Raw genomic sequence first — 46307 nt, 5'->3', positions numbered from 1 at the left:
ACAGAGAAAGGGGCGGGGGGTGTGGGGGAGGGGGCGGTGGGTGGGTGGGGGTTGGGTTGGTCCGCCTGACCGGATGGGGGGGGGGGGGTTCCGTCCCCCCCCCCCCCCCCCTCCACCCCGCAGACCGGCAGCAGGTAGTTCGACCAGAACCCCGGCCTGGTGATCAGCGGTTCACCCGCCACCAGCGGGCAGTCCGCGTACTCGGGCACGTACGCCTCTATGTGCTCCTCGATCACCATGCCGCGATTCTGCCCGACAGCCGCCCCTACCGACGGCCGGTGGCCCTACGGCGCCATCTCGTACGTCCCCGAGAGCGCCTCGACCCGCTCCCACACCCGCGCCGAGCGGCCCTCGTCCACCGCCGGGCGGCGGACGGCGCCCAGCGCCCAGTTCTGCTGCTGCTCGGTGGCGGAGTCCTTGCCGTGCAGTTCGACGGCGTGCGCCGAGAAGTCCCGTACGAGAACGGCGAACAGCTCGTCCAGGACGTCCTCGTCGAGGCCGGTGAGGCGGGCCTGCTCCAGGATGAGCTGGCCGTGCACGACGAGGGCGAAGAGCTGGCCCACCGCGAGGAGGAGGTCGAGGTCCTTGCTCTGCTCCTTGTCGGGCGCGGCCGTCGTGACGAACTCGCAGAGGGCGTCGGCCTGTTCGCGCAGGAGGGCGACGTTGGGGAGCGCCGCGTACGCGTCGAAGGCCGGGCGCCAGTCGTGGAAGCGGATGTCGCCGAGGCCGCGCGCCGGGCCCTGGCGGAAGAGGAAGTCGTCGTCGGCCGCGTCGAGGCGGGTCGGGACGGGCTCGTAATCGGCCGGGGCGAGCAGGTGGTTGCCCATGAACTTGAGGATCAGGGCCAGGTTGACGTGGACCGTGCCCTCCAGCTTGGGCAGACCGCGGATCTCGACGGCCGCCTGGGCGAAGTAGTTGTCCTTCTCGAAGCCCTTGGCGGCGATGACGTCCCACATCAGGTCGATGACCTTCTCGCCCTCGGTGGTCACCTTCATCTTCGTCATCGGGTTGAAGAGGAGGTAGCGGCGGTCCTCGGGCCCTGCCGTGCGGAAGTAGTCGACGGCGCGGTCGCTGAAGAGCTTCATGCCGACGAGGCGGACGTACGCGTCGGTCAACTCGCGGCGCACGTGCGGGAACGCGGTGACCGGGCGGCCGTAGAGGATGCGGTTCGTGGCGTGCGTGACGGCCTCGTACATCGCGTGCTCGCAGATGCCGATGGAGGCGGTGCAGAGGTTGAACTTGCCGACGTTGACGGTGTTCAGCGCGGCGTCGAAGGCGGCGCGGCCGGTGTGCAGGACGTCGGCGGGGGTGACCGGGTAGTCCTCCAGGCGGAACTCGCTCACGTACTTCGAGGAGTCGACGACGTTCTTGACCAGGTGGTACGCGTCGTGGCGGCTGTCGGCGGCGAAGAATACGTAGCCGTCCGGGCCCTCGATGTCGGTGCGGCGGCCGAAGACGGAGACCAAGCCGGCGGCGTTGCCGTTGCCGATGTAGTACTTGGAGCCGGTGGCCAGGAAGCTGCCGTCGCCGTTCGGGGTGAGCAGCATGTCCGTGTTGTAGATGTCGGCGCCGTGCGACTTCTCGGAGAGGCCGAAGGCGAACACCTCGCCCTGGTCGAGGAGTTCGGCCGCGCGGGCGCGCGCCTCGGCGTTGTCGCTCTGCCAGACCGGGCCGAGGCCGAGGATGGTGACCTGCCAGGCGTACCAGTAGTCGAGCCCGTAGAAGCCGAAGATCTCGTTGAGGGCGGCGATGCGGGCGGTGTCCCAGCGCTTGTCGGTGTGGTCACCGGCGGCGGAGGCGGGCGTCAGGAAGGTCGCGAACAGGCCCTCCTTGGCGGAGAAGGCGAGGAAGTCCCCCAGCCAGGCGCGGGTGCGGTAGTCCTCGATGATCTGCCGCTTGCCGCGCGCCTCGAACCAGTCGACGGTGGCCCGCAGCAGGCGGTGGGTCTCCGCGTCGAAGCCCTGGGGGTCGTAGGTGCGCGGGTTGAAGAGGAGCGAGTCGGCCATGGGGGTTCGCCTTCCGGGGGTGAGGGTGTGGGTGAGAGAGGTGGCGAGGTGCGTCCGGTCCCTGTCAGGGGGACGGAGGGGGCGGCGCGGCCAGTCGTCGTACGGTCTCCAGTACGTCGTCGAGCCAGGCGATGGTCATCCGCTCGTACGCGATCCCGCCGCGCAGCACCACGTGCTGGAGCTCCTGCCCGGCGTCGGGCGACGCGGGGGCGTCGGGCCCGGTGAAGTCACGGGCCTGCCCGGCGAGGTAGTGCGCGAGGCGGTCCTGGTGCGCCCTGTGGTGGCGCTCGACCTCGCGGAGCAGAGCGGCGGGGTCGTCGAAGGCGGCTCCCCGGATCTTCACGGCGAGGTCGTGCCGCAGGCTCTCGGGCTCGCTCGGCCGGTGCAGCCATTCGGTGAGCACGGTGCGGCCGGGGGCGGCGACGGAGTACTCCCGTTTGTCGGGCCGGCCCTGCTGCGCCACGTCCCGTACGTCGAGCAGTCCGTCGCCCTCCATCCGCTTGAGTACGCGGTAGATCTGCTGGTGGGTGGCGGTCCAGAAGTAGCCGATGGACCGCTCGAAGCGCCGGGCCAGCTCATAGCCGGAGCCCGGCTGCTCCAGCAGCGAGACGAGGATCGCGTGTTCGAGTGCCACGATGCGATCTTGCTATGCAACTCGTTGCATAGACAAGACGTGCCGGACGGGTGAGACACGGCTCACCCGTCCGGCACGACGCCCCGCCCCCCCGGTACCTCCGTGGTTACTTCCGTACCTCGAACTGGAAGCAGCCGTACTCCACCGCCCGTACGTGCACCAGCACCACCTCCGGCTCGGCGAAGGCCTCGTCGAGGGCGCGGTCGAAATGGGCCGCCGCCGCACTCTCGGGGACTTCGAGGAGGCGGCCACCGACGATGTGGCCCGAGGCGTCGTAGCGGCGGAGGGTGCGGAGGGCTCCGGGGCGCGCGAAGGGGTAGTCCGCGATCCCGTCACCCGGGCCTGCGCACGCGTCGGCGTGGATGAAGACCGGCCCGACCTCGTCGTACGCGCCCGGCTCGGCCCCGGTGCCGGCGGCCCAGCGGCGCAGCGGGGCGTAGGAGACGAGAGCCACCCGTTCGCCCTCCTCGATGCCGCGCAGGCAGCAGCGCAGCGGGCTGCCGACGCAGGCGACCGGCACGCCGTCGGCGCGGGCGGTGAAGGGAGTGGTCCGGCGCCCGGCGTCGTCGGTCCTGCGGAGCTCGTCGAGCGCGGGAGGGGCGATGGGGAGCGGGGTGTGTGTCGTGATGTGTGTCGTGGTGTTCGCCGTGGTGGTCATGCCACCAGCGTGGCGCGCGCGAGACGGGCGTACCGGCGGGATTCGGACGTCGAGCTCAACGGCCGTCGGCCTCGTCGGCGTACGCGTCGCCGGTCAGGAGGAGGTCGGCCAGCGGGGTCCGGGTGTGCTGGACCGAGCGGCCGGTACGGGCGGTGGCGACGAGTCCGGCGGCGCGCAGGGCGGCGGCGTGGGCGGAGGCCGTGGCGTTGCTGACGCCGATACGGCGGGCAAGCCCGGTGGTCGTGGTACGGCCTTCGCCGAGGGAACGCAGCAGCGCGAGCCGGGTACGGCCCAGCACGCCCGCGAGGGGTTCCTCCGGTGCCGCTTCCCCGCCCTCGGGAACGAGCGGCAGCCCCGGCCCTGCGGGGTAGGCGAGGGACACGGGGCGGTCGAGGCCGGGGAGGTCCTGAATGAGCGGGCCGCCGCGCCAGTGGAAGGTCGGCAGCAGGAGCAGACCGCGCCCGCCGAGCCGTACGTCGCGGACCTCGGCAGCGGACCCCTGCGGACACTCCCAAACACCTTCGCGCAGACGCGAGTTCGGGACCAGGGCGGTCAGTGCGCGGCCGAGGCCGTGCTCGGCGAGGGCCAGGGCGTACCGGGTGAACTCCGCCCGGTGCAGGTCCTGCACCAGATTCCATACGGGCGAGAGTACGGTCTCGTACGCCGCCCGGTGCGCCCGGCCGAAGGTGCGCCAGGCGTCGGCGTCCCCATCGTGCAGGGCGCGTATCCACGGGGTGGCCGGCCGCCCCGCGTAGAGCCGCCGGAGCTCGGAGCGTACGAACTCGGGCCGGTGCGCCCTGATCAGCCCGAACCCTTCGGCCGGCGTGCCACCGAGAACGTCGAGGAAGGCGGGCGGCACACCGTCCGGCACGAGCTCGGCGAGTGGCGCGGCGGCACGGGGCAGGGCGCGGAGCAGCCCGTGCCTCCAACGCCCGAAGAGCAACTGTTCGTCCGGCGCACCCAACATCATGAACGCCGCATGCATCTCGCCCACGGCCGAGGGCCGCCCAACAAACCGCACGCGGGCGAAGTCGTCGGCCGTGAAGTGGATCCGGATCACGTACACCTCGCGGGTGGGTGGGTGGGTGAGTGAGTGGGGTCGGGTTGTGGCGGTGGCTGGCGGGTCGCTGCTCTCTCTGGCAATGGTGCCCTGGGGGACGGGGCGGAGCGGGTGGTGGGTCGGCCGGTGGGGGCGAGGCCGAAGCGGGGTCGTGGCTCGGCTGTATTGGTGGCCCTGCCGGGGGTGGTCCCCAGGCCGGGGTGGCTGCGACGCCGGAGCACCCCTGCCGAGGAGATGGCGAAGCCGGGGTGAGGGCGAAGCCCGGACCGGCGAAGCCGGGGTGAGGGCCAACCCCGGGACCGGCAAAGCCGGGGCGAGGCCCAACCCCGGGACCGGCAAAGCCCGGATCGGCACTGTCCGATTGGCGTGCCGTGCCGTGTCGGCCCGTGCCACGGCCTCGCTCGTCGGCCCCCTCGCTCATGACCTGTTGCTGGGGCAACGCCTCGCCCCCTCCTCCGTCGGAGACCAGCCGTTCAACCCCGAGGCGTGTCTTCGGAGGAGGCCTGGATCGCGAGGGCCGGACACTCGCGTCCAGCCTCGCTCGACCGCCCCCGAGAGAACAAGACGCCCCCAGCCGACCTGATCCGAATGGCACGCCCCAGCCCTTGGGCGGCGGCGCCCCCGGGCCCACCTCAGCCCCACCCACGCACCCACCCCCGCGCCAGCCTTTCGGGCCAGGCCATAACCCTCGCTCCCCCACCCGGCCCCGCGCCACGATTCCCCCATGAACTCCCCCTCAACTCCCACCCGCCGCACCCTCGCCAAGGCCGCCCTCGCCACCACCTGGGCCCTCTTCCTCGGTACCGCTCCCTCCCCCGCCCACTCACTCCCTCCCGCGCCCGCTCCGTCCCTCCGACTCCCGCCGCCCAACGGCCCCCACCCCGTGACCACTTCCGTGCGCCACCTGATAGACACCACCCGCAACGACCCCTGGGTTCCCGCCATAGGCGTACGAGAGCTCATGGTGACCGTCCACCGCCCGGCCCGGCGCCTCCCCGCTCCCGATCCCCACTTCCCTCGTACCCCCCACATGACCCCCATGGCCGCCGCCCACTTCGGCGAGATCGCACCGTGGTTCCGCCCTCTCCCCAAGTCCGGCGTCGACTGGTCGGCCACCCTCACCCACGCCAGGACCGGCGCCCCGCCCCTCCCCGGCCCCCACCGCCCCGTACTGCTCTACAGCCCCGGCGGCGGCGACCCCCGTACCCTGGGCAGCTCTCTCGCCATCGACCTCGCCTCGTACGGCTGGACCGTCGTCACCGTCGACCACCCCGGCGACGCGAGCGAGGTCGAGTTCCCGGACGTACGCCCCGGGCGCGAACGGCTCAGGCCCACCCTCCTGATGGGGCCGCCTGACGCCGCCACCTACCGCACCCTCCTCGACACCCGGGTCGCCGACCTCCGCTTCGTCATCGACGCGCTCGGCCTCGAACGGGTCGGCGTGTACGGACACTCCGCAGGCGGCGCCGCTGCCGCCCAAGCGCTCCACGAGGACCGCCGGATCGCCGCCGCCGTCAACCTGGAGGGGTACCTCGACCTGATGGACGGCGAACTCCTGCCCGTCGCCCGCCGGAAGACGGACCGCCCCCTCCTCCTCGCCGGCACCGACGGCTTCCGCGACGCCCGTCTGGACCGCACCTGGGGTGCACTCCAGTCCCACGGCGGCCCGGTCACCCGCCGCCAGCTCGACCGCACCCACCACTGGTCCTTCACCGACTACGCGGCCCTGGTCCCGCAGCTCCAACGGGCCGGCCTGATGACCGCCGACCAGCGCGCCTCCATGGTCGGCTTGTCAGATCCCCGTACGACCGTGCCTGCCGTACGCCATCTCGTACGTTCCTTCTTCGCACGGCACTTGCGGGCCTGACCCCCCAACACCCCATCTCCTCCCGCGCGTCGATGAGCTCCCGCGTGATCCGGTCCAGCCTCAACGCCGCCTCCAGGTCGAACGCCGCACCCTTGAGCGGGAGTTGGCGATTCCCGCGAAACGCAGCGAAGGGCGCGGCCGGTGGGGCGTCGAGGAGCTTCACCATCGGGAGGACGGCCTTCGGCACGGAGGTGGCGAAGAGCGCGAAGGACGCCTTCGCCAGGGCGCACTGCGCGACGGCGTGACCGAGGCCGACATCGCACCGATCGCCGCGATGCTCGACGCGGTCATGCCGCTCCCCGGCGAACCGCCGTCCGATTCCTGGCGGCGCTACCTCGCGATCGTCCTGGACGGACTCCGCACCAATCCGGAGACCCCGCGCCTCCCGCTCCCAGCCCTGGGAACACCCTGACCGACACCACCCCGCCACATGCGACGATCGCCGCACGAATCAGCGCCCCCCGCCCCCCGAAAGGACCGCGGCATGTCCAGCGACCGCCTCATGCGCATCCACAGCCCCGAGTTCCAGGCCATGGCCGAACGGGTGCTGCGGGTCACCGAGTTGACCTCCCGTCTGAACGTCCTTCCCTTCGAGGACGAAGCAGGCAAGGCGAAGCTGTTCGAGCAGATCCTCGGCAAGCCGCTGCCGCCGAAAGTCACGATCTACCCGCCCTTCTACACGGACCACGGGCTCCATCTCGACCTGGGCGAACGGGTGTTCATCAACCAGAACTGCACGTTCCTGGACTACGCGGGCATCCGGCTCGCCCCTCGCGTCATGGTCGGCCCGAAGGTCACGTTCATCACCGGCGGCCACCCGGTCGACCCCGAGGAGCGCCGCCTCTACCTCACCGGCGCGCCGATCGACGTGGCGGAGAACGTGTGGATCGGCGCCGGTGCCACGATCCTGCCCGGTGTGAGCATCGGCCGTGACGCCGTGATCGCCGCAGGCGCGGTCGTGGCCGACGACGTGCCTGCGGCGACCCTGGTCACGGGCAACAAGGCCACCGTGCAGCGCAGTTGGTAGAGGTAGGTAGTCAGGCAGACAGGCAGACAGGTCGGTCCGGAGCCGCCTCGGACCCCGGGCCCCGGACCGTGCCGCGCCGCCCCTCGCCGCGCTCAGCCGTCCCGACGAATCATCGACATCAACTGCCGGTGCGTCTCCAGGTCACCAGCGACCACAAGCCCGCGCCCACCCCCGCCCGCACCTTCGCCCCCGACCGGAACGCCGTCGACCCCGGTGACCACGCACCCCGCCGCCTGGCAGAGCGCGATGCCCGCCGCGAAGTGGACGCTCCCGGAGAGGTCACCGCCATCGGTGACGTACGCCGCACGCTTCCCGGCTGCGACCCAGGCCAGCGCCAGCGTCGTGGACACGACCCGCGGCCGGAAGTTCGCCACGAACTCCTCCTCCGCCAGCAGGTTCACGGCCCTGAAGCCGGGTGCACCGGGAAACGGCGGGTCCAGGTTCACATCGACCAGCCGGGTGTCGCCGGTGGGCACCAACTTGGCATCGACACCGCCGTCCCGTACCCAGGCACCCACACCATCGGTGTGGAAGACCTCGCCGCTGAACGGGTCGGCCACCGCCGCCGCGCCACCGCGCAGCGCCACGTTGACCGCCACGAGCATGTTCCCGACCGCGTAGTTGAGCGTCCCGCACAGCGGATCCACCAGCCATTCCCGGTCTGCCCGCGCGGCGCCCTGCCGTCCGCCCTCCTCCCCGAGTACGGAGTCGTCGGGCCGCGCGGCGCGGAGAACTTCGAGAATCGCCTTCTCGGCGGCGAGGTCGGCACCGGTGGCGAAGTCACCCGCCCCCTTGTCCACGCGGTCGAGCTGCTGTCCGTACATGGCCCGTACGACATCGGCCCCGGCGCGCGCGGCGGCGACGGCCACCCCGGAATCGTCAAGTCCTCTATAGGAACTTGCTGAACCCGCAGAACCCGCTGAACCGGCTGAACGCGATGAGTTGCTCATCGTCACAGAATACGAACCCCCGCTCGAACCGCCCAGGAGGGCCGGGCCTGTTCCTACGCCACGAAGACGGCTAACGTCCCTGCATGAACGCTGTTTTCGACCCGTGGTCACCAGAATTCCTCGCCGACCCGTACCCCGCCTACGCCGAGCTGCGCGCCCGGGGCCGGGTGCACTGGTTCGAGCCGACCGGACAGTGGCTGGTACCGCACCACGCCGACGTATCGGCCCTCCTGCGCGACCGCCGGCTCGGCCGCTCGTACCAGCACCGCTTCCGCCACGAGGAGTTCGGCCGCACCGCACCGCCGCCGGAGCAGGAGCCCTTCCACACCCTGAACGACCACGGCATGCTCGACCTTGAGCCCCCGGACCACACCCGCATCCGCCGCCTGGTCTCCAAGGCGTTCACCCCGCGCACGGTCGCACAACTCCAGCCGTACGTGGAGCAGTTGGCGTCCGAACTCGTCGGGGACCTCGTCGCCGCCGGCGGCGGCGACCTGCTCCAGGCCGTGGCCGAGCCGCTGCCGGTGGCCGTGATCGCGGAGATGCTCGGCATCCCGGAGGCGGACCGGTCTCCGTTGCGCCCCTGGTCGGCGGACATCTGCGGCATGTACGAGCTGAACCCGTCGCAGGAGACCGCGGAACGGGCCGTCCGCGCCTCGCTCGAATTCTCCGCGTTCCTGCGGGAGTTGATCGCCCATCGCCGCGAGGCCCCCGGCGACGACCTGATCTCCGGCCTGATCGCCGCCCACGAGGACGGCGAACGCCTCACCGAGCAGGAAATGATCTCCACCTGCGTCCTGCTCCTGAACGCCGGCCACGAAGCCACGGTCAACGCCACCACGAACGGCTGGTACGCCCTCTTCCGCAACCCGGAGCAACTGGCCGCCCTGCGCGCCGCCCCCGAAGCCCTCCTCCCCACGGCCGTCGAGGAACTCATGCGGTACGACACCCCGCTCCAGCTCTTCGAGCGCTGGGTACTCGACGACATCGAGATCGACGGCACCAAGATCGAACGGGGCGCGGAGGTCGCCCTCCTCTTCGGCGCCGCCAACCACGACCCGTCGGTCTTCACCGACCCGGCGAGCCTGGACCTGTCCCGCCCCAACAACCCCCACATCTCCTTCAGCGCGGGCATCCACTACTGCATCGGCGCTCCCCTGGCCCGCCTGGAACTCACCGCGTCGCTGCGCGCGCTCCTGACCCAGGCCCCTGACCTGCACCTGGCAGCAGAGCCGGAACGCAGGCCGAACTTCGTCATGCGCGGCCTCAAGTCACTACCGGTCAAGCCCTGACCCACCCGCCTCGCCCGCCCCGCGCAGCTGCCGGTCAAGCAGGTGACGTAGCCGCGCAGAGGCACCCGGAAGAGTTCCGAGCCTCCTCACCTCGTCCGCATCGAGCTCGGGCCGGGCGGCGAGGGCGAGTACGGCAACGTACGGCCGTTCGCCCTCCTCCAGTTTCGCCGCAACGGCGGCGAGGACCGCTCGGAGCACGACGGCGTCCGCACCGGGATGCTCTGCCAGCAGACGAAGCAGCCTGTTGTCGTTCCAGACGCTGTCCCGGGCCGCACACAGTTCCCGAAGGGTCTCGGGCGGAGTGTGCGGATTGGTGGCCAGGGCCTGCCACACGAAGGGGTACGGGCTCTGCGCCAGACGTCGCAGAACGAGGCCGTCCGTCGCGTGGTGCGCCAGTGCGCGGTAGTCGGCAGGCGTGGGCAACGGGTGGCCTCTCCGGAGGGTCCAGGGGGAACAGCGGGGTCAACACGGCAGGGTGAGGTCGGCATCCTGCCACTGGTGCTTACCTCGGAGGTAATTGCCGCCCTTCCCTGGGCCCGCCTACCTTCGGCACTGGTAGGCGGCCCCACGCAGAGAAGCCGCTTCCGTTCCCGGTCAACTCCCTTGCGCACGGCCCCTTGCACACGGTCCCTTGCGCACGACACGAGAGGAAGACGGCAATGGCTTCGACGCAGTACGGCGGGGTTGTCCCGGCCACGACGACGACAGGATCCGACCGTTTCGCGAGGCTGACGCTCCAGGTGGACGCGCTGGTCACCGGCCTCAACGGCATCGCCTACCTCGCGCTCGCCACCGTCCTCGACCCCTTCTTCGGTATCGAGGCGTCGCTCCAGTACCCGATCGGGGCGTTCCTGTTCGTCTACGCGCTGGGAGTGCTGGCCCTCGGGACGCGTAAGGAGATCAGCCGTACCGGACTGACGTCGGTCATCGTGGCGAACCTGGTGTGGGTCGTGCTCAGCCTGGTGGTCGTGATCTCCGGCGTGCTGTCCCCGACCACCGTCGGCGCGGGCTGGATCGTGTTGCAGAGCTTGGCGGTCGGCGGATTCGCCGCTGTCCAGTACGTCGCGCTCAAGCGGATGTGACCTCGTCCGGACTACACGAGACGAGGACACGGGACGACGACACGGGACGGCGACACGAGACAGCGACACGAGGCCAGGTCAGGGGGCGGTCAGAGGATCGGCGGCCGCCCCAGCCTCGTCATCCGCCAGACCGTCCCCCACCTCATCGGCCTCCGCTCCCCGCAGTCCCTCCGGACCCCCTCGACGAACCCCCCGCACCACGCCCGCAGCCCCGCGACCGACCGCATGCGTACGACCGTGATCCCGATCCAAACCCCCAGGTAGACCGGCACCAGCACCGCCGGAAGCCTCCTCCTCGCGAGCCAGACCCGGTTGCGTGCGGTGTACCGGTAGTGCGCCGCGTGCCGGCTCGGCGATGTCCGGGGGTGCTGCAGCACGAGTCCGGGCTCGTAACGGATCCCCCATCCCGCGTCGAGGCACCGCCACGCGAGGTCCGACTCCTCGTGCCCGAAGAAGAACTCCGCAGGCCAGAGCCCGGCCTCTGCCAGCATCCGTACGGAGAAGGCGTGGCCGCCGCCGAGAAAGGCCGTCACCGGCCCGCCCTTCATGGGGTCACCGGCACGCAACCGTGGCACCCAGCGCCGCTCCGTGTGCCCGTGCTCGTCGGCGACCCGAAACCCGACGATCCCCAACTCCTCTTCCTCTGCGAAGAGTTGCCGGACCTTGCGGAATACGTCATCGGCGATGAGCAGCCCGTCGTCGTCCAGTTCGACGACGACGTCCACCTCACCCGACTCGCACAGCGCCCGCAGTCCGACGTTGCGCCCGCCGGGACACCCGAGGTTCTCGTCGAGGGGGATCTTGGTCAGGGCACCGGCCGGAAGGACGTCCGGCACATCGGTGAGCGGAGTGGCATTGCCCACCAGCACCACCTTCGCCGGCACGTCCTGTTTCGCCACCGAGACGAGCAACGCCTCCAGCTCGCGCGGGCGGTTGCCCATGGTCACGACGACAACGCCCATACGCGGCAACGGCACGGCAGCGGACTCCCTTGGTCGGCGGAGGGGCCGCCGATGTTAGCGGTTCCACCGGCCTACGGCGGCCAGCAGAACGGCGGCGGTACGCGCGGGATCCTCCAGCAGGGGCGAGTGTCCGAGCCCGGGCAGCAGCTCGACCCGCGCGCCCGGAACGGCGAGGTACTCGGCGGCGGACGAGGACCGCCACCTGCGGTCCGCCTCGCCGAAGATCACCAGTAGCGGCCCCCCGAAGAAGCCCTTCAGCCGGTCCGGGAGCGCCTGTTGCGCCAGGTAGTCGCGGGTGGCCTGCATCGTCGCGGTGAGCGAGTGGAGGGTCATCCGCCGTACGTCGTCCAGCAGTTCGGCCGGGACCTCGTACCCCTCCCGGCTGAAACCGGTGCTCGCGAACGCGCGGAGCTGCTCGTCGGTCGGCGGCCACTGCGAGAGCCCGGCCGAGTCGGCGGCCGGTGCGATGAAGGCGTGCATACCGGGTCCGGTGTTGATGAGGACGAGGGCGCCCACCAGCTCGGGCCGCTGCTCGGCGAGGGCGGTGGCGACGACGCCCCCGCTGGAATGGCCCACGACCACGGCACGCCCGACACCGAGCCGGTCCAGTGCGGTGCCGACGCGGCGGGCCTGGTCGGGGAGGGCGTAGCTGCCGTCGGCGGGTTTGGCCGAACCGCCGTGCCCCAGCAGGTCGACCCGGATGACGCGGTGGGACTTGGTGAGGAGGGGCACCAGCGGGTCCCATGAGCGGGTCGAGGATGCGGATCCGTGGATGAGGAGGAGTACGGGGGCGTCGCGGGGGCCGTCCTGGGACACATGGAGGTCGCCGGTGCGGAGCCCATCGGGCTCTTCGAGTCGTTCGTCGGAGGAGTTCATGGGCTCACTGTCGCGGCGCACCCCCACCCACGTATTGAACGAATGTTCCACTCGGTACGAGGCGGAGCCGCCGGTGGACCCGAAGATGGCGTGGTCCTGGCACCGTACGACGAACTCGCGTGGCCCGGCCGGGCAGCGTCCCGCGCAACCACGCGCGCGCTCACTCGGTCAGGGCCCGGCGCTGTGCCGGGCTGAGGCGGTCCGGTCTCGCGGTGAGGGTGTACGTGTCGGGGCCGGTGGCCACCTGGAGGGCGAGCGGGTCGGCGATGCCGGGTTGATTCCGGATGGTGTTCAGTGCGGCGGTGGCCCGGTCCTGCGACCAGCCGAGCGCGGCGGCCAGGGTGCCCACGGTGACGGGCCGACCGGCGTGCACCAGGGCGGCGAGCACGGTGAGCGCGTCGTACACGGCGTCCTCGGTAAGGGCGCCGCCGCCGTCCATCTGCGTGCTGAGCCGGGCGAAGAACCGGCCCATCTTGCGGAGCCGGACTGGAGGTCCACGACGGCGCACCCTGGGACACGGTCATGCGCGACCGCCTCTTCACCCCCATGGGCCTCACCAGCACTCACACCCGCCACGACCAGGTGGACGGATCCCGGGCAGCGACCGGCCACTTGATCCGTTCCCTCGACGAGGGCCCCATCGTCACGCCGATGGACCACCTCCCCCGCGACTACGGCCCCGGCGGCAACATCACCTCGACCGTCCGCGAGGTCCTCACCCTCGCCCATGTCCTCCTCAACGACGGCACGGCACCGAACGGGAAACGCATCGTCTCGGCCAACTCCCTCCGCGAGATGCTGACTTCACGCGTCCCGATCCCGGATCCCTACCTGTTCGGACCGCACTGGGCACTCGGCCTCATCGTGTGCGACTGGCAGGGCGAGACGGTCTACGCGAGCGACGGCAGCACCATCGGCCAGAACGCCCGGCTCCGCCTCCTCCCGGACTCCCGCACCGCCCTGGTGCTCCTCACGAACGGCAGCCCCCGCGAGAGCTTCTACCACCGGACCTTCAACGAGATCCTGACCACTCTCGGCGCACCCACCGCCCCGGACCTGCCCACCCCCCACCCGGCCCTCAACCTCGAACTCTCCAGGTACGTAGGCGTATACGAACGCCCGGGCACACGCTACGAGGTGACCGCCGAGGACGGGAAGCTCCACCTGACCCTGGACGTGGACCCGCTCCAGGCGGAGTTCCTCCGGAAGCCGTCCCGCATCACCTACGACTTGCTCCCGGTGAGCAGGACCCACTTCCTGATGCCGCCGACGGACCCGCTGGAGGACACCCGGACCGTGGCGCTGTACGACTTCACCGACGGCCGGGCCCGCTACCTCCACACCAACGCCCGCGTACACCCGCGCTCGAAGTGACCACAAGCCCCGGTCCAGAAGTCCCGCCTCAGCTCTTCTTGAGCTCCTCGGCGAGCATCACGAGGATGCCGCTGGGGCCGCGGAGGTACGTGAGCTTGTAGACGTCCGCATACGTGGCCACACCGCGCAGCGGATGGCAGCCGTGCTTCGCGGCGGTCGCGAGGGCCGCGTCGAGGTCGTCGACCGAGAAGGCAACGCGGTGCATGCCGATGTCGTTGGGGCGGGTGGGCTCCGACTCGATCGCTTCGGGGTGGATGTACTCGAAGAGTTCGAGGCGCCCCTGGCCGTCGGGGGTCTGGAGCATGGCGATCTTGGCGTGGTTGCCGTCGAGGCCGACGGCGGTGTCGGTCCACTCACCACTGACCGTGTCACGGCCGAGGACCGTGAGGCCGAGGTCGGTGAAGAACGAGATCGCTGCTTCGAGATCGCGAACGGCGACGCCTACGTTCTCAAGTTTGATGCCCATGCGGCGCATGCTACCGAGGCGGACTGAGTAGGTTGGCGCAATGTCCATACAGCCACAGCCACAGCCACAGCCCGTACAGCCGCAGCCGCAGCCGCAGCCCATACAGCCGCAGCCCATGATCCTCCTGCTCTCCGGCAGCATGCGCGTCGGCTCCTCCAACGAGTCCGTACTGCGCACCGCACAAGCAGTCGCCCCCTCGCACACCCGCACCGTCCTCTACGACGGCCTGGGGACACTCCCGCACTTCAACCCCGACGACGACACGGACCAACTCCCCGCCCCTGTCGCCGAGTTGCGCGCGGCGATCAGCGAGGCGGCCGCGATCCTGATCTGCTCCCCGGAGTACGCGGGTACGCTGCCCGGTTCGTTCAAGAACCTGCTGGACTGGACGGTCGGCGGCACCGAGATCTCCGACAAGCCGGCAGCCTGGATCAACTCGGCCGCCCCCGGCCGGGGCGAGGGCGCGGAGGCCACGCTGCGGTCGGTGCTCGGATACACCGGCGCCGCCGTCGTGGACGCGGCCTGCGCGAGGATTCCGCTGGACCGCCGGTCGATCGGAGAGGACGGCCTCATCACCGACAAGGCGATCCGGGACCAACTCACCGAGCTGATGACACTCCTGGTCTCCCCGCAACCGTAACGCTCGACGGCAATCGGAAATCGGAAATCGGAAATTCCATCCCTTCTCTTTTCGTATTTCCCGAACAGAAAATGATTCCCCACCACGAAGCCAGAGCCAGCAAAGGCATATTGGGACAAAGTCCCGACGAATAATCTTTCGAGCGCCTGCGTGCCTCCTCGATGAGAGAGCACCGGAACCGACACTCTTGGTTCCGGTGATCGAAAGTCGATCACCGAATCCTCACGAGGAAAGGTGGCACCATGCGTTCAACTGTGAAGCGAATTCCGGCAGTCGCTCTGATGACGACCATGCTCGGCGCCGTACAGATCGCCGGTTACGCGCCGTCCGCGCAGGCGGCCGAGGGAATCAATTTCCAGCAGCTCCTCAACGGAGAGCGCCTTCCGGACGGCGACGTCGTCCAGGCGACCGTCCTTCCCGGCGGTGCGGCGCCCGGTCAGATCTCGATCCAGCTGAAGCTGTCCGGGGTCACCTGGTGGAAGGGCATCCAGACGGGGCCCATCGTGCTCTGCCAGGCCCAGGACAACCAGCAGTCCTCCAGCGCCCAGGTCTCCGTCGACGACTTCAACGCGCACGGGCTTCAGCTGTGGAAGGCCAAGACCTTCGGCGTGCACACGGAGATGTACAACGTTGTCGACGCCACGGAGAAGATGTCCGGCGGAAACGCCTACATCTTCATCTGGACAAAGGACTAGCCCGGTACTGGTACCACCCCACGCAGTCCTTTTCCACGCATCGAAACAAGTGAGGCCGTCCCATGAATTCAGTCGCCAAACGACTCGCCACCGCCGTCCTGATGACGGCACTGCTGACCCCCGCGACCGGTGTGCACACCGCAGCGGCGAGCACGCCCGAGTCCGTCCGTACCGCGCCCGTCGCCAAGGTCGTGAAGGCCCCCGGAACGGAGTGGACGTTCTACGCCGCCTTCGCGACGGCGGGCGCGTGCTGGGCCAAGGCCGCGTCGTACAAGAATGAATACTGGTGGGTCGATGCGACCACCTGTGTGTTCAATTCCGCGCAGAACAGCTGGTTCATGTTCTACGAGGCGTAGGAGAACAACGCCCCTGACCCGGAGACCGGTTCAGGGGCTCACCCCTCAACTCCGGGGCAACAGCAGGCGGTCGACCAGTCCGCCGATGTACTCCGGGGTGAGCGGGCCCACGCCGAACAGGACGCGGATGTACATCGGGGCCAAGACGTGGTCCAACACCTCCAGCGCGTCGGGGGCTTGCTCGCCGCGTTCGTGGGCGCGGTCGAGCATGGACTGGAGTTGCCGGGTGCGTTCGGCGCGCAGGCCGGCTCCCGCGGCCAGGCCCTTGCGGCCGCCGGCGGACAGGGCGACGGCCAGATGCAGTACCGCTGGGCCGTCGGGGCCGGTGATCTCGCGGGCCACGTTGGCCGCGTACGTGTGCAGGTCACCGGCCAGGCTCCCGGTGTCGGGCATCGGCGACTGCGCGTTGAGGCGGGTCAGCGCCACTTCGCTGAGCAGGGCTTCGAGACTTCCCCACCGGCGGTAGATGCTGCTGTCAGCCACGCCCGCGCGGGCCGCGACGTCGCCGACGGTGAACTTGCCGTAACCGCGCTCGCTGATCAGGTCGGTGACGGCCTGGTGCACCTCCGCGCCGATACGGGCGCTGCGCCCGCCGGGCCGCCGGGCTCGCTGTCGCTCCTCGTTCATGCTCCCCACCTTAACGCAGTTGAGACTTGCGTTTACGTGTCGCCCCTCTCTACAGTCCCCACTGCCCGCTAACGCAGTCATCGACTGCGTTAGCGGTACGACTGGTGAACACGAGGAAGAGGAGTCCCCATGGCTGCTGCATCACATGCGGCGTCCCCAGGCGGTCGATCGAGCCGGGCCGTGCTGCTCACGGTGACCTGCCTGGGCCAGTTCATGGTCCTGCTCGACAACACGATCGTGGGAGCGGCGCTGCCCGACATGCAGCACCGGCTGCACACCCAACTGACCGGTCTGCAGTGGATCGTTGACGCGTACGTACTGCTGGTCGCCATGCTGCTGCTGTCCGGCGGCATCTTCGCCGACCGGTTCGGCCGCAAGCGGGTGTTCCTGACGGGTGTGGTGGTGTTCACCGCCGCGTCCGTGCTGTGTGCCCTCGCGCCCTCGCTCGGGTGGCTGATCACCGGGCGGGTGCTCCAGGGCATCGGGGCCGCGGCACTGAGCCCCGCCTCGCTGGCGCTGCTCGCCGCCGCCTACCCCGTACCGCAGGAACGGGTCAGGGCGATCGGGCTGTGGGCCGGGCTCAGCGGAATCGGTCTGGCCGCGGGCCCCGTGGCGGGCGGCGTACTGACGGACGTCTTCGGCTGGCCCGCCATCTTCCTGGTCAACCTGCCCATCGGCGTGGTCCTGCTGGCGCTCGGTCTGCGCACCCTCGACGAGACCCGCAATCCGGGCGCGCCCGCGATCGACGTCCCGGGGACGGTGCTGTCCGTTCTGGGGGTGGGGGCGCTGACGTACGGGCTGATCGAGGGCGGGGCCCGGGGCTGGACGGCGCCGGTGATCATGGGCAGCTTCGCCGCCGCGGTGCTCCTCCTCGCCGCGTTCGTCGCCGTCGAGGGGCGTCGTGCCGCTCCGATGCTGCCGCTGCGGCTGTTCCGGGAGCGGCTGTTCACCGTGTCCAACACCGCGATGGTCGTGGTGGGGTTCGCGCTGATGGGTTCGTCGTTCTTCTTCTCCCAGTTCTTCGTGTACGTCCAGGACAGCTCGATCCTGCGTGCCGGGCTGCAGACGCTGCCGGCGACGCTCGCGATGGTGGTCGTCAGCCCGTACGCGGGCAGGCTCGCCGCCCGGTACGGCTTCCGGGTCGTGGTCACCACCGGCCTGGCCCTGGCCGGTCTGGGCCTGCTCGCGCTCGGCATGGTGCATGCCGACACCGGCTACGGGAACGTGTGGTGGCGGCTGGGAGTCATCGGCATCGGCTTCGCCCTGACCATGTCGCCCCTGACGGGCGCCGCCATGCAGGCGGTCAGCCCGCAGGAGGGCGGCCTCGCCTCGGGCATCAGCAGCACCACGCGGCAGATCGGGGCGGTGCTGGGCGTGGCGGTGCTCGGAGCCGTAGTCCGTACGCAGCAGTCGGGCGGCGCCTCGTTCGAGACGGGCCTCAACAGCGCCTTCGCAGCGGCGGGCGCGATCACTTTGGCCACTGCCGTGTTCACGGGGCTGCGGCTGTCGAAGTCCAAGCCTGCGGGGGGCACGGAAGCCACGGCGGCACCGCGACGACGTTTCAAGGCACCGGTGACGAGGTAGGAGACGCCGCCTCGCGAGCAACGTCAGCGCCTGCACCCACGCTTGCGCGGTGCCGTGTCGATGACTTCGGCGAGGTGCGCCGTCGGCCACGATGGGCCCGACGGAGCCCCGGCACGGCACGCCGGATGTCCAGCTCCGCCAGAGCTTCGGCCGCCCATTGGCGAACGGTGGAGTCCTCGCTCGACAGCAGGCCGATCAGCGAGTGCTGGGCCTCCTCCGCCAATCCGCCCGATTCCGAGTCCAGTTCAGCGACCCGGAGCGCGATCACGCCGGACGTACTGCCGTCCATGGCTCCTCGTCACTCACCGCCGGCCAGCCTGGTCCGCAGGAACTCGTACTTCAGGGCCTGGAGCCTCGCGGACTGGGCGTTGTCCGCCGCGCTGCTGTGGCCGCCGCTGGTGGTTTCGTGGAAGAGGACCTCGTGGCCCTGGGCCCGCAGGAGTGCGGCCGTCTTGCGGGCGTGGGCCGGGTGGACGCGGTCGTCGCTGGTGGCGGTGTAGAGGAAGGTGGGCGGGTACGTGCCGTCCGGGCGGATGTGGTGGTACGGGGAGATGGCGTCGATGTGGGGGCGGTCGGCGGGGTCGTCCGGGTTGCCGTACTCGGCGGTCCAGGAGGCGCCCGCGAGGAGCAGGTGGAAGCGGCGCAGGTCCAGGATGGGAGCGCCGATGATCGCGGCGCCGAAGAGTTCCGGGTAGCGGGTGAGCATGGCGCCGATGAGCAGGCCGCCGTTGCTGCGGCCCTCGATGCCGAGTTGGGCGGGGGTGGTGAGGTTCCGGGCGACCAGGTCCCTGGCCACCGCCGCGAAGTCCTCGAAGGCGCGCGGCCGGTCGGCCTTGAGCGCGGCACGGTGCCAGGCCGGGCCGTACTCGCCGCCGCCACGGATGCCCGCGATGACGTACGTACCGCCCTGGGCCAGCCAGCCTCGCCCGCGCAGTGCGCTGTAGCCGGGGGTGAGGGAATGCTCGAAGCCGCCGTAGCCGTAGAGGAGGGTGACGCCGGGGCCGGTGGGGTTGGCGGGGCCGATGACGAAGTACGGGACTCGTGTGCCGTCGTCGGAGGTGGCGAAGTGCTGGCGTACGGCGAGGCCTTCGGTGTCGAAGAGGGCCGGGGATTGCTTGAGTTGTTCCAGGCCGGTGTCGTCGGTGGCTTCGCCCCGGTAGAGGGTCGGGGGCTGGAGGAAGCCGTCGACCGCGAGGAAGTACTCGTCGCTGTCGGGGTCCGTGCCGGTGATCGCGGCGGAGGCCAGTGGGGGGACTTGGGTCAGGGGGCGGCGGGTCCAGGGGCGCTCGGCCGGTGCAGGGGTGAGGATCTCGATGCTTGTGCTGACGTCCGTCAGGGCTTCCAGGATCAGGTGGTTACGGGTCCAGGAGTGGCCGGACAGGGCGGTGCGGGCCGTCGGGGTGAACAGGACCGTCGCCTCGCGGGCGCCCGCCAGGAACTCCTCGAACCCGAACGCCAGGAGCGAGCCCGCCGGATGCCCGAGCCACTCGCTCTTCGGGCTCACGACCAGCCACTCGCGGTGGGCGTACGCGCCCGCGTCGTCCGGTACGTCGATCTTGATCAGACGGTCGCCCTCGCCCAGCAGGTAGAGGTCGCTGCGCCAGAAGTCCCGGTGTACGGAGAGGAAGTCGCGCTCGTATCCGGGGGTGGGGTCGTGCCATGCCGTCGCGGAGAGGTCCTCGCGGTCGGCCTCGAAGACGAGGGCGGACTCGGCGAGGGGCGTGCCTCGGCGCCAGCGGCGTACGGTGCGCGGGTAGCCCGAGGCGGTGAGGGAGTCGGGGCCGAGGTCCGCGCCCAGGTAGACGGTGTCCTCGTCGATCCAACCGATACGGGTCTTGCCTTCGGGCACGCGGAAGCCTGGGGCGGGGTCGGCATCGGCGTCGGCGTCGGCCGGGACGAACTCCCGCGCTTCCAGATCGAATTCGCGTACCACCACCGCGTCCGTACCCGACGGGGACAGCCTGACCAATGCCCGCGTGTGGTCGGGGTAGCGCACCCGGGCACCGTCCCAGACCCAGTCGACGCCCTCCGCCTCGGCCAGCGCGTCGATGTCCAGCACCGTCTCCCACACCGGGTCCTCCGTGCGGTACTCCGCCAGCGTCGTGCGCCGCCAGACGCCTCGGACATGGGTGGCGTCCCGCCGGAAGTTGTAGAGCAGCTCGCCCCGTCGGCGTACGTACGGAATGCGCCGGACGTCGTCCAGTACCTCGCGAAGCTCACCCGCCCGCTTCGTGAACTCCGGCCCCTCCAGAACGCGTTCGCACTCCGCGGTGCGCTCCCGCACCCAGGCGAGCGCGTCCGGTCCTTCGATGTCCTCTAGCCACAGGTACGGGTCGTCGTCAGCGATCATGACTCCGAGTATGGCCCTCCGGCCGGACGGCCGGTAGCGATCGGTGCCTCGGAGGCGTCGAGGGCGCCCGCATCCACGACCAACACGCGTCAGGGCATCAGGGCGAGCAGACGGCGGGTGGCTTCGCCACGTACCAGTCCGCCCAGGCCGACCCTTCGCGTGCGACGGCACGCCGCAGCGCCGCCTCCGGGTCGTCGTGCACGTACACGACGGTGACGTGAGCGGGCTCCACGGCGTGGACCAATTCCGCCCCGTCGGCGAACTCCTCGAAGTGGTCGACCGAAGCACCGGTCCCGGCGGATCCCGCCGTGCCGGTGAGCCATTCGTTCAGCACCCGGCACGAGGGGGACTTGCCCACGCCGGGGCTGCTCCCGATGACGGAGATGAGGTGCACGGTCCGATCACTTGGCCCGGCCATCACGTCAATCTCGCACCGCCCCCTCGACCGACGCCGTCCCGGACCCGGTCGACGCCCTCCGCCTCGGCCAGGCCCGCCGACCCGGCGGCGGACGGCTGCGGGCGCGGGGCCGCGCCGTACGCTCCGCATATGCACCTCCCCTTCCCCCACCACCTCGTCGAGGCCCGCATCGGACTCGACCTGCTCACCCCCGACCAACTCATTACTCAGGCGGAACAGTTGGGTTTCGTCGTACTGGATCCGTACTCGGTCCTGGTCTCGCGGCACGCGGACGTGGGCGCGGGCACCGTGCTCTACCCGGGCGCCGTGATCGAGTGCGATGCCCGCAGTACGTGCGTACTTGGCCGGGGCAACACCCTCCACAACGCGACCCGTATCGCGGCCACGGACGGCGGGTCCGTCCGGATCGGTGCCGACGGCCTCTTCGGCGAGGGCGGTACGCAGATCAAGGCCGTCGGCACAGGCTCGGCCATCGCAATCGGCGACGGCGTCCGTCTCATGAACGGCGCCGAGGTCACCGGTACGTCTCTGCTGGGCGACGGCACCCAGATCCTCGGCCCGATCCAGGCCCGCTCGGTCGACCTCGCCCCCGGCGCACCCCACACCCACCCGAACCCCGACCAACGCGGCGCGGTCCTCAAGGGGTTGGGCCGCGCGCGGGGCATTCGGCTGGGGCGGGGCGAAGTGGTCAATGGGCTGGGCGACTTCGAGAAGGCGGCGGTGGAGCGGCAGCGGGCCTACCATCCGGGCGCGCCGGGAGGGCCCGCCGTCTAGCATGTAAGACATGAATAGGCAGAGTGACTCTTACGAGCTGCGTTCCGGTGTGCCCTCCGTCGAGGTTTTCCGGCGGTTGCGTACGGACGCCGGGTTGTCCGATCGTGCCGCCGAGGCCGTGGCGCTCGCGTTGCCGAACACGTGGTTCGGCGTTGTGGTCGAGCACGGTGGGGAGCCGGTCGGGATGGGGCGGATCATCGGGGACGGTGGAACCGCGTTCCAGATCGTCGACATCTGTGTGAACCCCGCCCACCAGGGGCGGGGCCTCGGCAAGCTCATCATGGGCGCGCTCACCGAGGAGTTGGAGCGACGGGCACCGGCCACGGCGTACGTGTCGCTGATCGCGGACGGACCCGCTCGCTTCCTCTACGAGAAGTTCGGTTTCGCCGATACGGCCGAGCACGGTTCGGTCGGGATGTACCGGGTGATGGCGGGTGGAGGTCAGGGGGCGGCGCCCGACGGGACTTCGTAGATCCTGCCGTCGACGCCTGCCCGGTAGAGCTTGCCGGCCGTGAAGCCCTCGGCGCCACGGCCGTAGGTGACCTGGGTGGAGAGGTGCAGGCCCGACTGGATGGTGCAGAGACGGCGCTCGGACCCGTCCTGCCCCACAGGCCCCTCAAGTCGCCAGATCTGGCCCGCCGCGTGGGTGGCGATCAAGGGGCGGCCCTTGCCGTCGAGGGTCAGTCCGTCGGGGAGGGCCAGGACGTCGGAGGGGGCTGCGGAGATCCAGCGTTGCGGGTGGGCGGGGTCGGCGACGGGGATGCGGTAGACGCCCGGGGCGACGGTCGTCTGGACGACGTAGAGGTGCGTGCCGTCGGGCGACACGGCGATTCCGTTCGGCTGCGGCACTCGGGACCAGACCGGGTCGACCTTGCCGTCCGGGGTGACCCTGCCGATGCCCTGGCCGCCGAGGGTCGTCGTGTACACCGTGCCGTCGGGCGCGAGGGCGACTCCGTCGATGCCGCCGAGGCCCGAGGCGTACGCGGAGACCTGCCCGGAGCCGGGGTCGACGAGCAGGAGCTCCGAACGGGGCAGGAAGTCGCCGGTGAGGGAGTGCCAGGCGTCGTTGCCGGTGCCGACGAGGAGTTTGCCGTCGTCGCGGACGACCACGCCGCCGTTCGCGCCGATGTTTCCGGTGAGGGGCTTGGGGGTGCTGCCGGGGGCGTCGATGCGGTAGACGCGACCGCTGAAGTACGCGGTGGCGAACATGCGGCCGTGTCTGTCGACGGCGATCGACTCGACCCAGTCGGGTATGTGCGCGACCTGGACCGGGGCGGGCGCCCGCGTGGTGTCGGGGCAGGCGGGTGCCGCGTGCGCGGGGGCCGGTGCCGCGGGTACGAGGAGGAGTCCGGCGGCTGCGGCCAGGGCGATCAGCGGCGCGAGACGGCGGCGGGGCTTGCGGCGTAAGCGGGAGCGAGTGGGCGGAGTGGTCGGAGTGGTCGAGTTCGTCTGCATGTGGCGGCTGTTCCCCTTCGTATCGGTGGCACCCGGCGCGCAGCAGTATCGACCAAGGATCAGAATTGGAGAAGCGCTGGTCGTGGGGCCGGACCTAATCTGTGCCGCATGGACCTCACTGCTCCGCACACCGACGCCCGGCCAGCCGCCCGCCCCGGCCCCCGGCCCGCCGCCCAGCGCCGGCTCGACACCGAGCACCGGCTCGGGCACGACACGGACCTCTGGGTGGCCAGTGCCTCGGCGGACGGTGTGCCGTATCTGGTGCCGCTGTCGTTCGACTGGGACGGCGAGGCCCTGCTCCTGGCCACGCCGGCGAACAGCCCGACGGGCCGGAATCTGGCGACCGGCGGGACTGCCCGGCTGGGACTCGGACCGACCCGCGACGTGACCATGATCGAGGGCGTGGTCGAGGCCCTGGAGATGGATGAGCTGCCGAGGGAGCAGGCCGACGGGTTCATCGGGCGGACCGGGTTCGACCCGCGCGCGGAGAGTACGACGTACCGCTGGTTCCGTGTCCGGCCGGTACGCATCCAGGCCTGGCGCGAGTCGAACGAACTCTCCGGCCGCGAGTTGATGCGTGAGGGCAAGTGGCTGGCCTGACGCCTGGCCGCGCCACCTCCGAACAAGACCGGACATACCCGAAATACCGCACGCGTCAGTCGTACTGTCGGACCCCGACAGCACTCGTACACCTCAGGGAGACACGATGACCAGGGCCAGGAAGACACCGGACTCACCCTCGCCCGCGCGCAGGACCGCGCCCGCACGCAAGGCCCCGGTCGCACGCAAGGCCGCGCCCGCACGCGCCCGCACGTCCGCCGCTGCCTCCGCCGCCACCGCTGCTACCGCTGCCACCGCTGACACCTCCGCGCCGCGCACCGCCGACAGCCACGACACGATCCGGGTGCACGGCGCGCGCGTGAACAACCTCAAGGACGTCAGCATCGAGATCCCCAAGCGCCACCTCACGGTGTTCACGGGGATCTCCGGGTCCGGCAAGAGCTCCCTGGTGTTCGACACGATCGCCGCCGAGTCGCAGCGGCTGATCAACGAGACGTACAGCTCCTTCGTGCAGGGGTTCATGCCGACGCTGGCGCGCCCCGAGGTCGACGTGCTGGACGGGCTGACGACGGCGATCATCGTCGACCAGCAGCGGATGGGGTCCGATCCGCGTTCCACCGTCGGCACCGCCACCGACGCCAACGCGATGCTGCGCATCCTCTTCAGCCGGCTCGGGAAGCCGCACATCGGCTCGCCCGGCGCGTACGCCTTCAACGTCCCCTCGGTCCGGGCGAGCGGTGCGATCACCGTCGAGCGCGGCGGAAAGACCAAGGCGCAGAAGGCGACCTTCCAGCGCACGGGCGGCATGTGCACGCGCTGCGAGGGCCGCGGCTCGGTCTCCGACATCGACCTCACCCAGCTCTACGACGACTCGAAGTCGCTCGCCGAGGGCGCGTTCACCATTCCCGGCTGGAAGTCGGACAGCCAGTGGACCGTACAGGTCTACGCACAGTCCGGCTTCGTGGACCCGGACAAGCCGATCAGCCGCTACACCAAGAAGGAGCTGCAGGCCTTCCTCTACGGCGAGCCGACCAAGGTGAAGGTCAACGGCGTCAACCTCACCTACGAGGGCCTGATCCCCAAGATCCAGAAGTCGTTCCTGTCCAAGGACCGCGAGGCGATGCAACCGCACATTCGCGAATTCGTGGACCGGGCCGTCACGTTCACCACCTGCCCCGAGTGCGAGGGCACCCGGCTGAGCGCGGAGGCGCGCTCCTCGAAGATCAGGAAGGTCAGCATCGCGGACGCGTGCGCGATGCAGATCAGTGATCTGGCCGAGTGGGTACGGGGGCTGCGCGAGCCTTCGGTGGCACCGCTGCTCACCGCTCTCCAGGGGACCCTCGACTCCTTCGTGGAGATCGGTCTCGGCTATCTCTCGCTCGACCGGTCCTCGGGCACGCTGTCCGGCGGCGAGGCGCAGCGCGTCAAGATGATCCGGCACCTCGGCTCCTCGCTCACCGATGTCACGTACGTCTTCGACGAGCCGACCACGGGGCTGCACCCGCACGACATCAGCCGGATGAACGACCTGCTGCTCCGCTTGCGGGACAAGGGCAACACGGTCCTCGTGGTGGAGCACAAGCCGGAGACGATCGCCATCGCCGAGCATGTGGTCGACCTCGGTCCGGGGGCGGGCGCGGCGGGCGGCGCCGTCTGTTTCGAGGGCACGGTGGACGAGCTGCGCACCGCCGACACCCTCACCGGCCGGCACTTCGACGACCGGGCCAAGCTCAAGGACGAGGTGCGCGAGCACACCGGCGTACTGGAGGTGAGGGGTGCGACATCGCACAACCTCCAGGACGTGGATGTCGACATCCCGCTCGGCGTACTGACAGTGCTGACCGGGGTGGCCGGCTCCGGAAAGAGCTCGCTCATCCAGGAGTCGGTGGCGGGCCGGGAGGGTGTCGTATCGGTCGACCAGGGTGCCATTCGCGGGTCGCGGCGCAGCAATCCGGCGACGTACACCGGACTGCTCGACCCGATCCGCAAGGCGTTCGCGAAGGAGAACGGTGTGAAGCCGGCGCTCTTCAGCGCCAACTCGGAGGGGGCCTGCCCGAACTGCAACGGCGCGGGCGTCATCTTCACCGACCTGGGGATGATGGCCGGGGTCACGACGACGTGCGAGGAGTGCGAGGGCAAGCGGTTCCAGGCGGCGGTGCTGGAGTACCACCTCGGCGGGCGCGACATCAGCGAGGTGCTCGCGATGTCGGTGACGGAGGCCAAGGAGTTCTTCGAGGAGGGCGAGGCACGCACCCCGGCCGCGCACCGGATCCTGGAACGCCTGGCGGACGTGGGCCTCGGCTACCTCACCCTGGGCCAGCCGCTCACCACCCTCTCCGGCGGCGAACGCCAACGCCTCAAGCTGGCCACGCACATGGCCGAGAAGGGCGGCGTGTACGTCCTCGACGAACCGACCGCCGGCCTGCACCTCGCCGACGTCGAACAACTCCTGGGCCTGCTGGACCGGTTGGTCGATTCCGGCAAGTCGGTCATCGTGGTCGAGCACCACCAGGCGGTCATGGCACACGCCGACTGGATCATCGACCTGGGCCCGGGCGCCGGCCACGACGGCGGCCACATCGTCTTCGAGGGCACCCCGGCGGACCTGGTGGCATCGGCGAAGACGCTGACGGGCCAGCACTTGGCGGAGTACGTCGGGGGCTGAGGCAGGCGGCTGCCGCGCAGGACGAGTCCGGTCGCGTCACCGGGCCCGGATCTCCCCCACGGATCCCCTGGCGGCCCGGTGACGCCCGTACGTGCCGCAGTGCAGCGCCGCTCGCGCCGCGCCGTCCCCCGCACTGCTTGTCGCAGAAGGTATGCGCGGGGCGGTGGTGGGCGCGTCCCGCGGTGGGTTGATCTCCGGCTGCAACCAGCGTGGTAGGCCGCTTCCGTCTGCAACCAGCGTGGTACGTCGCGCCCGGCCGCAACCGGCGTGGTAGGTCACCCGGTTGACGTTCGGCGTGTGCCACCCGCTTACGCTGCGTCGATGCGGATCCGTTCTCCTTTCGTACGACGTCGGCAGAGCGGCTCCCGGGGGCCGCTCGGCGCCCTCCGCACACCTGGGCTCCCGCGGCCCGATTCCCGGTACCTCGATCCCCTGCTCGCCGTGGCGCAGGCGACCGTTGCCGTGTTGCTCGGGCAGGAGTCCGTGCGGCAGGGGTGGCCGGCGCTCGATCTCCTCGGGTACGTGCTGCTGGGCGTCGCCACCCTGCCGGTCGCCTTCCGGACCCGTATGCCGGTCGTCAACTGCCTTGTTGTGCATGTGGGTTGGTTCGCGTACGTCGCGGCCGGGTACTGGCCCGTCGCCGCCTGCACCGGGCCGATGCTCGCCGTGTACACCGTCGCCTCGCTGCGTCCCACCCGTACCTCCGTGGCCTGCGCGGCCCTGATGCCGGCCGTGTGGATCTACGGCGGGCTGCTGGAGCCCGAGTCCTCCATGCCCTCCGTCCTCGCGCAGGCCCTGGTGTGGCCCGCGGCGGTGTGGCGGTTCGGGTTCACCGCCCGGCGGTCCGCCGAACTGGCCCGCTACCTCCGCGCCGAGCAGAAGGAGCGGGCACGCAGGGAAGTGGCGGCCGAACGCGGGCGGATAGCACGGGAGTTGCACGATGTCGTCGCCCATCACATGTCGGTGATCTCCGTACAGTCCGGGCTCGCCCGCTTCGTCCTGGACTCCGATCCGCCGACCGCGCGCGCCGCCCTGGCCACGATCTCCGGCACCAGTACGGAGGCCCTGGAGGAGATGCGCAGAATGCTGCGGCTGCTGCGTTCCGACGAGGACGAGGGAGACCGCCACCGCGACAGCCCCGGCCGTTCCGTGGGGGACGACGCTCCCGACGCACCCATGCCCGGGCTCGCGCGGCTCGCGGACATGGTGGAGCGGATCCGGAGCGGGGGCATTCCCGTCGAGTTGCGGGTGGCGGGCGATCCGCGTCCGCTCGCGCCCGGGGTGGAGCTGTGCGCCTACCGGGTGGTCCAGGAGGCCCTGACGAACGTCGTCAAGCACGCCCCCGCCGCCGCCACCCTCGTACAACTGCGGTACGAGGCACATGAAGTGGCCGTCATCGTGACAAATGGCGCACCGCCGGCCGAAGGGGTTGCCGTACCCGGCGACGGACCGGCCGGAAAGCGCCTCACCGCGCATTCTCCGGGCGGCCACGGCTTGATTGGAATGCGCGAGCGCGCCAAGCTCTACGGCGGAACGATCAACATCGGCCCGCACGGTGACGACGGCGACGGCTACGAGGTCCGCCTCGTCCTGCCGACCTCCCCACGGGCCGTTCGACGGGAGGACGACCCCACGCCATGAGTACCCCCGGGCGCGTCGCATGACAGCGGTCGCATGACAGAGACAGCCGCCGCTCGGGTGCTGGTTGTTGACGATCAGTTCCTCATCCGGGCCGGACTGGTCGGCCTGTTGCGCGCCGCTCCCGGCTTCGAGGTGGTCGGCGAGGCGGGCGACGGTGCCGAAGCCGTCGAACTCGCCGGTCGGCTGCGGCCCGACGTCATCCTGATGGACATCCGGATGCCCGGCATGAGCGGCATCGTCGCCACCGAGAAGATCCTCGCCGAGGCCGTCGACCCGGCCCCTCGGATCCTCGTACTGACGACCTTCGATCTCGACGAGTACGTGTACGGGGCCCTGCGCGCCGGGGCGTCCGGGTTCCTGCTCAAGGACTCCGGGCCGGAACGGCTCCTCGCGGCGGTCGCTGCCGTACGGGGCGGGGACTCGCTCTTCGCGCCGAGCGTCACGCGCCGCCTGGTCGAGGCGTTCGCGCAGCGCGCCGAGGGGGAGAGGGAGAGGGCTGAGGCTGCGAGCGATGCGCGTGCCGGCGAGCTGCCCGCCCTGCCTCCCTTGTCGCCGCCCGCCGATCTGGAGCTGCTCACCGACCGCGAGGTGGAGGTGCTCCGGCTCGCCGCGCACGGACTGTCCAACTCCTCCATCGCGGAACGGCTGTTCATCAGCGGCGCCACCGTCAAGACCCACCTCAACCGGGCGATGTCCAAACTCGGCCTGGCCAGCCGCGCCCAGGCCGTGGTCGTGGCGTACGAGACCGGGCTGGTGACACCGGGCGGGGGCGGCTGAGCCCCTGCCGTTACGCTGCCCCGCATGTCACATCCACCACACCCACTACAGCCCAGCAGCGGGCCCCTGCGTGGCGAGCACGTCCGTGAGGCCGTCGCGTACTGCGTGCGCACCCTCTCCGGAGTCCCGGCGGCCGCATGGGAGGGACGTGCCGGTGAGTTGGAGTGGTCGTGCCGGGAGACCCTGGAACACCTCGTGGACGACCTCGTCACGTATGCCCTGAGATTCGGTCTCGTACGGCCGATGAGCACACCACGGGTGCCGTTGCGCCTCACCCGTGACCGGGCCGACGGCCCGGCGAACGTCGTCTTCGGCGACCCGGCCGCAGGCCCCGAGGGGCTCCTGATCGCGGTGGAGGCGTGCGGCGGGCTGCTCGCCGCCGCTGTCGACACCGCCGACCCGGCGGCCCTGGCTCCCCACGTGTTCGGCGCCTCGGATCCGGCGGGGTTCGCGGCGATGGGGATCGTGGAGACCCTCGTCCACACGTACGACATCGCGCGGGGGCTCCGTCTCGGCCTCGACCGAGACCTCGGCCGAGACCGCGACCTCGACCTCGACCGGGGCCTCCAGCCTCCGCCGCACCTGCCCGCCCTCGCTCTGGACCGCCTGTTCCCGGACGTATCCCGTACCGAAGCCGCATGGCCGACACTCCTATGGGCCACCGGCCGCACGGAGAGCCCCGGTCGGCCCCGCCGGACGGACTGGCGCTGGTACGGAGCACCGCACGCCGCAGCGCGGGCCCACGGCACCGGCCGGTGAAACCGCGCGAGAGTCAGCCCTGGAGCGAGGCCAGGATCGACAAGCCGTCCGACGCTGCCGGGGACAGCGTCGATTCGTCCAGCCCCGCCACCGGCAGCCACGCGACCTCCGAGGTGGAGTCGTCCGTCTTGGTCACGGCAGGCGGGCCCGGCTTCAGCTCGACGGCGAAGAAGAGGCCCACCAGGTGGTGGCTCAGTCCGAGTCGGTGAGCCGTGTAGGAACGGGCGTCCACGAGGCGCGCGTCGAGGACCTCAAGACCGGTTTCCTCGTACACCTCACGCACGAGCGCCTCGCGCGGCTGCTCGCCCGGGTCGATGCCGCCGCCGGGCAGGTGCCACAGGCCGGGCGCGAAGACCGGCGAGGCTTCGGAGAGGCGGGTCAGCAGGAGCCGGTCCTCCGTGGTGGCGAGGGCGTACGCCGAGACTCGTGGTCGTATCCGGGGTTCCAAGTCGGCCTCCTGGCACGGGAGTTCACGGCCCGGTCGAGCCGTGCGGGGCGATCACTCTAGCGATCTTGTACCGGGCGCCGGACGGAGGGGACGCAACAGTCCAGGAACGTCACAGTCCTCGGACGCGGCGTACCGCTCCGGTTCGCGCCGAGGCACACTGGTGGCATGGAATTCGCCGTCTTCATGACCTTGCCGGGACTGGTCATCCTGCTGACGGTCCTCGCGCTCGTCGATCAGCTGCTGCTGCGCGCGGGGCGTTCGGGGGTGCTGCCCTGGCGGAACAGCGCGCGGCAGGGCCAGATCTCCGCCACCGGCTTCGAGCAGCTGCACGCCTCCTTCTCCCCCGGCAAGCAGAACGAGCTCAAGGAGCGCCAGTCCTCGCTCCTGCTGCGCGACGACGAGGAGGACGGCGCCCCGCCGAACCGGACCACGGTGGATCTGGACGGCGGCAAGGCGGTCGTACGGATGCCGGAGCCCGGGCGGTAGTCGTTCACTCCCAGGTCGCGGACTTGGGGTCGATGCCGTGGGCCTGCGCGTTCGCGAAGATCACGTCGCGCAGCCAGTGGGCCAGGCCGGGTTCGATCGTGTCGAAGTTCTCGGCGAAGCCCGGTTCGGTGACGTACATCCGCCCGATGCAGACATGCATGGACCGCGTGCAGTCGAAGTACTGCGAGATCGACGCGCGGTGCCGCTCCGCGAGGGCGTCCGCCTCGGCGGAGCCGGGGGTGACGCCGCGGCGTTTCGCGGCGGCGAGGTCGGCGTGCAGGGCCTCGGTCCCGGCGGCCGTCTCCTGCCAGTCCTCGCGGGTCTTCGCGGCGGCGCGCTCCGCGTACTGCGCCCACTGCGTGCTGTCGCCCCAGCGGGCCTCGGCCTCCTCCTCCCAGGCGGGCTGCCAGTCGGCGCCGAAGATCTCGACCTGTTCCTGCGGGGTCAGCCGCATACCGGGCTTCGACGCCGTCATCATGCGGTCGACGGCGGAGACCATGCCCTGGAGGCGGGAGATCCGGTCGACGAGCTGGGAACGCTGTCGGCGCAGGTGTTCGTGGGCGTCGACGTCGGGGGCGTCGAGGATCCGGACGATCTCGGCGAGCGGGAAGCCCAACTCCTTGTAGACCAGGGCACGGTGGAGCCTGGCGATGTCCTCGCCCGAGTACACCCGGTGCCCGGCCCAGGTGCGACCGCCGGGGCGCACGAGGCCGATGGAGTCCCAGTGGTGCAGGGTCTTCACGGTGACGCCGACGAGGGCGGCCGTACGCCCCACGGTGAGCCCGTCGGTGAGCTCTTCGGTGAGCCCGCCTGCGAGCCCGTCCGTGAGCCCCTCGGTGGCGTCGTCCTCCGGGCGGGGCGGTTCGGCTGCGTGGGCGTGGATGTCTCGGGACATCCGCCCAGTCTGACAGCCTCCCCCGCCCGCTCCCCCGCCCACTCCCTCACCCCTCTCCCCGGACCCCCGCGTTCCTCAGCACCACCTCCGCCTCCAGCGCCACACTCGCACCGGCGGTCATGCCCGAGGCCGCGACGTGTGCGTCCGCGATGCCCAGGCCGACCGCGTACCCCGCGAAGTCCGGGAGGCCGACCGGCTGTTGGCCCATCAGCTCGGCGGTGGCGTCGCCGTGGACGTACGCGGTGAGGTTCTGCATGCCGGACACGTCGATGCCGGACACGATCTTGGCGCGGGCCGCCTCCAGTTCCGGTGCGGGAAGCGCGGTCGTCCACGGCGCCATCGCGCCCTCCTCGCCCGTGAGGTCGCGTACGAACGCCTCCGCGAGGCCCTCGGCCACGATCATCTCGCCGACCGTGACGGCCATGGGGTTCCAGACGACGTTGGCGTAGCGCACGTTGTGGTGGAGCTCGTGGGCGGCGGCGTGGGCGATCCTCGCCAGGCTCCGTTCGGTGGGCCAGATCGCCAGGTGGATGGCGCCGGGGAAGCCGCCGAGGCCGAAGTAGCCGCCGCTGCGTACGGTCAGGTGGTGGTCGTCGGGGTTGCCCAGGACGAGGAGTACGTGCACCGTGTCGGGGGTCTTCGTGCCTGCCGGTGCCTCCGCGAGCAGCCGCTCCGCCGCCTCGGCGAGGGAGCTCTCGATCCGGTCCCACACCCCGGCGTCCCGCAGCTGCCGCACGGCGGCGGCCAGCCGTTCGTCGTCCTCGCCGTCGAGCGGGAACCCGCTGCCCTCCGTGTGCATCCGCACCGCGTCGATGCCGCCCGCGCCGACGGCGGCCATGGCTTCCTGGAGCGGGGCGAGCAGGTCCTTGAGGGCGTCGGTCCTTTCGGCGACCGGGAGTTGGAGGAGATCGAGCATGGCGGTGGCGGTGTCGTGCACAACTATCTTCATGACCTCGGACCGTAGGACCTCCGGTAAGGGGAGGTGCAAGCCGGGACGACCGGCGCCCGCGCCGACCGTGGGCGGGTGGCTGCCACGTGCCGTTCACCCGCCCGTACGCCCCCCTTCGCCGACCGCCCCTAACGTCTCGTCCCGCCGCATGTCCCACTCCCTCCCCTTCCTTCCCTCGCAAGGAGCACCGTGAGCGTCTCCGCCCTGTCCAGTGCACTGGCCGCCGCCGCCGTCCTCACCGTGACCGCCGCCCCGGCCGCCGCCCCTCCGCCGCCTCCGGTGTCCGTCACCGCCCGCGTCGAGACGCCCACGGTGTACGACGACGAGGCCGGCGGCAGTGCCGACGCCGACGACCCGGCCGTCTGGGTCGACCCGTCCGATCCGGGGCGCAGCATCGTCATCGGCACGCTGAAGGAAGCCGGCCTCGACGTCTACGGGCTGAACGGCCGGCGCCTCCAGCACCTGGCGGCCCCGAAGGCGCCGGGCCCGGATGCCGCGCCCGGCCGCTTCAACAACGTCGACATCGTCTACGGCTTCGAACTCGGCGGCCGCAAAACGGACTTGGCCCTGGTGAGCGACCGGGGCCGGGACCGCATCCGCGCCTACGCCATCGACCCGAAGGCCGTCGCGGCGGGCCGCCCGCCGCTCAAGGACGTGACGGCGGCCGGTGTCGCGCCCGTCTTCGCCGCCGACGAGACCCAGGTGGACGACCAGCGCACGGCGTACGGGCTGACCGCGTTCACCGACGACGGCCGCTCCTACGTCGTCGCCTCGCAGCGCGAGGAAACCCGGCTGCGCCTCCTGGAGCTGGAGGACCGGGACGGCCGCGTCGGCTACCGCGCCAAGGACTCCCTCAACCTCCCGGACTCCTTCACCCTCCCCGACGGTACGAAGTGGCGCCCCTGCGCCGACCCGGGCGAGCGCCCGCAGGTCGAGGGGATGGCCGTCGACCAGGAGGAGCAGGTGCTGTACGCGGCCCAGGAGGCCGTCGGCCTGTGGCGCGTACGGCTGGACGACGGGAAGTTCGCCAAGCCCCGACTGCTTGACCGGGTACGGGAGTACGGGACGCCGTGGACGTACGACACGGGCAAGGAGGAGTGCGTGCTCGACACGGCCAACGACCCCGGCTTCGGCGGCAAGCACCTGTCCGCCGACGCGGAGGGCGTCACCGTCTACCACGCGAAGGACGGCACGGGCTATGTGCTCGCCTCCAGCCAGGGCGACGACACCTTCGCCGTGTACCGGCGCGAGGGCGACAACGCCTACCTGGGCTCCTTCGCCCTCAAGGACGGTCCGGCCGCCGACGGCGTACAGCACTCCGACGGCGCCACCGTGGTCAACGTCCCGCTGGGCCGCTCCTTCCCCCAGGGCCTCCTGGTCACCCATGACGGCGAGGCGACCCCGGCGGACGGCGAGCGGGCGGGCACGAACTTCAAGCTGACGCGGTGGGACGAGGTGGCGCGCGCCTTCCCCGTACCGCTGACGGTCGACACGAAGTCGTTCAACCCGCGCGACACGGACTGACGCCGGCGACTGACGCCGGCGGGGGCCGGGGGGCCGGGCTCGCTCACTGGCTCTGGTGGTCGTAGGTCAGGCCAATGCCGAGGGTGCTCTGTGCCGGGAGGATCCCGGTGGCGACGATGTCGAGCACGGGCGCCATGAGCAGGTCGGCGAGCCGGGCCGTCTCCTCCGGGGTGAGTACGTCCCAGGGAGCGGCGGCCAGTTCGTCGGTGAGCTTCTCCACGGCGTTGCGGACGCGGACCCCCTCGGTCGTGGCTTTGCCGTCGGGCTCAAGCAGGCCCCGGGCGACGAGTCGTTCACGGGCCGCGCCCCACTCCTCGTCGGTCCACTGCCGGCTGGCGAAGACCTCTTCCGGCGCGGCTCCGACGGACGCGTGCGTGACCAGGGATTCGACGGGGCCCAGACCGTGGGCCTGGAGGGCGGCGAGATGGCCGTCGCCGCGGTGCTCGCGCAGGATCGTGGCCGCGTGCCACAGCACGAGGTGCGGGGCGTCGGGCCAGGGCAGGGCGGCGTTGGCGGCGGCCATGGGGCGCCCCGCGGTCTCGGCGGCGAGGGCGGCGCGGCGAGCGAGTTCGGCGGCCTCGCGCAGCTCCGGCGATACGGTCCGGTCGCCGAGCATCCTGCGCAGCGCGCGGTCCATCGCCCTGCTCCGCGCCTTGAGCACCTGCTCGGGCGCGGCGGTGTGCCAGGCGGGGGCCGCGTAACGCTCCGCCATGCGCGGGCTGAGGCTGTAGAAGAGGGAGTTGACCAGCCGGTGACCCACCGGGCCGAGCGGCGCGGCGCGGTAGGCGAAGTAGCGGGGCCAGCGCTCGTCGGTGGCGTAGCCGAGGGCGGCGGCCTCCTCGGTGGCCTCGGGGGCGTAGTAGAGCGTGGCGTGCACCGGCTCCAGGAGCTGCCACATCTGTCGGACGGTGCTCAGGCTGTGCGTCATGTCGCTTCCCTTGACTGTTGACCGTCACCAACTAACTTGACAGCGCCTAGATTGCTCCGGCTCCTCCATCTTGTCAATGCCTACTTGTCAATGCCTACTTGTCGGCGACTAGATATTGGATAGCCTGCTGTCATGGCCAGCACCGGAACCGGCACCAGCACCTACCACCACGGCGATCTCCGCCGCTCCCTCCTCTCCACCGCCGTGGAGGTCGTCCGCGACGACGGAGTGGCCGCGATCAGCCTCCGCGACCTCGCCCGCCGCGCCGAGGTCTCGCACGCCGCCCCCGCCCATCACTTCAAGGACAAGGCCGGACTCCTGACGGCCATCGCCACGGAGGGGTTCGACCTGCTGGCCATCGCCCTGGCGTCGGTGCCGGCCGACAGCCCGCACCGGTTGCGCGAAATGGGCGTGCGTTACGTGGAGTTCGCGCTCGGGCACCAGGGGTACTTCGAGGTGATGTTCCAGCCCCGGCTGCTGCACACCGACGCGCCGGAACTCATCGCCGCCAAGGAGCGCGCCTCCTCGGCCCTGCGCTCGGGCGTCGCCACCCGCCGCGCGGGCCTGGCCGCCTGGTCCCTGGCCCACGGCTTCGCCACCCTCCAGCTGAGCGGCAGCCTCCCGGCCCTGGACGACGACCCCGCCGACACCTTCCGCACCCTCGTCGGCCCGCAGTTCCCCTGAAACGCGTTTCCCGGATCAGGCGCCGCGCCTGGGTACGTACGCCGAGCACGTGCACGTACCGCTGGGGATGAACTCGCCGACCGGGAAGTCGTCGCCGCTGCACCCACCGGTACCACCCGCGTGGTCCTCGGCCTGGTGCTTGCACGTCCGGCACCATTCCTTGGGTGCGCCGATGAGGAACATCGGCAGGAGGGACACCAGGCCGATGCCTCCGAAGACGATGAGCAGGACGAGCAGATTCTTCGCCATGGCGCGCCAACTCCCTTGGTCCGGTAAATAGTTACCCACCAATCCGGTCCGTGGCGATGAGTTCTGCCGGTCCGGGGAGTCTCACTACCGTTGTCCACCGCATCAGGAGGAACACGTGACACAACTGTTGAAGGTCCAGAACTTCACCGTCTCCAGTGACGGGGTCGCCGCCGGGGAGGACCAGACCCTGGAGAACCCGTTCGGCGGGAACGTGCGGCCCCAGGAGTTGATGTACTGGGCCGGTGCCACGGCGAGCTGGCCCAACCGCACCGACCCCGGGGGCAGCCGAGGCCTCGACGACTACATGACCCGGGACTTCTCGCACAACATCGGTGCCGAGATCATGGGCCGCAACAAGTTCGGCCCGCAGCGCGGTCCGTGGCAGGACCACGAGTGGCAGGGCTGGTGGGGTGACGAGCCGCCGTTCCACACCCCGGTGTTCGTGATGACGCACCACGAGCGCCCTTCCTTCGCCCTGTCGGACACCACGTTCCACTTCGTCGGCGGCGAACCGGCCGAGGTCCTCGAACAGGCCAAGGCGGCGGCCCAGGGCAAGGACGTCCGGCTGGGCGGCGGGGTCAGCACGATCCGGGAGTTCCTCGATGCCGACCTCGTGGACACGCTGCACGTGGCGGTCGCGCCGGTGAAGATCGGGAGCGGGCTGCGGCTCTGGGAGTCGCCGGACGAGCTGCGCGACCGGTTCCACTGCGATGTCGTGCCCAGTTCGAGCGGTGTCACGCACTACTTGTTCTGGCGGAAGTAGCACCTGGCGGCCGACCCGCGCTAGAGCTGTGCGGCGTGGCCGTCCGCGTATTGGGCGGCGTATTCGCCGGTCGGCGGGACGGGTGTGATCACGTCGATCAGCACTCCGTCGGGTGCCGCGACGATGAAGTGGCGCTGGCCGAATTCCTCCGTACGCAGGGAGAGGAGTTCGGTCAGCCCGGCGCGGCCGACCAGCCTGTCGTGTTCGGCGTCGGCGTCGGCCACCTCGAAGTTCAGCAGGAGGCCGCCCCGGAGCGCGGTGCGGTGTCCTTCGGGGAGTGTCGGGTGGGTGTGGTCGAGCAGGGCGAGTTCGTACTGCGGGGCGTCCGGGCGGTGCAGGCTCACGTACCAGTCGGCCTCGAAGGTCACCTCGAAACCGAAGTGGCGGACGTAGAAGTCGCGCGCCGTGGCGACGTCCTGGGTGGCGATCACCGGGTAGAAGCCGCCGAGCTCGGCCGTCTTCGTCATGTCTTGCCCCTCCGTATGTTCCGTGGTTCCACGCACCGGGTTTCGCATACCCCAGGTACGTGAAGTTCGGGGTTAGCATACCCGGGGTACGTGAAATGGGAAGGCCGAATGAGTACGGGTGAGTAGGGGTGAGTACGAGTGGGTGAGTGCGGATGACCGTGACGAGGGCCGAACAGCGCGCGGCGACGCGTCGCGCACTGCTTGCGGAGGGGCGTCTGCGGTTCGCCGCCGACGGTTACCACGACGTGGTGCTCGCCGAGGTGGCAAAGGCGGCGGGGGTCACCAAGGGGGCCGCCTACCACCACTTCGAGAGCAAGGCCGGACTCTTCCGGGCCGTGGTCGCCGAAGTGCAGCGGGAGTTGGGCGAGCGGGTGGCCGGGGCCGCCGAGCAGCACACCGACCCGTGGGAGCAACTCCGGGCGGGCTGCCGGGCGTTCCTGGCCGCCGGTTCCGACCCTACGGTGCGGCGGATCGTGCTCGTCGACGCCCCGACCGTGCTGGGGTGGGACGAGTGGCGGGCCATGGACGAGGACTCGTCCGCCCGCCACCTGGCGGAGGCGCTCGACACCCTCGTATCGGCCGGGATCATCGAGGACCAGCCGGTGGAACCGCTGGCCCGCCTGCTGTCGGGCGCGATGAACGAGGCCGCGCTGTGGCTGGCCAGGTCGGCCCGTACGTCGCGTGAACTGGCCGACGCGGAGCGGGCGTTGGACCGGTTGCTCAGCGGATTGCGGGTGCCGGGCGGCGGCGGATCCGCACGGTAGCGACTGAGTCGGAATCCCGGTCCCTTCAGTCCCTCGGCCCCTCAGCCGACGAGCGGTCCCCCCAGGAGCAGCGGCGCGCAGCAGAAGAAGAACCACACGCTGGACCGCCGCCGCCGTCGGAACCCGGCGACCGCCCGGAGGCAGGCCCCCGGGCGGTCGGCTGACGCGTCACGTCGTACGGTGCACGTCATCAGGCACGCGTCATGCGGTACGCGTCATGCGGTACGCGTCATGCGGTACGCGTCAGAGCCCGATGATCCGGATCGACGGGTTCTCCTCCGTGTGGAGGTACACCTTCTCCCGCGAGTTCTCCTTCTCCAGTTCCAGCAGCAGCCGGTACCGGTGGACCCCGGGCTTGGCGGTGCTCAGGACGGTGCCCGCCCAGTAGTAGTAGACGGGTGTCAGCGGCGAGCGCATCTTGTCGGGCATGCCGTAGATCTTCAGCTCGGTGAAGATCTTGCGCTCTGCCACGTCCTCCTCGTCGCCCAGTTCGGTGTCGAGGAACACGATGTTGTTGATCTTCGGCATCGGCGGCCAGGTGCCGTCGAGGCGCTTCTCCATGTCGAGGGGGCGGATGATCCAGTTGATCACCTGGCCCTGCCTGACGACCGTTTCCAGGTGCTGGGTGCCCTGGCCGGTGCCGCCGACGCTGTTGTCCATCATGAACAGGGCGTCGTCGAGCGAGTTGTTCTCGACGGCCTTCTCCAGGTCGATCAGCGTGACGATGTTGAGCTGTACGGAGTTGAGCTGGCCGGCGTTCTGCTTCTGTTCCGCGGCGCTGGTCGTGGTGTGGCCGCTCTCGTCCCTGAGGTCGGGTGTGAGCGTGCTGCCTGAGGTACGGGCTCGGGGGGTCATCGCTTCTCCTTCCGGGCGGTCGCGGCGGCGCGCGCACCCACCAGGGACGGGGTCAGGGAACTGGTGACGGGCTCGGTCCTCGTACCCACTCGGAACTTCAACTCGTATTCGAGGTTCTCGACTTCATCGGTCTTGACGGTGCCGATCCAGTAGGCGACGTCGGTGCCGGGGTAGACCTTGCGGACCGGCTCGCAGATCGCCGGGTCGATCACGACGTCGTCGATGGTGACATACGCTTCGCACTCCAACGCCAGTACGTTCCAAAGGAGTTGGTCGCCGCGCTTGATCGAGGTGCGCAGCTGCTCGGTGCCGAAGCCGGTGGAGCCGCCCGCCAGGTTGGTGTCGTACAGGTAGAGGTGCCCCTGCGTGCTGCCGGACGCGAGGGCGCCCACGACGTCCACCACCGCGGTGATCGAGATCGGTCGCCGCACCCCGTTGTCACGCAGTATCGCCTTGCCGGCCATCCGTTCCTCCTTGTCCTTGGTACGTCGTCGGGTCGCCGGGACCTTCTCGGGGCCCGTGGCGGTCATCCGCGCGAGGTCGGGATCGGCAGCATGCCGAGTCCCGCCTTGGTGAAGGCGTTGCGCTTGGGCTCGGTGGTGATCCTGAGGGCGGAGTCGACGGTCAGGTTGACCGGCTCCCAGAGGGTCTCGCCCGCCTGCTGCACCAGCTTGTGGAGCTGGATGCGCATCGTGTACGCGTAGGTGCCGGGGCGCGAGCTGTCGACGGTGGCCGACCAGTACCAGCCGTCGGTGACCAGGTCCGGGGAGCCGTACTCCGCCGGGTACATGATCTTCTCGTCGACCGCCTCGCCGTAGATGTCGGTGATCACGGGAGCGGGGTAGCTGTGCGCGCCGGCGTCGTCGCTGACGACCTTGCCGGTCACGTCGATGACCTTCTGTCCGGACAGCCGCCCCTGGGTGCGGCGGGTGGTCTTGATCCGGGTGCCCGCGGTCCTGCGGATGCGGGCGAGTTCGGCGGCGGTCTCCTCGCTGGTGCCGGGATCGGAGGCGACCAACTGGTCCAGCTCGTCGAGGGCGGCCTCGTCGCTCTGCCTGGCCCGGTCGGCCTCGTAACCGCGCGGGACCGTCGGCGGGATCGAACCGAGGCTGTACGGGAGCCAGTTGAGCACCTGCTCGCTGGCCTGCGAGCCGTCGCTCCAGTACGAGCCGTTGATGGCGGTGACCAGTCCGTTGGTGCCCTGGCCGGCGGAGCCGTGGAGCTTCATGTTGTCGAAGAGGTAGGTGTGTTCCTGCAGCGATTTGGACTCCAGCGCATTGCCGACGTCCACGAGCACGATGATCGCTAACTGCTGGGGCATGGCTGTTCCTCCGGTCGGGACGGTGAACGGGTGCTGTGGGCGACGGGTGCTTTCCCGGCTACACGCACATCAGCGCCGGCGAGTCGATGTGCAGTGTGCTGAACTCGCCCTCGTACATCTGGAGTTCGAGGCGGTACTTGTGCGCGACGCCGGGCGGCAGCTGCGGCACGATGCCGCTCCACACGTCCAGGTCCAGCTTGTCGCTGTCGGCCTCGGGGACCTCGTCGGCGGACTGCGGTTCGGAGCGGTGGGCGGCCCCGTCGGGGTGGGCCTGGCCGTCCTGGCCCAGGAAGGTGATGCTCTTGATGTCCACCGGGGTCTGGAGGTCGAGCGCGAGGACGGTCCACTGCACGACCTGGCCGGGCCTGACGATGGTGACCAGCTCCGGGGTGCCCTGGGCCCTGCTCTGGTAGTCGCCGTTGTCGACCAGGGAGATGTTTCCGTTCAGCAGCGACCTGTCCGAGAGGGCGCCGATGACATCCACCACGGCGATGATGTTGACCTGATGCTTATTGCTCACTGTGACTCCATCCGTGCGTTGGGGGTCAGGAGTTGCGGGTCACGGGGTGCGGTTCACGGGCCGCGGATCACGGCGCGCGGGATCAGCCGCGGTCGCGTACCAGCGGCACCTTGCCGACCGCGGTCCGCTCGATCTCCGGCGCGTGCCGGGGCACGAACACCAGCTGGAACCGGTAGCCGGTCCTGTCGATCGAGGCGGCGTTGGCCTCGCCGTGGTTGAACAGCGACAGCGAGCTCGGCAGCGCCCCGAGGAACACCTCCCGCAGTCCGTAGGGGCCGAGCGCCGACTCCGTACGGAAGTTGGTGGAGATGACGTCGTCGACCGAGGCGTAGAGGGTGAGGGTCTTGGACTCGCGGTGGTTGGCGAACTGGAACTCGTGGGCGACCTCGTCGAGGTCGACCGCGCCCGCCGCCCTGAGCGCGTCGCGCAGGGCCTCGTAGGCGCGGGCGGCCGAGTACTGGCTGTCGTTGAGGTGCAGGACCTCACCGGTGCGGCCGGCGAACTCGAACTGCTGGGTCTTCAGGCCGGGTTCGTCGATCCGGGGCCGGCGGATCATCCGGTCGCCCAGCTTGAGCCGCAGCAGCGGTGCCTCGTGGGCGTGCAGCCGGGTGACGACGAGTTCGCCCTCCTCGCCCTCCTTCACCCAGCGGCCTTCCTCGTCCACGATCTCGACCAGGTGCAGACCGGGTACGGACGCCAAGTAGGGGCTGTCCGCGTCGAGTTGCAGACCGAGGGTCTCGGCCTGGGTGGCGGCGAAGTAGCTGAGGATGGACAGGTTCGGGTACATGGCGAGGAGCTCGGTCCGCTTGCGCTGCGGCAGTACTCCGCTGCCGTACAGCGCGACGCGGAAGCTCTCCTTGGCCTCCTGGGACATCCCGGCGCCGAGCTCGGCGAGGATCGCGATGCCCGCCGTGATGCCCATCAGCGCCTTGGGGCCCCGGTAGGAGAACATGTGCTCAAGGACGGGCGCGGTGACAGGGCCCGCCCCGATGTAGTTGACGCCGGGCACGCTCTGGAGCACCCCGCCGACCATGGTGCCGCTGCTCCACATCTGGTAGTCGGCGAGGGTGGTGAGCAGCCACTTGGGGTCGCTTCCGGTGAGGTAGCGGCCGAGCTGGTGGACGCCCATGAAGCGGCCGGCGATCTCGTACGTGTCCTGGAGTTCGCGCAGCGAGTAGACGACCTCCAGCGGGCTGCCGCCACTGGTGCCACCACTGGCGACGACCTCGAAGCCGCCCCGGCCGAGCGGCACGACCAGGCCGGGCCGCGCGCCCATCAGGAAGTCGCGCTGGACGTCCTTGTCGGAGAGCGGTATGTCCTGCCACTCCTCGTACGAGGCGGGGGCGTCGAGTATCCCGGCTCCGGCGAGCCGGTCGCGCCACAGCGGGTTGAGCTGCACGGTGTGGATCATCTGCTGGAGCCTGCGCAGCACCAGCGCGTCCTGGATCTCGTGCGACAACTCGCTGTACGTCGCCCCGCATGCGCGTTCGCATTCGCGCATCTTCTCTACGAAGGAGGGAAGGACCGCTACGGCGTCGATCGACTCGGGCCGCAATTCCTGCTCGGGAATCAGCCGCTCGGCCAGTTCCTGGGCCTTGCCGGGATTCCGGGTGTCGTGCGGGACGTGCGGGGCGTTCACTGTGCTCACTCTTGTGTCCCTTCGTCTTCCTGGTTGCCTTGCCCGTACTCGGCCATCAGCTCTTGTCCCGATTTCCGGACCTCGCGGAGCATCATGCGGAAGTTCTCCACGGTGATGCGGTGATTCATCATCACGACGCGGAGGGCTGCCACTCCGTCCACGTTCACTTTGGAGATGAAGAAGTTTCCCGCGAACTTCACCCGGTTCCGGATGTCCTCCTGGAGGCGGTGGACGTTTTCCGGGGCGAGCCCTTCGGGTGCGTACCGAAAGCACATGATGTTCGCTTCCGGACGGTGCACGGTCCGGAAATCGCTTTCTGTCGCGATGACCTCGTAGGCGTCCTGCGTCAACTGGCAGAGGTGCTCTATCTTTTCGGCGAAGAGCGCCCTGCCGTACATGGACCAGAGCACCCACAGCGGCATGATCATGGGGCGTTTTGTGCACTCGAAGTTCTTGTCGCCGCTGTCGAGTGCGGTGTAGATGTCCTGTTCCTCGTCGAACACATAACTTGCCTTCTGGCGGAATGCGCCCCGGCTGTGTTCCTTGTTCCGGTAGAAGAGCAGTGTGCACGGTGCGGGCACGAACATCATTTTGTGTGCGTCCCACGCCAGGGAATCCACTTTCTCGATTCCGTGCAGTTTCCGGCGGAGCCGTTCCGAGACGAGCAGGCTGGCGCCGTGCGCGCCGTCGACATGGAGCCAGATGTTCCGCTCGTGTGCGAGGTCGGCGAGTGCGTCGAGCGGGTCGAAGGCGCCGACCGAGGTGGTGCCGGCCGAGGCGACCAGGCAGAACACCTCCAGGCCGCGTGCCTCGGCCGCGTCCAGCACCGGACCGGCCTGTTCCGGGCAGATCTGCTGGTCGGCGTTGAGCGGCAGCCGGACGAGCTGGTCCTCGCCGATGCCCATCACGCCGGCCGCCCGCGAGACGCTGTAGTGCACGTCCGCGCCGACGGCCACCGCGGGCCTGCCGCGCCCTTCGAGTCCTGCGCCGCCCCGGGTCCAGTACTCGGGAAAGCGCTGGTTGCGGGCGGCGAGCAGGGCCGTCAGGTTGGCCAGCGAGCCGCCGGACGTGGTGACCATGTCGAAGCTGCCGCGCTCCCAGCCGATGAACCGGTTGAGCTCGTCGGCCATGATCCGCTCGGCCACGTTGGGCAGTTGACCGGCCTCGTAGAAGGAGGAGGGCTGGTTGACCACCGAGCTGACGAAGTCGACGACCCCGCCGAGCGGCACCACCCCGGAGAACTGCCGGCCCATGTAGCCGGGCGAGTGGACCGGGATGCCGGTCCTGACGTACAGGTCGACGATCGCGTTCAGTTTCTCCTCGTCGAAATCGGCGATACTGGTGGTCTCATCGGTCATCAGGGACCGTGCCGTTTCGGTGAGCCGCGCAGGGTCGACCAGTTCGAGTCCCTTGATCGCCTGGTCCGCGAGATGCTTTTCGAGTTTGGCGAGCACGGATTCCGAACTCTCCCGGAACACCTGTGCATCAAACGCGTCGAGCAGCAACTCCCCTTGCCCCCCGGCCAGTAATTCTCCCTGGCCCCCCGCGGGCTTCACCGACCTAGATTCCGTCACCGGGTCTCCTATGAGTCCTTCGGATATGTATCTGTCCGCACGTACGTCACTCATCACGGCATCGGGCAGCGCGCAGCGGGCCGGTGCCCGAGAAAAAAGGCACGGCATCCCGCAGCGTCCCGAAGGCATCCGTGTAACGGACGATGGATGAACAGCGGATAGACCCCCCTCCCCCAGCAATCCCCCCTGCGTTTTCACTTGCGCTTCCCCACACACTTCTGCGCACAGCCGGAGCCGAACTTGAGTGGCAGTCAGCTCTGCGTGCTGGGACCACGTTAGGGCTTTTCCATTCACCGACCAGCCGCCACGGAATGTATGTCCGAAACTCAGCAGATACCCGACATGGGGGCGCGAGACCGGACAACCACCGGCCGGCCACCCGGCAAACCACACCTGTCACACCCATCAATTGGCTGTCCACGCTTTCCGGACATCCGATTCATGCATCTGTTTCCGGATACCGGAACTCCGCAGGAAAGCGGCACGGTAAGAAGCGGCCATGTCGACTGGTATGGACCGGCGGCGCCGGTTTCCCGCCATCGATAGAAATGTCAACAACGAGTCTGCTGCTGGCAGTTGCCCGGCACTCATTCCAACGGAACGAATCTGCGTTCGATAAGCCGATCCAGCCAGACGCGCCCCCCGTGCGCCCCCACACCCGTCCCGCTAACCCGCAGACACCTCAACCGCGGGCCGGGCAGGCCGGCGCGCGGGCTCACGGGCTCACGGGCTCACGGGCTTACGGCTCGAAGCGGTACCCCATACCCGGCTGGGTGATGAAGTGCCTCGGCCGGGACGGGTCCGCCTCCAGCTTCCTGCGCAACTGGGCCATGTACACCCGCAGGTAGTTGGTCTTGCCGCTGTGCCGGGGCCCCCAGACCTCGTGGAGCAGCCTGCGCTGGCTGATGAGCCGGCCGGGCTCGCGTACCAGGATCTCCAGCAGGTGCCACTCGGTCGGCGTCAGCCGTAGCTCCGTGCCCTCGCGGCTGATCCGTTTGGCGAACAGGTCGACGGTGAAGGTGGCGGTGGTCACCACCAGCCGGTCGGCCGGTGGGGCGGCGCCGGGCGGAGGCTCGCCCGAGGAGGACCCGGCTGCCGGTCCGCGCCGGGTCGAGGCCCGCAGCCGGGCCAGCAGTTCGCCCATGCTGAACGGTTTCGTCAGGTAGTCGTCGGCCCCCGCGTCCAGCGCCCGGATCTTTTCCTCGGCCGCCTGCCTGGCGGAGAGCACCACGATCGGGACCCTGCTCCAGCCGCGCAGCGCCCTGATGACGTCCACGCCGTCCATGTCGGGCAGTCCCAGGTCGAGCAGGATCACCTCGGGTGCCCCAACCGCCGCCAGCCGCAGGGCGGTTGCTCCGTCGGGGGCGGCGTCCACCACGTACTCACGGGCCCGCAGGCCGATCTCCAGGAACCGTGCGAGCTGTGGATCGTCCTCCACCAACAGAACCCGGCTCATCGGCGCGCTGCCTTCCTCTTCGTGCGACTTCGTCATCTGGTTCCGAAATGCCCGTGGGCGGGCCCGGCAGTCGTCTGCTGCCGGGCCCGCCCACGGTGTCCTGTCCTCGTCCGGTAAGTGCATCAGCCCGCGGACTTCGCCTTCACGAGTTCCGTGAGCGCGACGTTCAGCTCCAGTACGTTCACCCGCGGCTCGCCCACGAAGCCGAGGATCCGGCCGTCCGTGTGCTGCTTGACCAGGCGCTCGACCGCCGCGACGGCCAGCTTGTTCTTCTCCGCGACGCGGTGCGTCTGGATTTGTGCGTACTGCGGGGAGATGTGCGGGTCGAGGCCCGAGGCGGACGAGGTGACGGCCTCGGCCGGGATGTCGGCGGGGCTGACCTTGTACGTCGCCGTGGCGTTGTCCGCGACGACCGCGGCCTTGGCGTCGGTGACCGCCTTGATCAGGTCCTCGTTGTCACCGGACTTGTTGGTGGCGCCGGACAGCAGCAGCGAGTACTGGGTGTTCACGCTGTTGCTGCCGAGGCCGGCCGAGGGGCGCGGCTGGAACCACTTGAGGTCCGGGACCGCCGCCTCCTCCGGGTCGTCCGGGTTCTTCTTGGGGAGGTTGAAGCTCTGGCCGATCAGCGAGGAGCCGACGACCTTGCCGTCCGCGTCCTTGATCTCGGAACCGTTGGCCTTGTCGGGGAAGACCGCCTGGGCGACACCGGTGATGGCGAGCGGGTAGATCACCCCGCACAGGACCGTCAGGACGATGAGCGCGCGCAGGCCGGCGCCGATCAACCGGGCGTTGCGTCCCAGGGAGTTGCTGCCAAGGGAGTTGTTCATGACGTGATCAACACGCTTTCTGAGTTAGCCCAGCCCGGGGATGAGGGAGATGAGCATGTCGATGATCTTGATGCCGATGAACGGGGCGATCAGTCCGCCGAGCCCGTAGATCCCGAGGTTGCGGCGGAGCATCTTGTCCGCGCTGGTCGGCCGGTAGCGGACGCCCTTCAGGGCGAGCGGTACGAGGGCGATGATGATCAGCGCGTTGAAGATGACGGCCGACAGGATCGCGGATTCCGGCGAGGCCAGGCCCATGATGTTGAGCTTGTCGAGCGACGGGTAGGCCACCGCGAACATCGCGGGGATGATCGCGAAGTACTTCGCGACGTCGTTCGCGATCGAGAAGGTCGTCAACGCGCCACGGGTGATGAGGAGTTGCTTGCCGATCTCGACAATCTCGAT

General features: G+C 70.1%; 52 protein-coding genes (1 of these 52 only partly in view). 23 read left to right on the top strand and 29 right to left on the bottom strand.

The window, feature by feature from the left end; all coding sequences use genetic code 11:
- Positions 1-284: 284 nt before the first annotated feature.
- From ACZ5PB_RS27370 to ACZ5PB_RS27355, 4 genes are all read right to left on the bottom strand, one after another.
- Positions 285-2006 carry an acyl-CoA dehydrogenase family protein gene (locus tag ACZ5PB_RS27370; RefSeq protein WP_468694530.1) on the bottom strand — a complete coding sequence of 574 codons (1722 nt, stop codon included), beginning with the start codon at positions 2004-2006 and terminating at the stop codon, positions 285-287.
- A gap of 64 nt (positions 2007-2070) precedes the next feature.
- Positions 2071-2640 (bottom strand): PadR family transcriptional regulator, encoded by a 570-nt coding sequence (locus ACZ5PB_RS27365; protein ID WP_468694529.1) that lies wholly within the window; start codon positions 2638-2640, stop codon positions 2071-2073.
- 106 nt (positions 2641-2746) lie between these two features.
- Positions 2747-3268: a DUF1203 domain-containing protein gene (locus ACZ5PB_RS27360; RefSeq protein ID WP_468694583.1), complete on the bottom strand. Its 522-nt coding sequence runs from the start codon at positions 3266-3268 to the stop codon at positions 2747-2749.
- A gap of 85 nt (positions 3269-3353) precedes the next feature.
- Positions 3354-4358, bottom strand: a complete 1005-nt coding sequence (locus tag ACZ5PB_RS27355; protein WP_468694527.1) for an ArsR family transcriptional regulator — start codon at positions 4356-4358, stop codon at positions 3354-3356.
- A gap of 724 nt (positions 4359-5082) precedes the next feature.
- On the opposite strand from ACZ5PB_RS27355, the gene ACZ5PB_RS27350 reads away from it, so the two are divergent.
- The 4 genes from ACZ5PB_RS27350 to ACZ5PB_RS27335 all read left to right on the top strand — a co-directional run bounded on the left by ACZ5PB_RS27350 (position 5083) and on the right by ACZ5PB_RS27335 (position 7252).
- A complete protein-coding gene (locus ACZ5PB_RS27350; protein ID WP_468694525.1) occupies positions 5083-6225 on the top strand; it encodes an alpha/beta fold hydrolase in 1143 nt (380 codons plus the stop codon).
- A gap of 44 nt (positions 6226-6269) precedes the next feature.
- Positions 6270-6470 (top strand): hypothetical protein, encoded by a 201-nt coding sequence (locus ACZ5PB_RS27345; protein ID WP_468694523.1) that lies wholly within the window; start codon positions 6270-6272, stop codon positions 6468-6470.
- Complete coding sequence (locus tag ACZ5PB_RS27340) at positions 6467-6637, top strand: hypothetical protein (RefSeq protein ID WP_468694521.1); 171 nt, start codon at positions 6467-6469, stop codon at positions 6635-6637. Before ACZ5PB_RS27345 ends, ACZ5PB_RS27340 begins: the two co-directional genes overlap by 4 nt.
- A gap of 72 nt (positions 6638-6709) precedes the next feature.
- A complete protein-coding gene (locus tag ACZ5PB_RS27335) occupies positions 6710-7252 on the top strand; it encodes a DapH/DapD/GlmU-related protein (protein WP_468694520.1) in 543 nt (180 codons plus the stop codon).
- 92 nt (positions 7253-7344) lie between these two features.
- On the opposite strand, the gene ACZ5PB_RS27330 is transcribed toward ACZ5PB_RS27335, so the two are convergent.
- Positions 7345-8202, bottom strand: coding sequence for an inositol monophosphatase family protein (locus ACZ5PB_RS27330; RefSeq protein WP_468694519.1), 858 nt, complete (start codon positions 8200-8202; stop codon positions 7345-7347).
- Positions 8203-8285: 83 nt separating this feature from the next.
- Here ACZ5PB_RS27330 and ACZ5PB_RS27325 point away from each other — a divergent pair, with 83 nt between their 5' ends.
- Positions 8286-9494, top strand: coding sequence for a cytochrome P450 (locus ACZ5PB_RS27325; protein ID WP_468694517.1), 1209 nt, complete (start codon positions 8286-8288; stop codon positions 9492-9494).
- Here the strand turns inward: ACZ5PB_RS27325 and ACZ5PB_RS27320 are convergent.
- Positions 9477-9917 carry a hypothetical protein gene (locus ACZ5PB_RS27320; protein ID WP_468694516.1) on the bottom strand — a complete coding sequence of 147 codons (441 nt, stop codon included), beginning with the start codon at positions 9915-9917 and terminating at the stop codon, positions 9477-9479. The two genes, ACZ5PB_RS27325 and ACZ5PB_RS27320, sit on opposite strands and share 18 nt — an antisense overlap.
- Before the next feature lie 236 nt (positions 9918-10153).
- Between ACZ5PB_RS27320 and ACZ5PB_RS27315 the strand changes: the two genes are divergently transcribed.
- On the top strand, positions 10154-10576 hold the full coding sequence (locus ACZ5PB_RS27315; RefSeq protein ID WP_468694515.1) for a hypothetical protein: 423 nt from the start codon (positions 10154-10156) through the stop codon (positions 10574-10576).
- A gap of 89 nt (positions 10577-10665) precedes the next feature.
- Here the strand turns inward: ACZ5PB_RS27315 and ACZ5PB_RS27310 are convergent, their stop codons facing one another.
- The 3 genes from ACZ5PB_RS27310 to ACZ5PB_RS27300 all read right to left on the bottom strand — a co-directional run bounded on the left by ACZ5PB_RS27310 (position 10666) and on the right by ACZ5PB_RS27300 (position 12886).
- Positions 10666-11553 carry a glycosyltransferase family 2 protein gene (locus ACZ5PB_RS27310; protein ID WP_468694513.1) on the bottom strand — a complete coding sequence of 296 codons (888 nt, stop codon included), beginning with the start codon at positions 11551-11553 and terminating at the stop codon, positions 10666-10668.
- A 39-nt stretch (positions 11554-11592) separates the two neighbouring features.
- The gene (locus ACZ5PB_RS27305) at positions 11593-12414 is read right to left on the bottom strand and encodes an alpha/beta fold hydrolase (RefSeq protein WP_468694511.1); all 822 of its coding nucleotides are present in this window, start codon (positions 12412-12414) and stop codon (positions 11593-11595) included.
- A gap of 160 nt (positions 12415-12574) precedes the next feature.
- Positions 12575-12886, bottom strand: a complete 312-nt coding sequence (locus tag ACZ5PB_RS27300; protein ID WP_468694509.1) for a hypothetical protein — start codon at positions 12884-12886, stop codon at positions 12575-12577.
- Between the two features lie 50 nt (positions 12887-12936).
- On the opposite strand from ACZ5PB_RS27300, the gene ACZ5PB_RS27295 reads away from it, so the two are divergent.
- Positions 12937-13788, top strand: a complete 852-nt coding sequence (locus ACZ5PB_RS27295) for a serine hydrolase (RefSeq protein WP_468694507.1) — start codon at positions 12937-12939, stop codon at positions 13786-13788.
- Positions 13789-13816: 28 nt separating this feature from the next.
- Here ACZ5PB_RS27295 and ACZ5PB_RS27290 read toward each other — a convergent pair whose 3' ends face one another.
- Positions 13817-14254, bottom strand: a complete 438-nt coding sequence (locus tag ACZ5PB_RS27290) for a VOC family protein (protein ID WP_468694505.1) — start codon at positions 14252-14254, stop codon at positions 13817-13819.
- 40 nt (positions 14255-14294) lie between these two features.
- Between ACZ5PB_RS27290 and ACZ5PB_RS27285 the strand changes: the two genes are divergently transcribed.
- The 3 genes from ACZ5PB_RS27285 to ACZ5PB_RS27275 all read left to right on the top strand — a co-directional run bounded on the left by ACZ5PB_RS27285 (position 14295) and on the right by ACZ5PB_RS27275 (position 15945).
- Entirely contained in the window at positions 14295-14894 is a 600-nt protein-coding gene (locus ACZ5PB_RS27285; protein WP_468694503.1) for an NADPH-dependent FMN reductase, read from the top strand.
- 242 nt (positions 14895-15136) lie between these two features.
- A complete protein-coding gene (locus ACZ5PB_RS27280) occupies positions 15137-15589 on the top strand; it encodes a hypothetical protein (RefSeq protein WP_468694501.1) in 453 nt (150 codons plus the stop codon).
- A 62-nt stretch (positions 15590-15651) separates the two neighbouring features.
- Positions 15652-15945, top strand: coding sequence for a hypothetical protein (locus tag ACZ5PB_RS27275; protein ID WP_468694499.1), 294 nt, complete (start codon positions 15652-15654; stop codon positions 15943-15945).
- Between the two features lie 45 nt (positions 15946-15990).
- Here the strand turns inward: ACZ5PB_RS27275 and ACZ5PB_RS27270 are convergent, their stop codons facing one another.
- Positions 15991-16572: a TetR/AcrR family transcriptional regulator gene (locus ACZ5PB_RS27270; protein ID WP_468694497.1), complete on the bottom strand. Its 582-nt coding sequence runs from the start codon at positions 16570-16572 to the stop codon at positions 15991-15993.
- Between the two features lie 129 nt (positions 16573-16701).
- Here ACZ5PB_RS27270 and ACZ5PB_RS27265 point away from each other — a divergent pair, with 129 nt between their 5' ends.
- On the top strand, positions 16702-18156 hold the full coding sequence (locus ACZ5PB_RS27265) for an MFS transporter (RefSeq protein ID WP_468694495.1): 1455 nt from the start codon (positions 16702-16704) through the stop codon (positions 18154-18156).
- A 298-nt stretch (positions 18157-18454) separates the two neighbouring features.
- Here ACZ5PB_RS27265 and ACZ5PB_RS27260 read toward each other — a convergent pair whose 3' ends face one another.
- Positions 18455-20506, bottom strand: coding sequence for a prolyl oligopeptidase family serine peptidase (locus ACZ5PB_RS27260; protein WP_468694493.1), 2052 nt, complete (start codon positions 20504-20506; stop codon positions 18455-18457).
- A gap of 97 nt (positions 20507-20603) precedes the next feature.
- On the bottom strand, positions 20604-20900 hold the full coding sequence (locus ACZ5PB_RS27255) for a hypothetical protein (RefSeq protein WP_468694491.1): 297 nt from the start codon (positions 20898-20900) through the stop codon (positions 20604-20606).
- Between the two features lie 153 nt (positions 20901-21053).
- On the opposite strand from ACZ5PB_RS27255, the gene ACZ5PB_RS27250 reads away from it, so the two are divergent.
- Both ACZ5PB_RS27250 and ACZ5PB_RS27245 read left to right on the top strand, forming a co-directional pair.
- On the top strand, positions 21054-21698 hold the full coding sequence (locus ACZ5PB_RS27250; protein ID WP_468694489.1) for a hypothetical protein: 645 nt from the start codon (positions 21054-21056) through the stop codon (positions 21696-21698).
- A 10-nt stretch (positions 21699-21708) separates the two neighbouring features.
- On the top strand, positions 21709-22170 hold the full coding sequence (locus tag ACZ5PB_RS27245) for a GNAT family N-acetyltransferase (RefSeq protein WP_468694487.1): 462 nt from the start codon (positions 21709-21711) through the stop codon (positions 22168-22170).
- Here ACZ5PB_RS27245 and ACZ5PB_RS27240 read toward each other — a convergent pair.
- A complete protein-coding gene (locus ACZ5PB_RS27240) occupies positions 22140-23153 on the bottom strand; it encodes an SMP-30/gluconolactonase/LRE family protein (RefSeq protein ID WP_468694485.1) in 1014 nt (337 codons plus the stop codon). The genes ACZ5PB_RS27245 and ACZ5PB_RS27240 overlap by 31 nt on opposite strands.
- 108 nt (positions 23154-23261) lie before the next feature.
- On the opposite strand from ACZ5PB_RS27240, the gene ACZ5PB_RS27235 reads away from it, so the two are divergent.
- The 5 genes from ACZ5PB_RS27235 (at position 23262) to ACZ5PB_RS27215 (ending at position 29556) form a co-directional block, all read left to right on the top strand.
- Positions 23262-23753, top strand: coding sequence for a pyridoxamine 5'-phosphate oxidase family protein (locus tag ACZ5PB_RS27235; protein WP_468694483.1), 492 nt, complete (start codon positions 23262-23264; stop codon positions 23751-23753).
- Between the two features lie 106 nt (positions 23754-23859).
- The gene (locus ACZ5PB_RS27230) at positions 23860-26379 is read left to right on the top strand and encodes an ATP-binding cassette domain-containing protein (protein WP_468694481.1); all 2520 of its coding nucleotides are present in this window, start codon (positions 23860-23862) and stop codon (positions 26377-26379) included.
- A 441-nt stretch (positions 26380-26820) separates the two neighbouring features.
- Entirely contained in the window at positions 26821-28020 is a 1200-nt protein-coding gene (locus tag ACZ5PB_RS27225; RefSeq protein WP_468694479.1) for a sensor histidine kinase, read from the top strand.
- A 33-nt stretch (positions 28021-28053) separates the two neighbouring features.
- On the top strand, positions 28054-28797 hold the full coding sequence (locus tag ACZ5PB_RS27220; RefSeq protein ID WP_468694477.1) for a response regulator: 744 nt from the start codon (positions 28054-28056) through the stop codon (positions 28795-28797).
- A gap of 24 nt (positions 28798-28821) precedes the next feature.
- Complete coding sequence (locus tag ACZ5PB_RS27215; protein WP_468694475.1) at positions 28822-29556, top strand: maleylpyruvate isomerase N-terminal domain-containing protein; 735 nt, start codon at positions 28822-28824, stop codon at positions 29554-29556.
- A gap of 13 nt (positions 29557-29569) precedes the next feature.
- Here the strand turns inward: ACZ5PB_RS27215 and ACZ5PB_RS27210 are convergent, their stop codons facing one another.
- On the bottom strand, positions 29570-30004 hold the full coding sequence (locus ACZ5PB_RS27210; RefSeq protein ID WP_468694474.1) for an NUDIX hydrolase: 435 nt from the start codon (positions 30002-30004) through the stop codon (positions 29570-29572).
- A gap of 165 nt (positions 30005-30169) precedes the next feature.
- On the opposite strand from ACZ5PB_RS27210, the gene ACZ5PB_RS27205 reads away from it, so the two are divergent.
- The gene (locus ACZ5PB_RS27205) at positions 30170-30490 is read left to right on the top strand and encodes a DUF6191 domain-containing protein (RefSeq protein ID WP_468694472.1); all 321 of its coding nucleotides are present in this window, start codon (positions 30170-30172) and stop codon (positions 30488-30490) included.
- 4 nt (positions 30491-30494) lie between these two features.
- Here the strand turns inward: ACZ5PB_RS27205 and ACZ5PB_RS27200 are convergent, their stop codons facing one another.
- Positions 30495-31385 carry a MerR family transcriptional regulator gene (locus tag ACZ5PB_RS27200; RefSeq protein ID WP_468694470.1) on the bottom strand — a complete coding sequence of 297 codons (891 nt, stop codon included), beginning with the start codon at positions 31383-31385 and terminating at the stop codon, positions 30495-30497.
- 46 nt (positions 31386-31431) lie between these two features.
- Positions 31432-32334, bottom strand: a complete 903-nt coding sequence (locus tag ACZ5PB_RS27195) for a DUF2268 domain-containing putative Zn-dependent protease (RefSeq protein WP_468694468.1) — start codon at positions 32332-32334, stop codon at positions 31432-31434.
- A gap of 189 nt (positions 32335-32523) precedes the next feature.
- On the opposite strand from ACZ5PB_RS27195, the gene ACZ5PB_RS27190 reads away from it, so the two are divergent.
- The gene (locus tag ACZ5PB_RS27190; RefSeq protein WP_468694467.1) at positions 32524-33858 is read left to right on the top strand and encodes a phytase; all 1335 of its coding nucleotides are present in this window, start codon (positions 32524-32526) and stop codon (positions 33856-33858) included.
- Between the two features lie 43 nt (positions 33859-33901).
- Here the strand turns inward: ACZ5PB_RS27190 and ACZ5PB_RS27185 are convergent, their stop codons facing one another.
- Positions 33902-34786 carry an SCO6745 family protein gene (locus ACZ5PB_RS27185; RefSeq protein ID WP_468694465.1) on the bottom strand — a complete coding sequence of 295 codons (885 nt, stop codon included), beginning with the start codon at positions 34784-34786 and terminating at the stop codon, positions 33902-33904.
- 132 nt (positions 34787-34918) lie between these two features.
- Here ACZ5PB_RS27185 and ACZ5PB_RS27180 point away from each other — a divergent pair, with 132 nt between their 5' ends.
- Positions 34919-35470, top strand: a complete 552-nt coding sequence (locus ACZ5PB_RS27180) for a TetR/AcrR family transcriptional regulator (protein WP_468694463.1) — start codon at positions 34919-34921, stop codon at positions 35468-35470.
- Between the two features lie 15 nt (positions 35471-35485).
- Here the strand turns inward: ACZ5PB_RS27180 and ACZ5PB_RS27175 are convergent, their stop codons facing one another.
- Positions 35486-35719 (bottom strand): hypothetical protein, encoded by a 234-nt coding sequence (locus ACZ5PB_RS27175; protein ID WP_468694462.1) that lies wholly within the window; start codon positions 35717-35719, stop codon positions 35486-35488.
- Between the two features lie 115 nt (positions 35720-35834).
- Here ACZ5PB_RS27175 and ACZ5PB_RS27170 point away from each other — a divergent pair, with 115 nt between their 5' ends.
- Complete coding sequence (locus tag ACZ5PB_RS27170; RefSeq protein ID WP_468694460.1) at positions 35835-36482, top strand: dihydrofolate reductase family protein; 648 nt, start codon at positions 35835-35837, stop codon at positions 36480-36482.
- Positions 36483-36502: 20 nt separating this feature from the next.
- Here ACZ5PB_RS27170 and ACZ5PB_RS27165 read toward each other — a convergent pair whose 3' ends face one another.
- Positions 36503-36949, bottom strand: coding sequence for a VOC family protein (locus tag ACZ5PB_RS27165; protein WP_468694458.1), 447 nt, complete (start codon positions 36947-36949; stop codon positions 36503-36505).
- A 152-nt stretch (positions 36950-37101) separates the two neighbouring features.
- On the opposite strand from ACZ5PB_RS27165, the gene ACZ5PB_RS27160 reads away from it, so the two are divergent.
- Positions 37102-37713, top strand: a complete 612-nt coding sequence (locus ACZ5PB_RS27160) for a TetR/AcrR family transcriptional regulator (protein WP_468694456.1) — start codon at positions 37102-37104, stop codon at positions 37711-37713.
- Between the two features lie 243 nt (positions 37714-37956).
- Here the strand turns inward: ACZ5PB_RS27160 and ACZ5PB_RS27155 are convergent, their stop codons facing one another.
- From ACZ5PB_RS27155 to kdpB, 9 genes are all read right to left on the bottom strand, one after another.
- Positions 37957-38568, bottom strand: a complete 612-nt coding sequence (locus ACZ5PB_RS27155; RefSeq protein ID WP_468694454.1) for a hypothetical protein — start codon at positions 38566-38568, stop codon at positions 37957-37959.
- Positions 38565-39098, bottom strand: coding sequence for a hypothetical protein (locus tag ACZ5PB_RS27150; protein WP_468694453.1), 534 nt, complete (start codon positions 39096-39098; stop codon positions 38565-38567). Before ACZ5PB_RS27150 ends, ACZ5PB_RS27155 begins: the two co-directional genes overlap by 4 nt.
- Entirely contained in the window at positions 39095-39889 is a 795-nt protein-coding gene (locus tag ACZ5PB_RS27145; RefSeq protein WP_468694451.1) for a hypothetical protein, read from the bottom strand. The genes ACZ5PB_RS27150 and ACZ5PB_RS27145 overlap by 4 nt, the downstream gene beginning before the upstream one ends.
- 58 nt (positions 39890-39947) lie before the next feature.
- The gene (locus ACZ5PB_RS27140) at positions 39948-40409 is read right to left on the bottom strand and encodes a hypothetical protein (RefSeq protein WP_468694449.1); all 462 of its coding nucleotides are present in this window, start codon (positions 40407-40409) and stop codon (positions 39948-39950) included.
- Between the two features lie 82 nt (positions 40410-40491).
- Positions 40492-42057, bottom strand: a complete 1566-nt coding sequence (locus ACZ5PB_RS27135; RefSeq protein WP_468694447.1) for a phenylacetate--CoA ligase family protein — start codon at positions 42055-42057, stop codon at positions 40492-40494.
- Positions 42054-43526 carry a pyridoxal phosphate-dependent decarboxylase family protein gene (locus ACZ5PB_RS27130; protein ID WP_468694446.1) on the bottom strand — a complete coding sequence of 491 codons (1473 nt, stop codon included), beginning with the start codon at positions 43524-43526 and terminating at the stop codon, positions 42054-42056. The genes ACZ5PB_RS27135 and ACZ5PB_RS27130 overlap by 4 nt, the downstream gene beginning before the upstream one ends.
- 835 nt (positions 43527-44361) lie before the next feature.
- Positions 44362-45078 carry a response regulator gene (locus ACZ5PB_RS27125; protein ID WP_468694444.1) on the bottom strand — a complete coding sequence of 239 codons (717 nt, stop codon included), beginning with the start codon at positions 45076-45078 and terminating at the stop codon, positions 44362-44364.
- A 122-nt stretch (positions 45079-45200) separates the two neighbouring features.
- On the bottom strand, positions 45201-45905 hold the full coding sequence (locus tag ACZ5PB_RS27120; RefSeq protein ID WP_468694443.1) for a potassium-transporting ATPase subunit C: 705 nt from the start codon (positions 45903-45905) through the stop codon (positions 45201-45203).
- A gap of 24 nt (positions 45906-45929) precedes the next feature.
- Positions 45930-46307, bottom strand: the 3' end of a protein-coding gene (gene kdpB / locus ACZ5PB_RS27115) for a potassium-transporting ATPase subunit KdpB (protein WP_468694581.1). It continues 1782 nt past the right edge of the window; 378 of the gene's 2160 nt are visible here — the last part of the coding sequence; the start codon falls outside the window, past its right edge; the stop codon is at positions 45930-45932.

The organism is Streptomyces sp. NPDC032721 (assembly GCF_055579625.1).
Note: the sequence above shows the minus strand (reverse complement) of the source record. Positions and strands in the feature narration are given on the sequence as shown.

Excerpts from the sequence above, each read along its gene's own strand:
- ACZ5PB_RS27370 (WP_468694530.1), bottom strand. The coding sequence starts at position 2,006 with ATGGCCGACTCGCTCCTCTTCAACCCGCGCACCTACGACCCCCAGGGC.
- ACZ5PB_RS27350 (WP_468694525.1), top strand. The coding sequence starts at position 5,083 with ATGAACTCCCCCTCAACTCCCACCCGCCGCACCCTCGCCAAGGCCGCC.
- ACZ5PB_RS27335 (WP_468694520.1), top strand. The coding sequence starts at position 6,710 with ATGTCCAGCGACCGCCTCATGCGCATCCACAGCCCCGAGTTCCAGGCC.
- ACZ5PB_RS27330 (WP_468694519.1), bottom strand. The coding sequence starts at position 8,202 with ATGAGCAACTCATCGCGTTCAGCCGGTTCAGCGGGTTCTGCGGGTTCA.
- ACZ5PB_RS27325 (WP_468694517.1), top strand. The coding sequence starts at position 8,286 with ATGAACGCTGTTTTCGACCCGTGGTCACCAGAATTCCTCGCCGACCCG.
- ACZ5PB_RS27315 (WP_468694515.1), top strand. The coding sequence starts at position 10,154 with ATGGCTTCGACGCAGTACGGCGGGGTTGTCCCGGCCACGACGACGACA.
- ACZ5PB_RS27305 (WP_468694511.1), bottom strand. The coding sequence starts at position 12,414 with ATGAACTCCTCCGACGAACGACTCGAAGAGCCCGATGGGCTCCGCACC.
- ACZ5PB_RS27300 (WP_468694509.1), bottom strand. The coding sequence starts at position 12,886 with ATGGGCCGGTTCTTCGCCCGGCTCAGCACGCAGATGGACGGCGGCGGC.
- ACZ5PB_RS27295 (WP_468694507.1), top strand. The coding sequence starts at position 12,937 with ATGCGCGACCGCCTCTTCACCCCCATGGGCCTCACCAGCACTCACACC.
- ACZ5PB_RS27290 (WP_468694505.1), bottom strand. The coding sequence starts at position 14,254 with ATGGGCATCAAACTTGAGAACGTAGGCGTCGCCGTTCGCGATCTCGAA.
- ACZ5PB_RS27285 (WP_468694503.1), top strand. The coding sequence starts at position 14,295 with ATGTCCATACAGCCACAGCCACAGCCACAGCCCGTACAGCCGCAGCCG.
- ACZ5PB_RS27280 (WP_468694501.1), top strand. The coding sequence starts at position 15,137 with ATGCGTTCAACTGTGAAGCGAATTCCGGCAGTCGCTCTGATGACGACC.
- ACZ5PB_RS27275 (WP_468694499.1), top strand. The coding sequence starts at position 15,652 with ATGAATTCAGTCGCCAAACGACTCGCCACCGCCGTCCTGATGACGGCA.
- ACZ5PB_RS27270 (WP_468694497.1), bottom strand. The coding sequence starts at position 16,572 with ATGAACGAGGAGCGACAGCGAGCCCGGCGGCCCGGCGGGCGCAGCGCC.
- ACZ5PB_RS27265 (WP_468694495.1), top strand. The coding sequence starts at position 16,702 with ATGGCTGCTGCATCACATGCGGCGTCCCCAGGCGGTCGATCGAGCCGG.
- ACZ5PB_RS27260 (WP_468694493.1), bottom strand. The coding sequence starts at position 20,506 with ATGATCGCTGACGACGACCCGTACCTGTGGCTAGAGGACATCGAAGGA.
- ACZ5PB_RS27250 (WP_468694489.1), top strand. The coding sequence starts at position 21,054 with ATGCACCTCCCCTTCCCCCACCACCTCGTCGAGGCCCGCATCGGACTC.
- ACZ5PB_RS27245 (WP_468694487.1), top strand. The coding sequence starts at position 21,709 with ATGAATAGGCAGAGTGACTCTTACGAGCTGCGTTCCGGTGTGCCCTCC.
- ACZ5PB_RS27240 (WP_468694485.1), bottom strand. The coding sequence starts at position 23,153 with ATGCAGACGAACTCGACCACTCCGACCACTCCGCCCACTCGCTCCCGC.
- ACZ5PB_RS27235 (WP_468694483.1), top strand. The coding sequence starts at position 23,262 with ATGGACCTCACTGCTCCGCACACCGACGCCCGGCCAGCCGCCCGCCCC.
- ACZ5PB_RS27230 (WP_468694481.1), top strand. The coding sequence starts at position 23,860 with ATGACCAGGGCCAGGAAGACACCGGACTCACCCTCGCCCGCGCGCAGG.
- ACZ5PB_RS27220 (WP_468694477.1), top strand. The coding sequence starts at position 28,054 with ATGACAGAGACAGCCGCCGCTCGGGTGCTGGTTGTTGACGATCAGTTC.
- ACZ5PB_RS27215 (WP_468694475.1), top strand. The coding sequence starts at position 28,822 with ATGTCACATCCACCACACCCACTACAGCCCAGCAGCGGGCCCCTGCGT.
- ACZ5PB_RS27205 (WP_468694472.1), top strand. The coding sequence starts at position 30,170 with ATGGAATTCGCCGTCTTCATGACCTTGCCGGGACTGGTCATCCTGCTG.
- ACZ5PB_RS27200 (WP_468694470.1), bottom strand. The coding sequence starts at position 31,385 with ATGTCCCGAGACATCCACGCCCACGCAGCCGAACCGCCCCGCCCGGAG.
- ACZ5PB_RS27195 (WP_468694468.1), bottom strand. The coding sequence starts at position 32,334 with ATGAAGATAGTTGTGCACGACACCGCCACCGCCATGCTCGATCTCCTC.
- ACZ5PB_RS27185 (WP_468694465.1), bottom strand. The coding sequence starts at position 34,786 with ATGACGCACAGCCTGAGCACCGTCCGACAGATGTGGCAGCTCCTGGAG.
- ACZ5PB_RS27180 (WP_468694463.1), top strand. The coding sequence starts at position 34,919 with ATGGCCAGCACCGGAACCGGCACCAGCACCTACCACCACGGCGATCTC.
- ACZ5PB_RS27175 (WP_468694462.1), bottom strand. The coding sequence starts at position 35,719 with ATGGCGAAGAATCTGCTCGTCCTGCTCATCGTCTTCGGAGGCATCGGC.
- ACZ5PB_RS27165 (WP_468694458.1), bottom strand. The coding sequence starts at position 36,949 with ATGACGAAGACGGCCGAGCTCGGCGGCTTCTACCCGGTGATCGCCACC.
- ACZ5PB_RS27160 (WP_468694456.1), top strand. The coding sequence starts at position 37,102 with ATGACCGTGACGAGGGCCGAACAGCGCGCGGCGACGCGTCGCGCACTG.
- ACZ5PB_RS27155 (WP_468694454.1), bottom strand. The coding sequence starts at position 38,568 with ATGACCCCCCGAGCCCGTACCTCAGGCAGCACGCTCACACCCGACCTC.
- ACZ5PB_RS27150 (WP_468694453.1), bottom strand. The coding sequence starts at position 39,098 with ATGACCGCCACGGGCCCCGAGAAGGTCCCGGCGACCCGACGACGTACC.
- ACZ5PB_RS27145 (WP_468694451.1), bottom strand. The coding sequence starts at position 39,889 with ATGCCCCAGCAGTTAGCGATCATCGTGCTCGTGGACGTCGGCAATGCG.
- ACZ5PB_RS27125 (WP_468694444.1), bottom strand. The coding sequence starts at position 45,078 with ATGAGCCGGGTTCTGTTGGTGGAGGACGATCCACAGCTCGCACGGTTC.
- ACZ5PB_RS27120 (WP_468694443.1), bottom strand. The coding sequence starts at position 45,905 with ATGAACAACTCCCTTGGCAGCAACTCCCTGGGACGCAACGCCCGGTTG.